The 57,671-nt window shown below is 49.4% G+C and carries 48 protein-coding genes and 1 pseudogene (1 of these 49 running past the window's edge); 27 read left to right on the top strand and 22 right to left on the bottom strand.

Annotated features, from left to right (window positions below):
• Positions 1–629 precede the first annotated feature (629 nt).
• Positions 630–848 (top strand): annotated as a pseudogene (locus BMY60_RS03775) (AbrB/MazE/SpoVT family DNA-binding domain-containing protein); the annotation flags it as partial.
• A 488-nt stretch (positions 849–1,336) separates the two neighbouring features.
• On the opposite strand, the gene BMY60_RS03785 reads toward BMY60_RS03775, so the two are convergent.
• The 3 genes from BMY60_RS03785 to BMY60_RS03795 all read right to left on the bottom strand — a co-directional run bounded on the left by BMY60_RS03785 (position 1,337) and on the right by BMY60_RS03795 (position 7,654).
• The gene (locus BMY60_RS03785) at positions 1,337–1,756 is read right to left on the bottom strand and encodes a hypothetical protein (protein ID WP_090331337.1); all 420 of its coding nucleotides are present in this window, start codon (positions 1,754–1,756) and stop codon (positions 1,337–1,339) included.
• 15 nt (positions 1,757–1,771) lie between these two features.
• Entirely contained in the window at positions 1,772–5,104 is a 3,333-nt protein-coding gene (locus BMY60_RS03790; RefSeq protein WP_256250669.1) for a FecR domain-containing protein, read from the bottom strand.
• Positions 5,105–5,389: 285 nt separating this feature from the next.
• A complete protein-coding gene (locus BMY60_RS03795) occupies positions 5,390–7,654 on the bottom strand; it encodes a CHASE2 domain-containing protein (protein ID WP_177166570.1) in 2,265 nt (754 codons plus the stop codon).
• Between the two features lie 103 nt (positions 7,655–7,757).
• Between BMY60_RS03795 and yaaA the strand changes: the two genes are divergently transcribed.
• Both yaaA and BMY60_RS03805 read left to right on the top strand, forming a co-directional pair.
• On the top strand, positions 7,758–8,561 hold the full coding sequence (yaaA, locus tag BMY60_RS03800) for a peroxide stress protein YaaA (RefSeq protein ID WP_090331340.1): 804 nt from the start codon (positions 7,758–7,760) through the stop codon (positions 8,559–8,561).
• A 50-nt stretch (positions 8,562–8,611) separates the two neighbouring features.
• Positions 8,612–8,977, top strand: coding sequence for a nuclear transport factor 2 family protein (locus BMY60_RS03805; protein ID WP_090331342.1), 366 nt, complete (start codon positions 8,612–8,614; stop codon positions 8,975–8,977).
• Positions 8,978–9,072: 95 nt separating this feature from the next.
• On the opposite strand, the gene BMY60_RS16585 is transcribed toward BMY60_RS03805, so the two are convergent.
• Genes BMY60_RS16585 through BMY60_RS03835 form a run of 6 tightly spaced genes read right to left on the bottom strand, consistent with a single transcriptional unit; the run spans position 9,073 to position 14,991 of the window.
• Positions 9,073–9,555, bottom strand: coding sequence for a Na+/H+ antiporter subunit G (locus BMY60_RS16585; RefSeq protein ID WP_090331343.1), 483 nt, complete (start codon positions 9,553–9,555; stop codon positions 9,073–9,075).
• A 3-nt stretch (positions 9,556–9,558) separates the two neighbouring features.
• Positions 9,559–9,828 (bottom strand): K+/H+ antiporter subunit F, encoded by a 270-nt coding sequence (locus BMY60_RS03815; RefSeq protein WP_090331344.1) that lies wholly within the window; start codon positions 9,826–9,828, stop codon positions 9,559–9,561.
• Entirely contained in the window at positions 9,822–10,313 is a 492-nt protein-coding gene (locus tag BMY60_RS03820) for a Na+/H+ antiporter subunit E (RefSeq protein WP_090331345.1), read from the bottom strand. Before BMY60_RS03820 ends, BMY60_RS03815 begins: the two co-directional genes overlap by 7 nt.
• Positions 10,313–11,854, bottom strand: a complete 1,542-nt coding sequence (locus tag BMY60_RS03825) for a monovalent cation/H+ antiporter subunit D (protein ID WP_090331347.1) — start codon at positions 11,852–11,854, stop codon at positions 10,313–10,315. Before BMY60_RS03825 ends, BMY60_RS03820 begins: the two co-directional genes overlap by 1 nt.
• On the bottom strand, positions 11,851–12,180 hold the full coding sequence (locus tag BMY60_RS03830) for a Na+/H+ antiporter subunit C (protein WP_090331348.1): 330 nt from the start codon (positions 12,178–12,180) through the stop codon (positions 11,851–11,853). The genes BMY60_RS03825 and BMY60_RS03830 overlap by 4 nt, the downstream gene beginning before the upstream one ends.
• A complete protein-coding gene (locus BMY60_RS03835) occupies positions 12,181–14,991 on the bottom strand; it encodes a monovalent cation/H+ antiporter subunit A (protein ID WP_090331350.1) in 2,811 nt (936 codons plus the stop codon).
• 445 nt (positions 14,992–15,436) lie between these two features.
• Between BMY60_RS03835 and BMY60_RS03840 the strand changes: the two genes are divergently transcribed.
• From BMY60_RS03840 to BMY60_RS03875, 8 genes are all read left to right on the top strand, one after another.
• Positions 15,437–15,877, top strand: a complete 441-nt coding sequence (locus BMY60_RS03840; RefSeq protein ID WP_090331352.1) for a CBS domain-containing protein — start codon at positions 15,437–15,439, stop codon at positions 15,875–15,877.
• Positions 15,878–15,923: 46 nt separating this feature from the next.
• Positions 15,924–17,309 carry a Na(+)-translocating NADH-quinone reductase subunit A gene (locus BMY60_RS03845; protein ID WP_218141614.1) on the top strand — a complete coding sequence of 462 codons (1,386 nt, stop codon included), beginning with the start codon at positions 15,924–15,926 and terminating at the stop codon, positions 17,307–17,309.
• 6 nt (positions 17,310–17,315) lie between these two features.
• Positions 17,316–18,515 carry an NADH:ubiquinone reductase (Na(+)-transporting) subunit B gene (locus BMY60_RS03850; protein ID WP_090331354.1) on the top strand — a complete coding sequence of 400 codons (1,200 nt, stop codon included), beginning with the start codon at positions 17,316–17,318 and terminating at the stop codon, positions 18,513–18,515.
• Positions 18,508–19,317, top strand: a complete 810-nt coding sequence (locus tag BMY60_RS03855; protein WP_090331355.1) for a Na(+)-translocating NADH-quinone reductase subunit C — start codon at positions 18,508–18,510, stop codon at positions 19,315–19,317. The genes BMY60_RS03850 and BMY60_RS03855 overlap by 8 nt, the downstream gene beginning before the upstream one ends.
• Before the next feature lie 4 nt (positions 19,318–19,321).
• A complete protein-coding gene (locus BMY60_RS03860) occupies positions 19,322–19,987 on the top strand; it encodes an NADH:ubiquinone reductase (Na(+)-transporting) subunit D (protein ID WP_090331357.1) in 666 nt (221 codons plus the stop codon).
• Positions 19,987–20,595, top strand: coding sequence for an NADH:ubiquinone reductase (Na(+)-transporting) subunit E (gene nqrE, locus BMY60_RS03865; protein WP_090331358.1), 609 nt, complete (start codon positions 19,987–19,989; stop codon positions 20,593–20,595). The genes BMY60_RS03860 and nqrE overlap by 1 nt, the downstream gene beginning before the upstream one ends.
• 164 nt (positions 20,596–20,759) lie before the next feature.
• Positions 20,760–21,980 carry an NADH:ubiquinone reductase (Na(+)-transporting) subunit F gene (nqrF, locus tag BMY60_RS03870; protein WP_090331360.1) on the top strand — a complete coding sequence of 407 codons (1,221 nt, stop codon included), beginning with the start codon at positions 20,760–20,762 and terminating at the stop codon, positions 21,978–21,980.
• A gap of 23 nt (positions 21,981–22,003) precedes the next feature.
• A complete protein-coding gene (locus BMY60_RS03875; protein ID WP_090331362.1) occupies positions 22,004–23,263 on the top strand; it encodes an FAD:protein FMN transferase in 1,260 nt (419 codons plus the stop codon).
• Between the two features lie 13 nt (positions 23,264–23,276).
• Here the strand turns inward: BMY60_RS03875 and BMY60_RS03880 are convergent, their stop codons facing one another.
• The 8 genes from BMY60_RS03880 to BMY60_RS03915 form a co-directional block, all read right to left on the bottom strand.
• A complete protein-coding gene (locus tag BMY60_RS03880; protein ID WP_090331364.1) occupies positions 23,277–25,025 on the bottom strand; it encodes a complex I subunit 5 family protein in 1,749 nt (582 codons plus the stop codon).
• Positions 25,022–26,521, bottom strand: coding sequence for a complex I subunit 5 family protein (locus tag BMY60_RS03885; RefSeq protein ID WP_090331366.1), 1,500 nt, complete (start codon positions 26,519–26,521; stop codon positions 25,022–25,024). Before BMY60_RS03885 ends, BMY60_RS03880 begins: the two co-directional genes overlap by 4 nt.
• Positions 26,518–27,984 (bottom strand): complex I subunit 5 family protein, encoded by a 1,467-nt coding sequence (locus tag BMY60_RS03890; protein WP_177166571.1) that lies wholly within the window; start codon positions 27,982–27,984, stop codon positions 26,518–26,520. The genes BMY60_RS03885 and BMY60_RS03890 overlap by 4 nt, the downstream gene beginning before the upstream one ends.
• A complete protein-coding gene (locus BMY60_RS03895; protein ID WP_090331368.1) occupies positions 27,984–28,292 on the bottom strand; it encodes a sodium:proton antiporter in 309 nt (102 codons plus the stop codon). Before BMY60_RS03895 ends, BMY60_RS03890 begins: the two co-directional genes overlap by 1 nt.
• Positions 28,289–29,248: a hydrogen gas-evolving membrane-bound hydrogenase subunit E gene (mbhE, locus tag BMY60_RS03900; RefSeq protein ID WP_218141615.1), complete on the bottom strand. Its 960-nt coding sequence runs from the start codon at positions 29,246–29,248 to the stop codon at positions 28,289–28,291. Before mbhE ends, BMY60_RS03895 begins: the two co-directional genes overlap by 4 nt.
• Positions 29,236–29,535: a monovalent cation/H(+) antiporter subunit G gene (gene mnhG / locus BMY60_RS03905; protein WP_090331372.1), complete on the bottom strand. Its 300-nt coding sequence runs from the start codon at positions 29,533–29,535 to the stop codon at positions 29,236–29,238. The genes mbhE and mnhG overlap by 13 nt, the downstream gene beginning before the upstream one ends.
• Positions 29,522–29,803: an MrpF/PhaF family protein gene (locus BMY60_RS03910; RefSeq protein ID WP_090331374.1), complete on the bottom strand. Its 282-nt coding sequence runs from the start codon at positions 29,801–29,803 to the stop codon at positions 29,522–29,524. The genes mnhG and BMY60_RS03910 overlap by 14 nt, the downstream gene beginning before the upstream one ends.
• A 249-nt stretch (positions 29,804–30,052) precedes the next feature.
• Positions 30,053–30,562, bottom strand: coding sequence for a Na+/H+ antiporter subunit E (locus tag BMY60_RS03915; protein WP_218141616.1), 510 nt, complete (start codon positions 30,560–30,562; stop codon positions 30,053–30,055).
• A 283-nt stretch (positions 30,563–30,845) separates the two neighbouring features.
• Here BMY60_RS03915 and BMY60_RS15640 point away from each other — a divergent pair, with 283 nt between their 5' ends.
• Positions 30,846–31,019, top strand: a complete 174-nt coding sequence (locus tag BMY60_RS15640) for a hypothetical protein (RefSeq protein WP_177166572.1) — start codon at positions 30,846–30,848, stop codon at positions 31,017–31,019.
• Between the two features lie 46 nt (positions 31,020–31,065).
• Here BMY60_RS15640 and BMY60_RS03920 read toward each other — a convergent pair whose 3' ends face one another.
• The gene (locus BMY60_RS03920; protein ID WP_371264185.1) at positions 31,066–31,599 is read right to left on the bottom strand and encodes a YbaN family protein; all 534 of its coding nucleotides are present in this window, start codon (positions 31,597–31,599) and stop codon (positions 31,066–31,068) included.
• A gap of 65 nt (positions 31,600–31,664) precedes the next feature.
• Here BMY60_RS03920 and BMY60_RS03925 point away from each other — a divergent pair, with 65 nt between their 5' ends.
• Together BMY60_RS03925 and BMY60_RS03930 are read left to right on the top strand one after the other, a co-directional pair.
• A complete protein-coding gene (locus tag BMY60_RS03925; protein WP_090331377.1) occupies positions 31,665–32,135 on the top strand; it encodes an FKBP-type peptidyl-prolyl cis-trans isomerase in 471 nt (156 codons plus the stop codon).
• A 152-nt stretch (positions 32,136–32,287) separates the two neighbouring features.
• On the top strand, positions 32,288–35,617 hold the full coding sequence (locus BMY60_RS03930; protein ID WP_090331379.1) for a DUF748 domain-containing protein: 3,330 nt from the start codon (positions 32,288–32,290) through the stop codon (positions 35,615–35,617).
• A gap of 87 nt (positions 35,618–35,704) precedes the next feature.
• Here BMY60_RS03930 and BMY60_RS03935 read toward each other — a convergent pair whose 3' ends face one another.
• The 4 genes from BMY60_RS03935 to BMY60_RS03950 all read right to left on the bottom strand — a co-directional run bounded on the left by BMY60_RS03935 (position 35,705) and on the right by BMY60_RS03950 (position 43,817).
• On the bottom strand, positions 35,705–36,382 hold the full coding sequence (locus BMY60_RS03935) for a DUF2780 domain-containing protein (protein ID WP_090331381.1): 678 nt from the start codon (positions 36,380–36,382) through the stop codon (positions 35,705–35,707).
• Between the two features lie 181 nt (positions 36,383–36,563).
• Positions 36,564–37,013: a CBS domain-containing protein gene (locus BMY60_RS03940; RefSeq protein ID WP_090331383.1), complete on the bottom strand. Its 450-nt coding sequence runs from the start codon at positions 37,011–37,013 to the stop codon at positions 36,564–36,566.
• 179 nt (positions 37,014–37,192) lie between these two features.
• Positions 37,193–37,396, bottom strand: a complete 204-nt coding sequence (locus tag BMY60_RS03945; protein ID WP_090331384.1) for a cold-shock protein — start codon at positions 37,394–37,396, stop codon at positions 37,193–37,195.
• Positions 37,397–38,063: 667 nt separating this feature from the next.
• Positions 38,064–43,817: an Ig-like domain-containing protein gene (locus tag BMY60_RS03950; protein ID WP_090331386.1), complete on the bottom strand. Its 5,754-nt coding sequence runs from the start codon at positions 43,815–43,817 to the stop codon at positions 38,064–38,066.
• A 1,452-nt stretch (positions 43,818–45,269) separates the two neighbouring features.
• Here BMY60_RS03950 and BMY60_RS03955 point away from each other — a divergent pair.
• The 13 genes from BMY60_RS03955 to bamA all read left to right on the top strand — a co-directional run.
• The gene (locus tag BMY60_RS03955) at positions 45,270–46,940 is read left to right on the top strand and encodes a BCCT family transporter (protein WP_090331389.1); all 1,671 of its coding nucleotides are present in this window, start codon (positions 45,270–45,272) and stop codon (positions 46,938–46,940) included.
• A 153-nt stretch (positions 46,941–47,093) separates the two neighbouring features.
• The gene (locus BMY60_RS03960; RefSeq protein WP_090331391.1) at positions 47,094–47,402 is read left to right on the top strand and encodes a c-type cytochrome; all 309 of its coding nucleotides are present in this window, start codon (positions 47,094–47,096) and stop codon (positions 47,400–47,402) included.
• A 13-nt stretch (positions 47,403–47,415) separates the two neighbouring features.
• Complete coding sequence (locus tag BMY60_RS03965; RefSeq protein ID WP_090331393.1) at positions 47,416–47,718, top strand: hypothetical protein; 303 nt, start codon at positions 47,416–47,418, stop codon at positions 47,716–47,718.
• Positions 47,719–47,907: 189 nt separating this feature from the next.
• A complete protein-coding gene (gene fnr, locus BMY60_RS03970; RefSeq protein WP_090331395.1) occupies positions 47,908–48,660 on the top strand; it encodes a fumarate/nitrate reduction transcriptional regulator Fnr in 753 nt (250 codons plus the stop codon).
• A gap of 290 nt (positions 48,661–48,950) precedes the next feature.
• Complete coding sequence (rpsB, locus tag BMY60_RS03975; RefSeq protein WP_090331397.1) at positions 48,951–49,676, top strand: 30S ribosomal protein S2; 726 nt, start codon at positions 48,951–48,953, stop codon at positions 49,674–49,676.
• A gap of 193 nt (positions 49,677–49,869) precedes the next feature.
• Positions 49,870–50,754, top strand: coding sequence for a translation elongation factor Ts (tsf, locus tag BMY60_RS03980; RefSeq protein WP_090331399.1), 885 nt, complete (start codon positions 49,870–49,872; stop codon positions 50,752–50,754).
• Between the two features lie 37 nt (positions 50,755–50,791).
• A complete protein-coding gene (gene pyrH, locus BMY60_RS03985) occupies positions 50,792–51,505 on the top strand; it encodes a UMP kinase (protein WP_090331401.1) in 714 nt (237 codons plus the stop codon).
• 69 nt (positions 51,506–51,574) lie between these two features.
• A complete protein-coding gene (gene frr / locus BMY60_RS03990) occupies positions 51,575–52,132 on the top strand; it encodes a ribosome recycling factor (protein WP_090331403.1) in 558 nt (185 codons plus the stop codon).
• A gap of 1 nt (position 52,133) precedes the next feature.
• Positions 52,134–52,883, top strand: a complete 750-nt coding sequence (locus BMY60_RS03995) for an isoprenyl transferase (RefSeq protein WP_090331405.1) — start codon at positions 52,134–52,136, stop codon at positions 52,881–52,883.
• A 99-nt stretch (positions 52,884–52,982) separates the two neighbouring features.
• On the top strand, positions 52,983–53,807 hold the full coding sequence (locus tag BMY60_RS04000; RefSeq protein ID WP_090331407.1) for a phosphatidate cytidylyltransferase: 825 nt from the start codon (positions 52,983–52,985) through the stop codon (positions 53,805–53,807).
• Positions 53,804–55,000, top strand: a complete 1,197-nt coding sequence (ispC, locus tag BMY60_RS04005) for a 1-deoxy-D-xylulose-5-phosphate reductoisomerase (protein ID WP_090331409.1) — start codon at positions 53,804–53,806, stop codon at positions 54,998–55,000. The genes BMY60_RS04000 and ispC overlap by 4 nt, the downstream gene beginning before the upstream one ends.
• 176 nt (positions 55,001–55,176) lie before the next feature.
• Positions 55,177–56,544 (top strand): RIP metalloprotease RseP, encoded by a 1,368-nt coding sequence (rseP, locus tag BMY60_RS04010; RefSeq protein WP_090331411.1) that lies wholly within the window; start codon positions 55,177–55,179, stop codon positions 56,542–56,544.
• A 2-nt stretch (positions 56,545–56,546) separates the two neighbouring features.
• A protein-coding gene (bamA, locus tag BMY60_RS04015) for an outer membrane protein assembly factor BamA (protein WP_090331413.1) crosses the window boundary here: on the top strand, positions 56,547–57,671 show its 5' portion. The gene runs 1,209 nt beyond the window's last position; only the first 1,125 of its 2,334 coding nucleotides appear in the window; the start codon lies at positions 56,547–56,549; its stop codon lies beyond the right edge, outside the window.

Here is a 57,671-nt window from a genome sequence, read left to right on the forward strand (position 1 = left end):
AGCAGGTCGCTGGCCAGCCTTGGTGCGTTATATCATCAGTAAAATTATTGCCAGCAAACCCCAGAAATCACAATTTCTTGATTCATTTCCCGCTACGTTGGCATTTGATTCCAGCTAACTGAGGAATTTAGGATTAAATATTTGATTTCAACTTTAAAGGAGTACTAGTCATGGATATTATCTCCGTGATTGTATTACTGGTTGTCGTAATTGCTTTTGCATATATGGCATATGATGCTACCCGGTCTTAACATCAAGTAAGCCTTGATCTTAAGACATCGATATGGAACGGACGATTCCGTTTGGTAGCGCGTACCGCTGCACGTAATTCGTCAATATGACGTACCAGCAAATCCAGCCGTCTTCTCGAGAAGATTCACGGTAAAAAAATACGTCCCGCCTGACACCCGATACCTTCGATAATTCGGCATATCACTCTATCAGTTTCAGTTTTCGTAAGGCGGATGCGCGAAGGATGATCCGCCGTGACAATGTTGTCATTCAGCCGTTGTCTGTAACTTTCACTCCATTTGGCGGAACGCCTCGGCAATTACCTTTTGAGTTCCCGTTGTACAATGCTGAATAAGTATATCATTGGGAGTGGTTATCAAATGTAAGTTTCAAAATGGGGCAACAGTCTGGCCGTCAGAATACCTGCTTCGGTTGTTGAAGTGCTTATTAATCTGAAGGAAGGTGACGAGATTGAAATTCATGTCGCAGGTTCCCGCGATATTGAAATCATGAAAACGCCGGAAGTTCGTGAAATTCTTGCGCGTTTAAGGAAGTACCGGGGGCGATTGCCGAAAGACTTTAAATTCGATCGCATTGAACTGCATGAACGGTCATAACGTTTTTCTGGATACAGATGTAGTGCTGTATCTCTTATCTGAAGATGAAACAAAATCGGCTCAGGCAGAAAATATAATTGCAAATGATGGAACTATAAGTGTTTAGGTGCTCAATGAATTCGCAAGCGTAGCCAGCAGAAAACTGGAAATGTCTTTTGCAGAAATCCGGGAATTTCTTTCACAAATATGTATGCTATGTCCTGTGGTGCCGGTGACTGTCGATGTACAATTTTCACGGGCTTCGGATAGCGCAGCTGCGTTGTCTGTTGACTGTACAGCGCTATATTCTGAAGATATGCAGGATGGCCAAATGATAGACAACCGACTTGTTATCCGGAATCCGTTTGTATGATTTATGTAATGATGGCGTTTACGATGTTGAAGAACTGCGTGTAGATTTAGGCGTTGTGGTTCCGGCCACAAACACAAAATTGCGCAATGCAAAAGGGGTGATCTTTGACCCCTTTGTGATCTTGTCAATCTGCTTCTTAGAAAGGTAAACATATTTCAACGCCTACTCCACCTATTGGATAATATATTGACCGTAGACCCATAGCCCAACAGTGGGATTTTTTAATTTCTACGAATGAAAATGCTTGCGGTGGCGAATATGCCCGGGCTGGGCGACGTTCATCCGGGGTAAAGATTTCGGCGGATTTTGCTTGACTTGATGCGATTGCCAATGGGTTGCCGTTTCTGTCTACAGCAACGATGAATCCAATATTTTCCATGTTTGTGAGTCTTAGCAATTCTTGTTCAAGTTCTGGCGATAGCTGTGGAACTTTATGATGCTGATAATCTTTTGAATGTTCTCCTGCTGTATTATGATCTGTTCTCTGTTCGTGCTGCATAGTGACGCAACCTGCCAAAAATATCGATCCTGTCAGTAAAAAAACAACTGCTTTCATTTTTTAATTCTCCTTCTAAAAATTTAAAGTCACTCGTGCAAAAAAAGTGCGTGTCGGAATAAACCGGGGATTAATCGCTTCGGATACATAAAAATTCACATTTCTGAAAAAGAAATGTTCATTTAAAAGATTCCTGCCTTCAAAACTGACAAGCCCCATTCGGTTCGGAAATCGATAGCCAATAGTCGTATCGAGTAAGAAAAAATTATCTAGTGCTGTAGTGGGAGCTGCGCCTGGAAAAGCGGCTGTACGGTCAATTTCCTGCCGCACAAAAGTGCCCGTAAGTTTTGCAAAAAGGCCGTGCGGGTTAAAATAGTTAATGCTGACCGGAACACTGAGTGTTTCAATTCGGGTCGGCTGGTTAAACTGCATGATTCGTCGAGAAAACTTCTCAAGCTGCGCTTCGCTTCTTATCGCCCAGAATTTGTGCGGCAGCAGATAAAAATAGCCGCGATATAATTGCTCTTTTTGCTTCTGGGTATCTAACTCCAGTGACTGTGGCATTCCTTGTATTACTGGAACCTTCAGGTCGCGTGAAGATACTTCGATGCCGCTTAAGATATTTTTTGTAAGTTGAGCATCCAGGCCAATCCCTTTGCGCTGCGCCCTGGTGCCATTAAAATCGTCAAAAAACTGGTTAAAACCGGCAACCTGCGTCGGCTCGAGAGTCTGGTTGGCAAACAATGCCGATTTGACGGTTTCAAAAAATGCCAAACGCATGCGGAAACGATCGAGAAAGCTCCACTGTAAGCCAAACTTGGGATTGAATTTATTTTCTTTGATAACAGCGCTGTCTTTCAATGCGTCGTAGCTTAAACCCAAAGTGATGCTGACATTGTCTATCTGGTTAAAATTAGAATAAAGATAACCGTTCTGGCGTTCTCTGATAAAGTTGTCAGGTAATGAGACAAGCGGAATATTTTGTTGATTTTTTGCATCGGACCGATAAGTACCGGTGCCCATGATGATATTTAAATGTTCTTGCCGGTAATGATATTGCCCTTCTACCAGATAAGCTTTTTCCTTAGTATTATTCAGCAGGGGGGTGATAACAATGTCATTTGTAGCGGGATCGAAACCGGGTATTGCAAAATTTAGGTTTTCTTTTCGGTCAAAATACGCAGCCGAGAAAATAATATCCTGGTCAGGTGATAACGCATACCGACCACCTACGCGCGCGGTATCCTGTTCCAACCGTCTGCGTTGATTCGGGTCGAATCTGCCCGGATCGAAGTCGAGCAGTAAGTCTCCGTGCGTCGTTTCGCGTCTGCGCACCTCTGCCTGAAGATTGAATTTAGACGTGACCGCGTATTGCAAGAAGGCATTGTAGATGTTATGTTTTTGATCATTATTCGGGCGAAATCCATCGCTGCCGTAATGAAATTGCCCGATACTCATCGAAGCACGGTCGTAGAGCGCCGATGCGACAACTTCGTCACCGATGGTGCCGTTGCTGCCGACGATGCCCGAAGCAACTAACTGAGCGCGATTACGTTCGACCAACGGCGTAAATTCATTAAAGCCGGTCACGGCAGGGCCGGTATTGGTGATGATATTCAGGTCGGCAACAGCGAGACGCGGCTGTACGGGGTTGACGTTAATCGGTTGCAATAACTGCGCTTGCAACAATTCGCTGACGCGCGCGATTTCGTGGCGCGGTGTATTTGCATATGTATCCGACAAAAACCGGTGCGCGGAATGATTCGATGGGTCGTAAGCCAGCGATTTGGCGGTTTCCATCAATGCGCGCTTTTCAAACCCGAGGTTGTCGTAGATACGCGCGAGGCTGGAACCGCGTCCGGCCTGATCCTGATCCAACAACAGTCGGGAGCGGTATACGGCGCGGTTGCCGTTGAGTTCAATCGATTTCTGAATGTCCCGCAGCGCTTCAACCGGGCGGTTCTGCGTTTGCTTCTGGATGGCGCCGTAGAACCACGGGGTGGGATCATTTGGGTCGCGTTCCCTGGCGAGTTCAAACTGCGTTTCTGCGATTGAGTAACGCTTTTCCTCGAAATACGCTTTGCCAAGGTAGCTGCGAATCAGTGAATTGCCGGGATCGAGGCTGGCGGCGATTTCGAGCTCGATGCGCCCGGCTTCAAGCCGGCCTTCGCGGATGAGCGAGAGCCCCAGCCCGAGCCTTGGCATGGGATCGGCCTGATCAAGCAGTATGGCGTCATGAAAAACCGATTTTGCATCGGCGGTGTCGATTTGCAGTAAATACGCAAATCCCAATACCGTTTGCGTTTTGGCAATAGCCGGATTCAGGCCGACCGCTTCCTGTGCGGATGCAAGCGCCTGTTCGAGTTCGCCGACAGACATTTGCAGCTCGGCAAGCCTTGCCCAGATCAGCGCATTCTGCGGATCGAGAACAACCGCCTGTTTGACGCTGGCCAACGCGGCCTCGATATCGAACGATGCCTGTTGGGCATACGAAAGCGCGAGCCTGGCCGCGGCTGACAATTCGTCGTATGCAACGGCCCGCTTTGCCAGTTCGAGCGCTGTTTGCTTGTCATTCTGGACCACTGCAATAATGGATTGCAGTGCAATGGCCGCGCTGTTGTCCGGGTCTTTGGTCAGTATGCTGCCGATGATGCTGCCGGCTTCTTGCGCCCGTCCGACGGACAGCAGCTGCTCCGCTTCCTGCAACCGGCTGGTGAAGTCTGTTTCAGCTGTATCGAGACGACCCCGGTGATAGCCGATAATCGCCGGGTAATGCAGCGTCCACTGCACGGCATCGAGTGGTTCGACCACCGTTTCCTTTTGCGGCGGCAGATTGCGGTAGGCGACTGCGGCTTCATGGTCTGTCAGAGAGAGGCTGCCCAGCGTGTTTTCTGCTGATACGCGGCCTTCAAAAATGATAATCTGTGCGAAATCGCTTTGCACACGCACAAAAAACTCCGTGCCTTCCACGCCTGCGTTCAAAAAAGGCGTTCTGATTTTAAACGGTCTGGGCGTGCGCGTGATAATGTGAATGGCGCCTTCGATCAGGTCGACGAACGAGGTGATTTTATTGGCATCGGTTTGCGGAATAGTGATGGCGGACCGTTGATCCAGCCGCATCAGGCTGTCGTTACTGAGCCGTATTGAAGCGCGGCCATGCCGGCGCACTCTGAGCGAGTCGCCCGCGCAAAGCGGCGTATCCAGCCTGGCGGACTCCCATAATGTGGACTGCGCCCGGCGCAGCTCGACATCGCCCTGCACCGAGACGACCAGTGCGGCGTTCACTGCGCAGACATCTGCTGCTATTGCGTTGCGTGCCAGCATAACAGGTACAGTGGCGAGTACGGCGAAAGCCAGTAAAACCAGCCAGCTGCTGGTTCGTTTTACTGCCGTTTCCGATATGCTCATAGCTCTCTTGTTTTTCTCGTAATATCCATTACGTAGCTGAACTGCAACGCAGTCAAAAGATTAACATAATATAATTGTTGCGGTCTAAAAATCTTGTAGCCGGGCTATAATTTGCGTATAAGTGCCCTGAATAGTTTTGAGTAAAGAAATACTCCTATAAGGCATCAAACGTTAACTGTTTTTGTAGCAGATTGCGCGTGGAAGCGATGCAGTCGATAACATGCTAACGTGCAAAACGTATGTTGAAAGCGGGAATTATCGCACCATGCAGCGAAAGGTTTATGGTTATGGATTTTTTGTAAGTTTGTGGATGGTCTGCCATTGTTCGGGCGGCGATTTAAGGCAAATATTCAGATAGAATGTTGCGGGTCCGTCTTCCGGAAAAATCTCGAGGATTTTTTGCCACTGATTAATTGCATTGGACTGCTGTTGCCGGTAGGTTGCTAACGCCGCGTTGAACATAGTACATAACAGCCGCTGCTGGTCGCTGGCGGTTTGCCGATAGTCTATCAGTTCAAACAAGCTGACCGGTGTTGATCTGCCCGCAAGCTGAAAACTGCCCAGCGGGCGGGTTAGAAAGCGGTCGATGCCGTCAATCACTTCGTCGGTGACCAGCAAATGGGTGCCCAGAGACTTATTGGCGTTTTCGATACGGCTGGTAGTGTTGACCAGATCGCCGATAACACGGTAGATATAGTTGTCCATCGCGCCCAGCCTGCTGACCAGCAGATCGCCAAAATGGATACCGATGCGTGTGGGCAGTGGCGGGTGACTGCCCTCGCGATTAAAGCGGTTGAGATTGTTGATGATGGTCAGGCCTGCTTCGCAGGCTTCTTCCCGAAGCGTTTTGCTGGCGGAGGTGGCTTCCCAGATCGCCAGCATGGCATCGCCGATTTTTTCAGAGACGACGCCATTGTTTTGTCTCACCGAACGGGACAAGACTTGAAAATAATCGTCTATCAGCCGTCTTAGTGCGCGGACATCCATTTTTTCCGCAAGCGTTGTGTAACCCTGGATATCGGTGAACATACACGCGCCAAAAACGAGTTGATCCTTGCTCAGACTGGCATCGATGCGTCTGGTTAAATCGCCCACCACACGATCAGGCGTAAACTGGCCGAACAATTCCAAAAGCTGATCGCGCTCTTGCCTGGCTGTGAAGTAATTGAGCAAAACAGAACCGAAAATTGCGCCAGGGAGGAGAACGAGCAGTGGAATAATCAGCGGCAGCCAGATGCCGGCCTGTTTAAACAGCAACCAGGTGAAAACAGTATAGGCGCCCGCTGTGATGATGCCGGCTGCGATCAGCGCCTTACTGGACAGTAATGGAAAAACAAAACCCAGCGTCAAACCCGTGACAAATAACAGTCCGAGGCTGCCTGCGTAGGGGAAAGGCCTGACCGGTCTGTTTTCAAGCAGATTGGCGAATGCTGTGGCGGCAATCTCGACGCCGCTGATTTTGACGCCTTTCGAATCGGTAAAAACAGTGTCATATGCATCGCGTGTAATTTCGTACTCAGCATGTGTTAACTGAGATAATCCGACAAAAACCACTTTACCGCGGACCTGATCGAGCAATGCGCCGGATTGTTTTTGTTCTTTTGCCGCCGGCTGCAAAAATTGATAATAAGGAATGGTTTTGATCGTGCCTGGCGGTCCATAAAAATTCAAGTAATATGCCTCCTGACCGGCGTAAAGATTGACCAGTGCCTGAATCAATTGTTTCTGCCGGATATTGAATGTTGTGTTGTGACGTAATTCGGACATTATTTTGGGCTTGATTTCAGGATGATTGATAAATAATTGCCGCAAGAAAAGCGCCGCTGATTCCAGATCCTTGGTCTGGTCTTGATAGTGTTGAAAATGTGCGGTGTCGAACGGATGTACCTTGTGCAGTAACGCGGTCAAATGGTCATAAACTTCATGTGCATAGGCATGTAACACCACGGCCGGGATTGTTGGAGAGTCGCCTATACTTGGTTTAAAAGCCCAGTAGGCGTTGATGGGAACAGGGAATTTATCCGGCAGTGGAAAGGGGGTATGCGCCAATACTGCCGCCGAGATCTCTTTCAGCAGCGGGATGCTTTTTTCCTCGATCAGTTTAAATTCAGAAGGATTACCTGGGTTAGCCGCCAGATCGTGTTCTTTGGTGAATAACCGCTCTACAACAATAACATTGCCAGCATTTTCAATCGCTTGTGCCAGTTGCAGATCGTGTTCAGGTATTGCGCCGGCTTTGCGGAAAATAAGATCCAGCACAATGACGCGCGCGCCTGACCGATGAAGCCGGTCAATCAGCCGGGCATGCAGGTTGCGCGGCCATGGCCAGAAGTCTGGCGGTGTAAGCGCTAAACCCAGCTTGTTGGCCGATTGGCTGTCAATGGTAATAATCATCACATCATCGGGTGCTGGCGCCGCTCCGCGTAACTGGAACAGCAAGTCCAGACCGTATTTTTCTTCCAGATACCACCCTTGGGGCGAAAGGTAGAAAGCCATGCCAGACAGGCCGATAATAATGCCTAAAAAAGTCTGCCTGACATATTTTGTCATGATTTGGATTGATTTACTGCGTACTTGCAAAATGCCCAGGCAAGATTTTAGTATACTTACCCGGAAAATGTTACCCGATCTAGAATTTTCAGGATAAAAATGCATGATTATTGTTATTTCGCCCGCAAAAACACTGGATTTTGAAGCGCCCGCCGGTACTGAGAAATTTACCATACCGGATTTTCTTGACGATTCGGCCAGGCTGATCGATCAGTTGAAAAAGCTGGAGCCCGATCAAATTGGCCGGTTGATGTCGATCAGTCCCAAGCTGGCCGTGCTCAATTCCAACCGATATTTTGAATGGAAGCGCCCGTTTAATCCGGATAATGCCAAACAGGCGGTGTATGCATTCAAGGGCGATGTGTATACCGGTCTCGATGCAGAATCGCTGGATGCGCAGGCGGTGGATTTTGCACAGCATCATTTGAGAATTCTCTCCGGTTTATACGGAGTGCTTCGCCCGCTCGACCTGATTCAGCCGTACCGTTTGGAAATGGGCACGCAGTTAACAAATCAGCGCGGCAACAACCTCTATGCATTCTGGGGAGACAGTTTGACAGACGCCATTAATCGGCAACTGCGCGAACAAGGCTCGAATACGCTGATCAATCTTGCGTCCCAGGAATATTTCAAATCGATCAATACCAGGAAATTGAATGCCAAAGTCATTTCACCGGTTTTTAAGGATGAAAAGAATGGTGTATACAAAATAATCAGTTTCTTTGCCAAAAAAGCGCGTGGTTTGATGAGCCGGTATATTATCCAGAATAATTTGATGAAACCTGAAGATATTAAACAATTTGATGCCGCCGGATATACGTTCAATGAAGCCGCAAGTAATGATGATGAATGGATTTTTATGCGCGAAGAATCTGCAGCATCTGCTGCACGAGATGATCAGCACTAGCCATTGTTACTATTAACAGGAAATCAGTTATTTTTTTGGGAGGGCGGTAAATGAGTGTACAAAAAAATATGGAACTGGCAAAAAATTACATCGAATTATCGAATAAGCATGACCTGAGGCGCATTGAAACGCTGTTTCTGGGAGAGGCCACGTATCATTCCGCGTATTTTGGCGAGTATAAGGGCAGTGTTGCCATACATGAAATGATGCTGAGTTTTTTTGCGCGTTATCCCGACGTGCATTGGGAAGTGTCGAATTACCGCCCGATCGGAACAAACGGTGTTGCGTTTGATTTTCTCATGACGGCAACAGATGCCGCCGCAGATGAGCCTGTCAGAAGACAGGGGCGTGAATGTATTTACTTTGAGCCTGACGGTCTGATCAGCCGTATCGAGGTGTATAAAGCAGGCGAATAGCCGCCTGGTGGAATTATTATAAAAACCCGGTATTTTTTCAGACAGCATCGCCGGACTGCCTGTAAAAGCCAAAGCAATAAATATGTGTATGCAGTCTATGGCCGTGTTTGATCGGGCGTTCCTGGTGTTTTTGTGATCGATTCCGATTTTTCCGGCCTTGCTTTTTCACCAGGACTGGCATTTTCACTGCCAATGCGTTCATTTTTTTCAAATGCTTCTGTTGCACCGGTTTGAGCCGTTCCGGTCATTTCTGTCTGACCGGCTTCTTCCGCTTCCGGTATTTCAGCCAGTGAAGGCAGGCCCAGGTGCAAGGCTGCTTTAGCCAGCAGATGCGCGCTCACTGGTGCTGTGATAAACAGGAAAATCGTAATTAAAAATTCGTGAAGACTGATCTGTTCGCTATAGGTGCTGAAATAAATCGCCGAGGCGATCAACAGACTGCCGACACCCAGTGTGGTTGCCTTGGTCGGTCCGTGCAGGCGGGTGTACAAGTCTTTTAGCCTGATCAGGCCCAAGGAGCCGATGAATGCGAAACTGGCGCCGGTCAGCACCAGCAGGGAAAGAAGAAATTCCAGCATGATTTATTCGATAATATCGCCGCGTAACAGATATTTGCACAGCGCAACGGTGCCGATAAATCCCATCAGCGCGATCAGCAGCGCCGCTTCAAAAAAAAGCGCGCTGCCCAGGTGAATACCCAGCAACACGAGTATTGCAATGGTGTTGATATACAATGTGTCCAGCGCCAGTATGCGGTTGGGCGCATCGGGGCCGCGTAACAGCCGCCAGAAGCTCATCGCGACTGCGGCGGCGACCAATGCAAATGCTATCTGAATTGAAATCGCTAGCATGATTCAAAAATCTCCTTTAACGGTTTTTCATAACGCTGTTTAATGGTTGCAATAAGCCTGTCCGGGTCTGTTTCATTCAATGCATGAATCAACAGATAGCTGTGATCGTCCGAAAGCCGTGCCCATAATGTGCCTGGCGTCAAGGTAATGCTGTTAGCCAAAAGCCCGATTGCCAGGTCGGTAGTCAAGTCCAGCGGCAGTTTAATGAAAACAGGATGCAGTTGATCGGTATTTCCCAGTATCAGCCGCGCCACCGTGAAATTCGCCTTTATAATGTCATAAAATAACACCATAAGGTAGCGTATGAGTACCGCCGGTCTGCGGATGGATACCTTATCCGGCCAGAAGTGTATCGTGAGTACCGGTATCGCCCAGCCGAATATCAGACCCAGTGTGATCTGTCCGGGAGCGATACTGTTGTTGAGCAGCAGCCAGATAAAAGCCAGTACCGGTGTCAGGACAGGATGCGGTAACAGGCGCGTCATTATTGTTTAACCTCCAGATTCAGCACCGATTGAATGTACAGCTCGGGTTGCAGTAATTGACTGGCAGTGACGGTTGTATATTCAGTGATGGCGCCGGCCCAGATCAATAAGCCGATACAAAATGCAAGCAGATAAACAACCGGCGCCAGTTCGGTTGTTACGGATATGCCGCTTCGCTGCAGATTGGCGTCGGGATGGATATGACAGATATGCGGAGCCTGCGCCCGGTAAAACATCATGCTGCCGCCGCGCGCCAGCGCGATCAAAGTGAACAGACCGGTGATGAGCACAACGCCCATGATCCACGGCAGAGCTGCATGCGGCAAGGCGGCTTGCAGAATTAAAAATTTCCCGATAAAGCCGGAAAGCGGCGGCAGGCCGGCTATCAGCGCCGCCAGTATAAAAAACAGCGTGCCCAGTATCCGCTGTTGTTGAATGATGGGCCCCGGTTCGAACTGATCTTCCATGACGTCGCGCCGGTTGGCGATGCAATCTGCAAGAAGAAACAAAGCGGCTCCCGCAAAGGTTGAGTGCGGCAGGTAAAATAAACCGGCGGCAATGCCGGCTTCGTTGTTCATGCCAAAGGCCGTCAGCAGCGTGCCAATGGAAGCGATGACAAGATAAGCAACTTGCTGGCGCAGCCGTGTACTGGCCAGCGTTCCAAAGACGCCGATTATTAAAGTCATTAATGCCAGGGGTAAAAGCCATGCCTCAATCAAATTCGATACCGGGCCCGCCTGCGTACCAAAAATCAGGGTATAAACACGTAAAATACAGTATGCGCCGACTTTGGTCATAATGGCAAATAACGCGGCGACGGCTGCCGTGGTATGGGCGTACGCGGCGGGCAGCCATAAATAAAGCGGCAGTAGCGCGGCCTTCAGCGCAAACACAGCAAACAGCAGCAGGCCGGCTATCTGAATGAGCGCGACATCTTCAGTCTGCGCGCCGGCGACTTTGACAGCCAGATCGGCCATGTTCAGCGTACCGAGCAAACCATACAGTGTGCCTACAGCGAACAGAAAAAGCGTTGAACCGACCAGATTAATGACAACAAAATGCAGACCGGCTTTGGTTTTCAGACGGCCGCCGCCATGAAGCAGCAGGCTGTAGGAGGCCAGCAGCAGAATCTCAAAAAAAACAAACAGATTAAACAGATCTCCCGTCAGGAATGCGCCGTTTAAGCCAAGCAACTGTAAGTGAAACAGTGCGTGGAAATGCGCGCCGTCTTTATCTGTACCGCGCACAGCGTATAACAGAGCGCAAGTGGCAACCAGTGCCGTTACAACAAGCATCCAGGCAGCCAGACGGTCCGCTACCAGTACGATGCCAAAAGGCGGCGACCAGTTTCCCAGCGCATAGACAAAAATAGCGCCGCTGTTGACAGCGTTCAGGAGAAGGCCGGCTGCGGCAAGTTGCAGCGCTATCGCCGCAAGACTGGCGGCGCGCCTGAACAGTAGATGCCGCTGGGGCATCAGCAGAAGCAGTATGCCCGCCAGCAGCGGCAGTATAACCGGGAAAATAACGATATGATTTATCATGGCCTGTGCTTCCCGTCGACCTGATCGTTACCCATTTCCAGAAAAGCTTTCAGCGACAGGATGATCACGAAGGCAGTCATGCCAAAACTGATGACAATGGCGGTTAATACCAGCGCCTGCGGCAGTGGATCGGCATAATTCGCGGCGTTATCGTTGATAATCGGCGGATTGCCTATTGTCAGCCGCCCCATGACCAACAGAAACAGATTGACTGCATACGATAAAAAAGTTAGTCCCAGCACGACGGGAAACGTGCGGCCGCGCAGTGAAAGATAAACGCCGCAGGCTGTCAGTACACCGATGATGATCGAAACGAGTAATTCCATTTAACGTATCCGCTTTCTGGGTTTCATTTGATGGCTTTGATGATGCACCAGGCCCAGATAGACCAAAATAAGCAATGTGGCGCCGACGACAACCAGATAAACGCCGAGATCAAACGCCATGGCCGAAGCCAGCTCAAATTCGCCGATAACCGGCCAGTGAATATGGCTGTGTGTCGAGGTTAGGAAAGGGTGGCCGAAAATCCAGCTCGCCAGTCCGGTGCAGGTGGCAATCATCAGGCCGTAACCGGTGACTTTGTGCATATTGATCGGTAACCGTTGCTGCGTCCAGATTACACCGTTGGCCAGATACTGCATTACCAGTGCTACTGCGGTAACCAGGCCGGCAATAAAACCGCCGCCGGGCAAGTTGTGCCCGCGCAGCAGTATAAACATGGAAACCAGCAACGCAAGCGGTAATAGCAGGCGCGCAAACGATGCCATAATGGTTGGATGCAAATCTTCATCCCAGGCGCGCCCTTCGCTGTCATGGCTGGCGCCGGCAATTTTCAGGTGCTCCAGCAAGGCGTAAATGCCCAGCCCGGCCAGCGCCAGCACAGTGATTTCCCCAAGCGTATCATAGCCCCGGAAATCAACCAGGATCACATTGACCACATTGGTACCGCCACCTTCTGGCAGGCTGTTTTCGAGAAAATAGCCGGCAATACTTTCGTAAGGCCGGGTTAATACCGCCCATGCCAGCAGCGCAGCGCCGCCGCCCGCCGTTGTTGCGATTAAAGCATCGCGGCTGCGCAGCCATTTTCCCGACTCGTCAGGCGATTGCTGCGGCAGAAAATACAGTGCAAGCAGCATGAGAACAATGGTGACGACTTCAACGGAAAGCTGTGTCAAGGCCAGATCCGGTGCGGAGAATTTAACAAAAATCAGCGATACGACCAAACCGACGGCTCCCAGCAGCACCAGTGAAATCAGTCGTTGCCGGTGCATGACAACGGTTGCAATTGCGGCAGCGACGAGTACTGCGGCAACCAACAGGCTGACACCGTCAACCGGCAGTATGCCGCGCTCACCGGTCAGATCATAATCATGATCCGTTGCTGTTGCGCCGAATATTCCCAACGCTATGACAAACAGCATAAAAATGAACAGCATGCGCTGCAGCGAATGCGTATTCAGAAAATGCGTGACGGCGCTGGCAAAAGCAAGCAGCTTTTCCAGCAGGAATTCGTACAATGCCTTGAAATCGAACAGGCGCTCCAGGCGTTCCTGTAGTGTAAACAATGGCTTGCGTATCAGATAAAGTATCACCCCGCCAGCCAGCGCGGTAATGCTCATAAACAGCGCTGTGTTAAAGCCATGCCAGATAGCCAGGTCATGTTCGGGGACCGGGCCTTGTAATACGCTGGAAGCAGCAACAGCCAGGATGGGCTCAACGGTGAACGCCGGAAAGATACCGACCAGCAGGCACAAACCGACCAGGATTTCGACCGGTACTTTCATAAAGCGGGGAGGTTCATGCGGTTGCTTGGGCAGCTCAGTGGGTTCACCGTCAAAAAATACGTTGTGAATAAAGCGTAACGAATAAGCGACGGCAAAAATACCTGCCAGTGTTGCGGCTGCCGGTAACAGCCAGCCCCACGGCAGGTTGATGACAAAAAGTGTTTCGGCAAAAAACATTTCTTTTGACAGAAAGCCGTTAAATAGAGGCACGCCGGCCATCGATGCAGCTGCGACCATCGCAAGCAGTGCGGTATGCGGCATGTACTTCCATAGGCCCTTGAGTATGCGCATGTCGCGGGTACCGGTTTCATGGTGGATAATTCCCGCGGCCATGAATAGCGAAGCTTTGAAAATCGCATGATTGATGATATGAAAGACACCCGCCAGCGCAGCCATGGGCGTGCCGATGCCAAATAATAATGTAATCAGGCCCAGATGACTGATCGTCGAATAGGCAAGCAGTCCCTTTAAATCATGTTTGAACATGGCAATATAGGCGGCCACAACCAGTGTTACAAGCCCTGTGAAGCAGACAAGCCAGAACCATGCAGATGTACCCGATAACGCCGGAAACAGGCGCGCCAGCAGGAAAACGCCTGCTTTGACCATGGTAGCCGAATGCAGATAGGCTGAAACGGGCGTGGGCGCAGCCATGGCATTGGGCAGCCAGAAATGAAAAGGAAATTGTGCGGACTTGGTAAATGCGCCAAGCAAGACCAGAATCAGCATCGGCAGATATAAGTCGTGGGAGCGGATCAGGTCGCCGGAGGCCAGAATATCCGTTAAATTGTAGCTGCCGACAATTTGGCCCAGCAATAAAAAGCCGCCCAGCAGTGCCAATCCGCCGCCGCCGGTAACGGCTAAAGCCATACGCGCGCCGCTGCGCGATTCATGACGTGTCTGCCAGTAACTGATCAACAAAAAAGAAGACAGGCTGGTCAGTTCCCAGAAAATCAGCAGTTGAATAATGTTTTCTGAAGTGGCGATACCCAGCATGGAACCCATAAACATGAGCAGATAGGCGTAAAAACGCCCCATGTCATCGCGATCGGACAGGTAATATCTGGCATAAAGAATAATCAGCAGACCGATACACAGTATCAGGAGGGTGAATAACAGCCCCAGGCCATCCAGACGGAAAGCAAAATCCATACCCAGCATGGGCATCCAGGGAATACTGTGCACCAGCACCTTGCCTGAAAAAGCATCGGCTGTGTGAGGCAGTAGAAAAAGCAGCGCTATTAAAGCGACCAGACCGGCACCCCAGGCGGCATGCAAACGCCCCAGTTGTGCAATGACTGCAACAAAACCGGCGCCTAGAAACGGCGTTAACGCAATAAGCGATAGACTCATACAATGTAGAAACACTGAACACAAAAATGCATCATTGTAGTCGATGTCTTCAATATAAAAAAATTTTCCGGCAGAAAAAAACAGAAACCCGGCTGGGCTGGCGGTAATTCAGGCGATGATAATGTTCAGTGATAATAGTAACCGCCGAAGATTATCTACTCTTGTTTGATTTTGGGATAAACTTTAACCTGCTGGAGGTATCCATTCAGATACATTAGAAGGACGACAATCAGGAAATTATTTTTGTTGTCTTCGAAATAGCGTCAGGCAAGGCATGAGAAGCGCGGCTTGCTTATTGTTCCGAATGCGCAACGAATAACGCGGTATGGCGCCATTTTAATGACAACCCATTTTGACCCCCCGCGGCGTTATCATTCTAATACAATTATAAAAAATCCGAGAAAATCGGAGATGCACAGAATACAATTTATAAAGGAGCTTTACCATGAAAACTGTCGAGCAATTATTGCAGGCCAAGGGACACAAAGTCATCAGCATCGCCCCTGAAAAATCGGTTTTTGACGCCATGCAGTCAATGGCCGAATACAATACCGGTGCACTGCTGGTCATGCGGGACGACGAGCTGGTCGGGATTCTGACCGAACGGGATTTTTCCCGCAAATCTTATTTGCTGAATAAACCGGTCAAGGATATTCAGGTCAAAGAAATCATGACGCGCCATGTCGCTTATGTTGGTCTGAACGATACCAATGAAAATTGCATGGCGCTGATCACCGAATTGCGTATACGTCATCTGCCTGTTATCGATAAAGATAAAGTCATCGGTATTCTGTCGATTGGCGATCTGGTGAAGGACGTGATATCCGAGCATCAATTCGTTATCGAGCAACTCGAACGCTACATATACGATACTCCCGAAATATAAATCCGCCCAACTTTCGCGCCGGACGTTACTTTCAGGAATACGGGTTATGCTGATAAGGATTAAGAAAGGGCTCGATCTGCCCATTAGCGGTCAGGTCAACCAGGCGATAGTGGAACAGGCGGCTCCTGTTCATCATGTGGCTGTACTGGGCCCGGATTATATCGACCTCAATCCTGCCATGCAGGTCAATGAAGGCGATGACGTCAAGTGCGGTCAGGTGCTGTTTACGCACAAAAAGCTGCCAGACGTTCGATTCACGGCACCGGGGGCGGGCAGGATTATTGCGATTTGTCGCGGCGCGCGGCGAAAGCTTTTATCCGTCGTTATTCAACTTGGCGCGACAGACAATCACGCAACTGAAGGCCATGAAACTTTTTCTGCTTACGCGCCTGACCGGTTGCCCGGTCTGACAACCGGTCAGGCCAGGGAAAATCTTCTCGCCTCAGGTCTGTGGACGGCACTGCGCACGCGGCCTTACAACAAAATACCCGATCCGGGAACGCAACCCGCTGCGATTTTTGTCACTGCTATCGATACCAATCCGCTCGCTGCCAGTCCCGCGCCGATTATTCGTGAGCAGGCCGGATCCTTTCATCATGGTCTTAGCGTGCTGGCGCATTTAACGTCCGGATCGTTGTGGGTGTGTAAAGCGTCTGATGCGGATTTTCCGTTACCCGGTAATCTGCCGCAATTACATGTGGCCGATTTTGCCGGACCGCATCCGGCCGGTCTGGCTGGTACGCATATCCATTTTCTGGAGCCTGTCGATGCGCGCAAAACCGTCTGGTATCTTAATTATCAGGAAGTTATTGCGATTGGTAAACTGTTTACCACTGGGCGGCTGTGGACTGAGCGCATCATTGCGCTTGGTGGGCCGCAAGTCAGGCGGCCGCGTCTGTTGCGCACACGGCTGGGCGCGAGTCTTGAGGACCTTCTTGAGAATGAGCTCAGCGCATCCGCGGAGACAGATAACCGCATTATCTCCGGTTCGGTCTGGTCCGGACGGCAGGCTTCCGGGTGGTCGACCTACCTGGGCAGGCATCATTTGCAGATCAGCGTCATCCGGGAAAAACCGGAACGGGAATTTTTTGGCTGGCTGATACCCGGACGAAGAAAGTTTTCGCAAATGAACGTAATGCTGCCGGATTTTTTTCGTAAACGTCATGAGGCCTTCGATTTTACCGCCGGCCAGAATGGCAGCCTACGCGCCATGATACCCACCGGCAGCTTTGAAGAAGTCATGCCGCTCGACATTTTGCCCACGCAGTTGCTGCGCTCGCTGCTGGTTGGCGATACCGAGATGGCACAGAAACTCGGATGTCTCGAACTGGATGAAGAGGATCTCGCGCTGTGCTCCTTTGTTTGTGTCGGTAAGCATGACTACGGTACGCTATTGCGCGAGAATTTAAGACAGATCGAGAAGGAGGGCTGAAGAACGATGCGGCGCTGGCTGGAATCCATGAAGCCGGTGTTCTCCAAAGGGGGACGGTTTGAGAAATATTATGCGCTGTATGAAATGGTGGATACCTTCCTGTATACGCCTGCCGATACCGCGCGCGCCGCGCCGCATGTCCGGGACGGCGTCGACCTGAAGCGTCTGATGAGTTATGTCGTGGTTGCGCTGATTCCGTGCATACTCTGGAGCTGGTTCAATACCGGTTACCAGACCAATCTCGCCCTGCAGGAGCTTGCCATTGTCAAGAATGACTGGCGCGGCCTGCTGCTGCAAGCCCTCGGTATTGGCTTCGATCCGGGCAGTATTCTGGCCAATATGGCGCATGGTTTTTTATATTTTTTACCGATTTATCTGACCACGTTAATCGTCGGCGGCTTCTGGGAAGTACTTTTTGCGGTTGTACGCAAGCATGAGGTTAACGAAGGCTTTCTGGTGACTTCCATGCTGTTTGCATTGACGCTGCCGCCGGATATGCCGCTGTGGATGGTCGCACTGGGCATCAGCTTCGGCGTGGTGATCGGCAAGGAGGTTTTCGGCGGCACAGGCAAAAATTTCCTCAATCCCGCGCTGGTCGGCCGCGCTTTTCTCTATTTTGCCTATCCTGCGGAAATTACCGGCGACCAGGTGTGGGTGGCGGTCGATGGTTATTCGAGCGCGACTCCCCTGGGAATGGGCGCGCTGGGCGGAATCGACGCCATCACCGTTGCCGGGTATACCTGGTGGCAGGCGTTTATCGGCCTGATACCGGGCTCACTCGGCGAAACCTCGACGCTGGCCTGTCTGATCGGCGCGGTTTTCCTGATTTATACCAAAGTCGCATCCTGGCGGATTATCGCCGGTGTTTTTCTGGGCATGGTAGGGACAGTGCTGCTGTTCAATGTGCTGGGCAGCGGTGACAATCCGATGATGGCGATGCCGTGGCACTGGCATCTGGTACTGGGCGGTTTCGCTTTCGGTATGGTATTCATGGCGACAGATCCGGTTTCTGCTGCGATGACTACCGCAGGGCGTTGGGTTTTCGGTCTGCTGATCGGGTTTATGACGGTATTGATACGCGTAGTGAACCCGGCCTTTCCGGAAGGCATCATGCTGGCCATTCTGTTTGCCAATATTTTCGCACCGCTGATTGATTACGTGGTAATCCAGATCAATATCCGCCGGAGGCTGCGCCGCCATGGCTGAGTCCGGTTCGTCCCGCAAGCCGCGTTCTTCGCACAGCAACGCAAAAACGTTGCTGGTGGCGTTTGCGGTCTGTCTCGTCTGCTCACTGCTGGTCGCCAGTGCCGCCGTACTGCTTAGGCCGATTCAGCAGGCTAACCAGCATATCGAACGTCAGCGCATCATCGTCGGGATTGCCGGTTTGATGAAGCCGGATCTGAATGTCGCGCGGACCTATCGGCAGATCGATGTTGCCATGATAGAACTCAGTAGCGGCCGTGTGGTCGATACACTGGATCCGGAAAATTTCGATATCGCAAAAGCGGCCAAAGACGAGCATCTATCGGAACCACTACCGCGCAGCGCAGATCCGGCGCAGATCCGGCGTAAACCCCGATATCTGCCAGCCTATCGGGTCAACGATGACAGTGGGCGACTGAAAACGCTGATTCTGCCGGTTTACGGCTACGGATTATGGTCTACACTGTACGGCTATATTGCATTACGGGAAGATTTGCGGACGATACAGGGTGTCCGGTTTTACCAGCACGCTGAAACGCCGGGACTTGGCGGAGAAGTCGACGATCCCCGGTGGCTCGATTTGTGGGAAGGCAAAATTGCCTTTGACGATAACGGAGATCCGCGTATTGAGCTGGTCAAGGGTACAGTGACCAGCGCCACGCCGGATAATCAGCATAAAGTGGATGGGTTGTCAGGTGCAACGTTGACTTCCCGCGGTGTGACGCAGTTATTGAATTTCTGGCTGGGAAGGGAGGGTTTTGGCCCTTACCTGACCCGCCTGCGCGAAGAAAGAGAAAGGGGTTGATAGTATGACTGATTCTGTTCGCAAGATTTTGTTTTCTCCGGTCGTTGACAATAATCCGATCATTCTGCAGGTTCTGGGCATCTGTTCGGCGCTCGCGGTGACCACGCAGCTGTCGACGGCGATTACCATGAGTATTGCGCTAACGCTGGTCGTTGCCTGTTCGAGTTCGGTGATCAGCCTGATTCGTCATCATATACCGGCCAATATTCGAATTATAGTGCAGATGACTGTTATTGCCTCGCTGGTGATCGTGGTTGATCAGTTTCTGCGTGCCTTTGCCTATGAAATCAGCAAGGAGCTGTCGGTTTTTGTCGGATTGATTATCACCAACTGCATTGTAATGGGCCGTGCGGAGGCGTTCGCCATGAAAAATCCGCCCTGGCCGAGTTTTCTCGACGGCCTGGGCAATGGACTCGGTTTCAGCGCAATTTTACTGACCGTCGGAACAATCCGTGAACTGTTCGGATCAGGCACTTTGCTGGACTATACAATTTTTCCGCTGGCCAGGGACGGCGGCTGGTATGTTCCCAACGGCCTGTTGTTGTTGCCGCCGAGTGCGTTTTTTCTGATCGGATTGATCATCTGGGTGGTGCGTTCATGGAAAAAAGCACAGGTGGAACAGGCTGAATTCCGCATCAAGGAAATGCGTCGACCGACTGAGACCACCTGATGGATACGCTTGTCAACCTGTTTATAACCGCGGTTTTTGTCGAAAATCTGGCGTTGTCTTTTTTTCTGGGCATGTGCACTTTTCTGGCGATTTCAAAAAAAATTGAAACGGCGCTGGGTCTCGGTATTGCGGTGATCGTCGTTCAGGCACTGACCGTGCCCATCAACAATCTGATCTATCGCTATCTGCTGCGCGACGGCGCGCTTGACTGGGCCGGACTGTCCAGTGTCGATCTCAGCTTTCTGGGTTTTGTCAGCTACATCGGCGTCATCGCTGCGATGGTGCAGATTCTTGAAATGTTTCTGGATCGCTTCGTGCCCGCGCTGTATAACGCGCTGGGTATTTATCTGCCGCTGATTACCGTCAATTGCGCGATTCTCGGCGGCACGCTGTTCATGGTGGAGCGCGACTATACTTTTGCGGAAAGCGTTACTTACGGATTCGGCTCCGGTTTCGGCTGGGCGCTGGCGATTACCGCCATGGCCGGCGTGCGCGAGAAGCTCAAATATTCGGATGTTCCCGACGGTCTGCAGGGGCTGGGCATCACGTTCATCAGCGCCGGATTAATGGCGCTGGGTTTCATGGCATTTTCCGGCATCCGGCTGTAATGGAGAAATAAAGCACGCTTATGAGCATCCCAAAAAATCCGGATTTTGTCGCAACATTCTGTTTTTCGAAAAAAATGCTTCCTTGCATAGCAGGCATATACTGCATCGACTTTGTTTATTCGCGCTTTGTTTTTCTTAAGGCGTTGAATTTTTAGGACACCCGTATGCTGGAAATTGCCCTGGGTGTATTTTTTTTCACGTCAATCGTCATTGCGCTGGTCTTTCTGATCCTGGGCGCGCGCGCTGTGCTGCTGACAGAGGGCAGTGCTCAGATAGTCGTCAACGACAAGCGCACCGTTGAAGCGCCGACTGGCGGAAAACTCCTTGGCGCGCTGGCCGGCGCGGGAATATTCGTGAGCTCACCCTGTGGCGGCGGTGGTTCCTGTGGTCAGTGCCGGGTAAAGGTTTTCGAAGGCGGCGGCGCTATTCTGCCGACCGAAACCGCGCATATCAATAAGCGCGATGCGCGCGCCGGTTATCGCCTGTCCTGTCAGCTGTCGGTCAAGCAGAACATGAAGATTGCCGTGCCTGACGAGGTTTTTGGTGTCAAAAAATGGGAATGCACGGTGCGTTCCAACGATAACGTCGCCACCTTCATCAAAGAGTTGATTCTCGAGCTTCCCGCCGGAGAAAATGTCGAATTCCGCGCGGGCGGCTATATTCAGATTGAGTGTCCGCCGCATCGCTGCGCGTTCAAGGATTTCGACATCGAGGAACGGTTTCGCAAAGACTGGGACCGCTTCAATCTCTGGCAATATGTTTCGCAAACCCGGGAAGCCGTGACACGGGCGTATTCGATGGCAAATTATCCGGAGGAACGCGGTATTATCGTGCTGAATGTGCGTATCGCCACACCGCCGCCGAAAACTGGCGGTATACCGCCCGGCCAGGGTTCATCATATATCTTCGCGCTCAAACCCGGCGACAGGGTTGATATCATGGGACCGTTCGGCGATTTCTTCGCGCGCGAAACCGATAACGAAATGATTTTCATCGGCGGCGGCGCGGGCATGGCGCCGATGCGTTCGCATATCTTTGATCAGCTGTGCCGTCTCGACAGCAAGCGCAAGATTACGTTCTGGTATGGCGCGCGTTCCAAAAATGAAATGTTCTATGTTGACGATTTCGACAGACTGGCGCACGAGCATAAAAACTTCGAATGGCATGTGGCACTGTCGGAGCCTTTGCCGGAAGACAATTGGGAAGGTTACACCGGCTTTATTCATCAGGTGCTGTACGATGTGTATTTGAAGCACCATCCCGCGCCGGAAGATTGCGAGTATTATTTATGCGGCCCGCCGATGATGAGTAAGGCGGTTACTGAAATGCTGCTGGATCAAGGTGTTGAACAGGAAAATATCCTGTATGATGATTTTGGCGACTGATTGTTATTTTTTATGACCAGGCTATGCGAATCCGATTATTGACACCTCTGCACACCGCCAGCATTTCCATCGCCGCTGTTCTGCTTATTATTGCCGTTGCGGCCGGTTTTGTCCGCTTTTCTGCGCCGCTGCTGGAATCGCATTTGACCGGCGGCACGATGGGCACCGGTTACACTGTCAAATACCGTCACGCGTCCGATGCTCTATCTGTGCAAGCGATCCGGATGGAAATCGAACAGCAGCTTGCAAAAATCAATCAAAGCATGTCCACTTACGGTGCCGGTTCTGAGCTGTCGCGATTCAACCGCTCCGGCTCGACCGAATGGATACCTGTATCTACTTCGCTTTACACCGTTCTCGCGGCTGCGCTTGAAATTGGCCGGCAAAGCGAAGGCGCGTTCGATATCACTATCGGTCCGCTGGTCAATCTCTGGGGGTTTGGGCCGGAAAAGCGGGTGCCGGGTATTCCCAATGCGGGCGAAATCGCCGCAACACTGGAACGCGCCGGGCATGACAAGCTTATGCTGGATGAAAGCGCGCGTGCTGTGCGTAAAACGCGTGTGGATGTCTATGTCGATCTTTCCGCAATCGCCAAGGGATATGCGGTCGATCAAATCGCTGCAACGCTTGAGCGCCATGGCATCGAACACTACATGGTCGAAATCGGCGGAGAAATCCGCGCGCGCGGAACCAATGCGCAGCAATTGCCCTGGCAGATCGGTATCGACAAGCCGCAGGTCTCAGGCCGTACGGTGCAGAAGGTGCTGCCTCTCGATAATGCCGCGCTCGCCACTTCAGGAAACTACCGCAACTACTTCATGATCGGTGACCGGCGTTACATGCATGTCATCGATCCTGCCACGGGCTGGCCGGCGGAAAGCCGCCTGGCTTCGGTTACCGTGCTGGCGGAGACCTGCATGCTTGCCGATGCCTGGGCAACCGCGTTGCTGGTGCTGGGTCTTGAGCGGGGGCTGGCGATGGCTGAGCAGCTTGGATTGCAGGTACTGTTCATCGCTGACCGCGGCGGCGTTTTTACCGAGCACGCTACCAGCCATTTCGAATCCAGCAATGCACAAAATTTCGCCGCCACTTTTCTGGCGGCTTTTCTGGTCATGGCAATCGCCATAGCTGCCATGGCGATTGGCGTGATGATGGGCCGTAAGCCGATTGCCGGCAGCTGCGGCGGACTCGGGCGGCTGGGGCTGGGGTGTGACGGCGGCTGCGGCAAACCCTGTTCCGCGGACACGGATTGCAAACCTTCCACGGATAAACCGGAGCCGTGAACGCATTGCCGTGCTAATTGTTAACACCCGCAATGAACCCTATCCCCACTGCCATGATGATTGCAAACAGCATGGCCATTTCCCAGCGCGCCAGATAATTTTCGATGCCTTGAAGTTTCTCTTTTGCAATCAATTTCAGTTCTGCCAGATATGCTAACACTACTGTTTGCGCTTTATTCCAGTTGGTTGTGAGACGGATCAGGCCATTTTCTAAATAATGTAACAAAGGTAAAATGCGTGTCATTAGCACCAGTATATCCCCGGCAGGCGGGGCTTGAATTGCCCGGAACATACCCAGGCGCAATACAAGCCAGGTCATAGCTGCAGTCACCAGAACCGGCCAGAGGCTATCCGTTACAGGCAGCATTTTTATTTCCGGCACGCTCATGGCAGCTGCAAGCCACCAAGGCATCAGCAGAACCGCCAGCAGTAATATCGACCAGGGCCAAACCAGGCCTGCAGCGGGCAGCGAAACCGAAAGCGCAGCGGCAGGCCGGCACAGATAAAGCAAACGCGCCATGAGTAATGCGGTGGCCAGTGCGCTGACTGACAGCAGAAGTGGCAGCAGCGAATCCCATGGCGCTGCAGCATATACGGCATTTACTTTGACGAATTGCTTGGCAAGCATGCCGCTGGTCCAGGGCGCGCCTGCCAGCGCCAGCGCGGGAAGCCACATGACAAGCCAGATACGGCGCGGCAGCCTGCGGCCATCGCCAGTCGCAAGACCCGTACCCAAAAACAGGGCGCCTTTGCTCAAACCATGGTGCAGCGCATAAAAAGCAATCGTCGGTAAAATGAGCGGCCAGGCGGACGGAATCAACATGCCCAGCCCCACCACCATGGTCATGACGCCCATCTGGCTTATGCTGGAATACGCAAGCAGCGTCTTCGGCTCGTGCTGCATCAGCCCGATTACCACACCATAAAGGGCGGCCGCCAGTCCCAGCATGATCATGATTGCTCCCCAGCCGGGCAAGGCCATCTCGCCCAAGGGCAGCAGTTGCAGCCAGCCCAGCAGGCCGGCTTTAATCATTGCGCCTGATAAAACCGCGCTGGCCGGCGCGGGAGCGACGGGATGCGCCAGCGGCAGCCATATATGCAATCCAAGCATGCCCGCCTTGATGCCGAATCCGGTGACACCGAGCAGAATCACCCAGTACCGGTCCGCCGGATCCATCAGCGCAACGCCGGCGCGCATGGCGTCGAAGGCGGTGGCGCCGGTCATACCCGCCGCCATCAGCAGCGCAACGAATACCATCAGTTCACCCGCCACGGTCAAGATAATGTAAATTCGCCCGGCCCGTAAAGCTGCGGCGCTGCGATCAAAGACAATAAGGCCGTAAGCCGCAAAGCTCATCAAAGAAAAACCGAAATAAAATCCGAATACATCCTGCGCCGCAATCAGACCGAAATTGCCGGCCATCGACAGCAGAAAGTAAATATAAAATTCCGCGTGCCGGGTTGATCGCGACAGATAGGTACGGGCATAGACACCGGATACACTCCATAACACTGCTGTTAACAGCATAAATACCTGCTCCGTTGTATCCAGCCCCATTTCGCTGCCAAGCAGCATGCCGGGAAGCTGCCAGTACACCTCGCCAGATGCTGGCAGCAGGCTTGCCGCCAGCATCGGCAGTGCGGCCCATGGCGCCAGCAGCAGCGCCGGAATGCGCGTCGTCTTGAATCCCAGCAGGCAAACCAGCAGGAACGGCCAGGACACACCCAACAGTAGCCCGTAAAAACTCAGTGCGGTGTTCATGGGCGATAAAATTCCCGCTGTGCGATGAGTTTCACCCACTCCAGAGGACTGAACCACGCGGATGCCATCACACCCGCAAGAAGCGCTAGTGTTGCGGTGATAACCGGTGGCAGCAATAATGCCCAGGCGGTTTCTTTATTGCCGAAATTACGCACTTTAGGCCAGTTGTCCGGCGGATCCCGGAACCAGGCGCGGTGCAGAACCGGCAGGAAGTAAACCGCATTGAGAAGGCCGCTTCCGACCAGCACAGGAATCATCCAGTACTCGCCGGTTTCCAGTGCACCGAGTCCCAGATACCACTTGCTGACAAATCCGGCGATCGGCGGCGCGCCGATCATGCCAAAAGCGCCAATGGTGAATGCCGTCATGGTCCATGGCATACGCCGCCCGACGCCATTCATTTCGCGCACCTTGTGAATCCCCAGCGTTTCCGCGAGATTGCCCGCACAGAAGAACAACGTGATTTTCATCAGGCCCTGATGCACCAGATGCACGACACCGCCGATACTGGCCAGTGGTCCGGCGATCGCAACACCCAGCGTAATGTAAGACACTTGACTGACCGTGGAAAAGGCCAGTCTGCGCTTCAGATTATCCTGAGTCAGCGCGCGCAATGAACCGTAAAGAATCGTTATCGCCGCCAGACACGCCAGCGGTTCGGTAACGCCAAGTCCTGCGGCAAAATCGATGCCGAACACATCGTATACAACACGTACAATACCAAAAGCGCCGGCTTTCACGACTGCTACCGCATGCAGCAGAGCACTGACAGGCGCAGGCGCAATCATTGCCTGGGGCAGCCAGCCATGTAACGGAACGAGCGCCGCTTTTACACCCAGGCCGGCAATCAGTAATGCAAATATAATAATCAGAGCCGGATGATTTTCTTCATCAAGTGTGTGCAAAATGCCCAGCGGTTTGAATTCCAGCGTTCCCGTTAAAGTATAAAGCCACGCTGTGCCCAGCAACAACAGGGCGCCGCCGGACATTGTGTAAATAAGATAGGCTTGTCCTGCCTGCCGTGCCGCTTCAGTGCCCCGATGGACAACCAATGGATAGGTTACCAGTGTCAGCAGTTCATAAAACAACAGAAAAGTAATCAGATTGCCGGAAAGGGCCACGCCGCTCGTGCTGGTTACGCACAGACTGAAGAAACCAAAAAAGCGGCTGCGGTGCGGGGAACCTTCCAGATAGCCAATCGCATAAATTGTGGTCAATAGCCAGAGCAGGCTGGATAGCGCGATGAACAATAGCGAGAGGGAATCGGCGCGCAATACCAGATCAAGATTCGGCAGAAACACGATGCGCGCTTCATATTGATAGCCATGATAAACGCCCCATAACATCCATCCCGTCAGCAGCAGTTTGGAAAAGGCGCCGGCCAGATTGAGAACCGTGCGCCAATATACTTTTTCCTCAGGCAAACAGAAGATAATCAGACCCGGCAGCAGCGCGCTTGCCACTACCATCAACGGAAGCCAGACACTCCAGTTCATACCGCTTTCCCATCAATATTAACGGCAATGTCCAGGCGAATCAGCGTTAGAATTTCAGGCGCCATGAATCCCAGCAGAATGGCGCCGGCGGCCAGCAAAAAGGCCGTCCATTCCATGCTTGCGGATACGGTTTTGGCGTCATGCGGTTTTTCAGCTTGCGTAAACGCATATCCCAATACTTTAAAAACATAACCGGCGGCTAGCACCCCGCCGGCAATTATGACGAGGGCGAGATCCCACCGCTCCTGCGTCACGGCTGTCTCGAGCAGCAACCATTTTCCGGTAAAACCGCTGCTGGGCGGTAAACCCATGATGCTGACACCTGCCAGTGCAAAGGCGGCAACTGTTAGCGGCAATCGCTGCACGGCGCGATCCAGGTCTGTAATACGGTCATGACCGCCAAACTGTATCAGATTTCCGGTAGCCAGAAACATGGCGGATTTCGCCAGCGCATGCGAGAAAGCAAGATATACTGCAACACTCCAGATCATGTCATTGCTGCCTGAAGCCAGGGGATAAGCCAGGAATAGATAGCCGATCTGAGCAACGGTGGAATAGGCGACCAGCAATTTTATCCTGGTCTGGCACAAAGCCTGCAAGGAACCCCAGAGAATCGCTGTTGCGCCCAACAGGCCCAGTAACAACGCAGCGTTGTCGGCAAACGATCCGAAGATTTCCAGCCACAGGCGCAGCAGAATATAAAACGAAGCTTTTACGACCAACGCAGATAACAGCGCGCTAACCGGTGCCGGTGCGCTCGCGTGCGCCGGCGGCAGCCAGAAATTTAACGGAAAAAGTGCGGTCTTGAGCGCCAGACCGGCACTCATCAGTCCCAGAGCCGTCCAGACGGTGGCATTGGGCTCGATGCGTTGCGCCAGTGTCGCAATATCCACGCTGCCGGCATCATGATAAAGCAGCGCGACACCGAGCAGGTAAGTCAGCGATCCCAGCAGCATTGCCAACAGGTAACGCATGGCGCCGTTCAGGGCATCGATTCGGCCTGTCAAGGCTGTCAATGCAACGGCGGCCAGGCCGGTCAGTTCCAGCGTTACATAGAGATTAAAAATATCTGCAGAGAGAAACAAAGCATTCAGCGCAGCCAGTAAAAACAGCCAGATCGGCCAGAACCAGACGGCACGGCGTGACTCGAAATAACTGCTTGCATAAAAACTGATGCCCAAGCCTACCGTGGTAATCATGATCAACATACACAGACTCAGGCCATCGGCAAACAGATCGATACCCAATGGCGCCCCCCAGCCGCCCACGGCATGACGATACGCACCGTGCTCCATGATTCGCCAGCCCAGTCCCGCGACCGACAACGCAATACCCGTTACGGTGATGAGTCCCAGCTGTTTAGACATTACCGGCCAGAGAAAGCAGGCTATGCCGCCTGCCAGCGGCAGCATGATGACCACTACAGCCCAGTCGACAGCCGTGAGCATGGTTTCGATCTGCATTATTTTTTATGCCTGTCGGACAATGCAGCCTGACCGGTTTTTGCGAATATTTTTAACAGCAGAACAAGCATCAGCGCAGTCGCAGAGACGGCGATCACGATTCCGGTAATCACCATGGCGTGCGGAACAGGATCAGGATACGCGTCATGCGTTCGCTTTGCCAGTGCCACGAGCACAAGAAAAACGCCGCTGCCCATGATATTGAGCGCCAGGATTTTACGCAGCAGATGCGCATGTATGATCAGCGCGTAAAAGCCCAGCAAAAACAATCCCACGCCAACCAGGGCGTACAAGAGCGCATGATTCATTGATTTTCCGTATGATCAGGAGCTTCCGCCAGAAACAGCGCGGCCAAAGTCGCGGCGATTGATACTGTCGCCAGGCTTTCGAGCAACAGAATCAGCGTGCCGGCTTGCGCAGGAGGGTACGCCAACAATTGTCCTTGGTGCAGCATTGTCAGCAAGCCCAGGATGATAAAAGCACTTGCGCCGGCTGTCAGTGCAAACCGTAAGTACCGCAACGTAAAGCGGTCATGTGGCCGCCAGCCGCTCAACAGCATCAATACGCCAGCCGCACCCAGTACCGACCCGGCTTGAAAGGCGCCGCCGGGCGCATCGGCGCCGACCCACAGCAAATATGCCGCCACCAGTATAAATACCGGCGCCAGAAACCGTGAAAAAATATCCAGTACAGCAGCGGCAGGCCTTCTGGGCCGTGGCGGCAATCCGCCCAGCGACCAGATTCCCAGCAACGCCATCAGCAGTACAGTCATCTCCAGCATGGTATCGTAACCGCGAAAATTGAGCAGTACGGCAGTAACCGGATTACTCACGCCGCTGGCGTCAAGGTTTGCGGCGACATCCAGACGCAATCCATTCGAATTAGACGGCAAAACCCAGACTGCATAGCCTATTCCCGCTGCTGATCCTGACAGCAGAACGATTAATAATCCACGCAGAAACAGCGACTTGAAAGCCGGCTGTGCTGATAATACGAAAGTGTTTTTGCCGGTCATGGTTTGTAGCTTTGCTAGTGTGGCAAGCAAGATCGCACCGGTTAATCCGGCGCCGATGGCTGCCTCGGCCAATGCGATGTCCGGCGCGTCCAGCCGCACCCAGGCCAATGCCATCAGCAATCCGAAAGAAACGAACAATACAATGGCTTTAAACAGGTCCGGGCTAGCCAGAGCGTGCCACGCCAGCCATAGCAATGCCGCTCCCAGCACCGCATCGAATATCGCTACCGGCATCATTACGGTCTCCACACACGGATCCCCTTATGCCGCGCACGGCGGGCAATCAAATGAGAAACGCTGGCGCCAGCAAACAGCACCAGCAGCCAGATCAACAATAATTTGCATGCAACGAGCCATGATTCAGCCTGCAGGATCAATCCTGACACAATGAGACCCAATCCTACATTATCGGCCTTGGTGAGAGCATGAAGACGTGTGTAGACATCCGGCAAGCGTAACAGGCCGGCCGTGCCTGCGAAAAAGAAAATGCCGCCCAGAACGAGCAGGCATGCAGCTATATAATCAGTCGCGGTCATGTTCTGACTCCTTTATTCCCGGCCAGATGCGCCGCACGAATGTTACTGCTGTAACCGCTGCCAACAAAGCGAAAACCAGGGCAACGTCACGCAAAGCCGGATTGCCAGATGCTTGCGCCAGTAACAACAGTATCGCCACTACGGCCGTGCCAAATAGCTGGGCAGCCAGCATACGGTCGGCTGTAGTCGGACCGTGTAATACGCGCCACATTCCCACGCATAAATTGAGCAGCAGAAAAAGAGCCAGTACCTGATAAAGCGCTTGCATTCGTATTACACCTCCAACGTAACAGGTGTTGTAAATTCAGGCGGTTTGATCGCGCGCGCTTCTTGCGCGCAGCGCCTTTCAATAAATGTATCCGCGGCTTGAGATAATCCATCGCATCCTGCTCAAGAAAACCTGGTATTTTATGTATCAATGCATCCAGGTGTTTCCGGTGCCACGGCACGTTCCAGCGCGGGTTTGTAATTCCTGCCGGTCGCGGTTATGCACAAAATGTTCTTAATTCTTTCCACTTTACTGTTTCCTGCCTTCATGCTGTAAAGATACGCCAAACATTCGCGCCACGCGCCGTTCTACCGATTCGAGCTCGGTCATAAAATTCTTTTCTTTATCCAGTATATGTACTTTCAAAATATTTTGATTCAGATCGGCGCTTAATGTGCCCGGCATCAGACTGACTGTATTCGCCATAAAAACCTGCGGGAGCCCGGGCGGTATGCGCAGTGGATACGTTACCAGATCGGGCGCTATGGGCATAAGCGGGTGCAGTACGCGATAAGCGACATCCGCGCCGGCCGCAAGCGAACGTATCAGAAAGAAGGCAATGAAACCGGGCACTTCGGACCATATTAGAGGAACTGGTGAAACAAGCCTGGTACTTGCAATGACTGCGAACAGAATTGCTGGCGCACCGATCAGCCAGGATGACGGATCGCCGTTAGTGAGAATCAACCAAAGAATCGAAAATAATAATATCCGCAACACGATATCCAGCAAACGGTACTTTATTTTTTCAATTTTCACTATCATTTTTGGTGTGTTACTAAATTTTTTTCAGTTTAATTTGTGCGTGATTTAAACAGGCATCGAGTTCGATGATGGCAAATTGCCAGAATGACATAAGGTTTCGACGTCAACATATTAACATGGATAGAGTTCATTCCACCGGGCTAGGAATGAATGAAACCGGGACAAGTTATTACAAGAAATTTTTGCTTTTTTATAACCTGTTAAAGAACTTAGGAGCCGCGAATAAATAAGTGTGACAATTGGGCGCGTCTGGCGGGATGCAATGCAAGGCGGGAGGATGAGTCATAGCACAAGCTATGGCGACGACGAACAACGCCGAAGTGTGCCCGCCAGATGCGATCCAATGTTACAGTTATTTACGAACGAACTCCTTACTGTAGATCGCGGCGCGACGCTAAAATCAAAACGCAAATGCTCACAGATACTTCATGCATATCGGAACTCTGAGTGACCTTTGACGCCTGTATAACAGTAGCTTCATCACGTGACTGTTTGTGTCAGAGGTGGACTGAAGTATCGCCGCTGTCACATTCTCTAACGGGTATGCGTGAAAGACAAAACGCTAAGATGCAAGCAATGGTTGCGAGCATAATTTTTTGCCATATTTCGGGGACTATAAGAATAGAAACACTGAATGACAGTGCTGTCATGATATAAGCTAACCGTTTGGCTTTGCGGGGGATGCTGCGGTGTAAACGCCATTGAAGAATAATCGGTCCGGTATAACGATTGGTCATCAATCGAGTGTGGAAACGCTCAGAGCCCCGGGCAAAACAGGCGGCTGCCAGCAAAACAAATGGTGTCGTCGGCAATACCGGCAGTATGACACCAAGCCCACCCAGCATGAGCGCTACACAACCCGCGCCCAGGTACAGACTACGGATTATCGGTGAATGATGCAGACGCAACAGCCCGGCCGTTTCCGCGCCGAGCAACGCCTGTCTGTCTGTGTTAAGTTGATTTTTTTCGAAAAGCTGCATAGCGTCAATCAAAAGCATCCAAAAAGGATTCGTCAAAACGAATGAATTCATGCTAGGGTTATGATACATGAGAGTATACAATTTAATCAATGTTTTACAAATTTTTGAGGGACTTCATGGTTAAAAGAAAAAAATTATTGTATTCAGTGGCTTCTGTTATGTCTGTGTTGGTGTTTCTGTTATCGCAGACCCTGCTTGCATATCAGGAACAGGCTGAAGAGTCGGGGCCGAAGTTTGAAAAAATTGACCGGAACGTGGGAGAAGGTGAGGAGGCCGAAGTTGGAAGCGCTGTAAGTGTGCATTATACGGGGTGGCTTTACGACGAAAATGCAGCGGATAACAAGGGTAAAAAATTCGACAGTTCGCATGACCGAAAGACCCCTTTCTCTTTTATGTTAGGCGCCGGTAGAGTAATTAAAGGGTGGGATCAGGGTGTAAGAGGCATGAAAGTTGGCGGACAACGCACGCTTATCATTCCGCCGTCCATGGCTTATGGCGCACACGGTGCTGGTCGAGTGATTCCGCCCAATGCGACGTTGATTTTTGACGTTGAGCTGGTTGGAATACAGGCAGAATCGCATTATTGATTTGCTGCCGGGCGCTTGCTCAAACACAATCCGGGTATGCGTAATCGATCCCTGGTCTTTTTAATTTACAATTTTTACACTGCATATATGCGATCTATACAGTCCTGTAATACCCAAAACATTGCATAATCCATCAGCAAAAGGATATTTTCATGACGCAGACGCAAGACAAGGCGCAAATACAGATTCGTCCACCAGGTACCCGCTTTATTGTTTGGAAGCGCCTTGGCATTGTCCTGGCCGTCTTTGTGGCAATGATTGCGCTGTTTGGCGTGCTGGGTTATTACTGGTTGCCCGGATATGCAAAATCCCAGCTTGAATTGCGCTTATCGGTGCTTCTGGATCGTCCGGTCAGTGTTCAAGCGATTGAAGTCAAACCGTATACGCTGGAATTGTTTGTGCATGGTTTTCATATTGGTGAACGACAGGATAGCGTCGATGCAACGGAAACTTTTGTTTCATTCAATAGGCTGCATATTGACATCAGCTCGGAGTCGGTCACCAAGCGCGCGCCTGTAATCAGTACAATTACACTGGATGACTTGCACATCCGATTGGCAAGAGAGGGTGAAAATCGGTTTAATTTTTCAGATTTAATCGAAAAATTCTCACAACTTCCGGAAGATGAAGAAGATACAAGCGCATTGTTCTCGGTCAGCAATCTGGTATTGAGGAACGGGCATATTGAATGGGTGGACCGTTTCGAACAGAATTACCAGGAAATAACCGAAATCAATTTTGCCGTTCCATTTATCGCCAACCTGGACAAAGTCAAAGATAATTGGATTGAGCCGCATTTCAGCGCCAGCGTTAATGGCGCGCCAGTGAGATTGGATGGCAAGCTGCGTCCTTTTACGGACAAACGCGAAGCAACGCTGGCATTCAAAGTCGATGATATCGATATAACGCGTATCGATGAGTATGTACCGTTCCCTGACGGATTCAGCTTAGGGTCCGGTTATTTCGATAGTGATCTGACTGTCACGTTTGCGCAATCCGGCGACGGCGCGCCTGAGGTTACATTATCGGGACAGGCGGAATTAAGAAAGGTCACCGTCAAAAATGCAGCAGCACAGGCGCCTTACCGGCTGACCCTGGATGTGTTTCATCTCGCGCTGGACCGGTTCGACATCACCGGCAGAAAGCCTTCTCCTGTGGTTATGGCTTTGAGTGATATTGCTGTGTTGCCCGTGTCGCCAAAGACAGATAATCCGGAAGCTGCGGTTTCATTAGCAAAAGTGGCTGTGAGCAGCATGGTTGAATTGGCTGGTCAAACAATAGCGCTGAAAAACGTGACAGTTGATGGCCTGAACACGCGTATCCATCGTGAAGCCGGTGGTGCTATTGATCTGGTGCGTTTTTTTAAACCTTCAGATTCAGGCGCAGCCAAAAATGCGGTAGTGGAAGAACCGGCGTCTGAGCACGAAACCGCCATTGTAAAGCCCCGCAGAAAGCCATCCGATGAAGACTATCAGGCATGGCTGTTGGCCGGCCAGGAAGCAATGCAACCTGCCGAAACGAAGCAGACTGTGGCATCTATGCCGTTACCGGATAGAAAGCCGGCATATGAGGTGCAGCCTGAACAGATTAAACAGACAGAGACAGCAAAAGAAAGCGATAGCGCGCAGAAGGAGGAAGGAAAAGCAGGACCATGGGTTGTGCGAATTGATCAGTTTCGATTGCGCAATGCAGCCATACACTATATTGATTTAACATTGAATAATGCTATACCAATGGTGGTGAAGCCTTTGAATCTGATCGTTACGAATATCGATATCAGTGGTGTAAAACCGTCTGAACTGAAATTGAAAGCCCAGGTAAATGAAGATGGTGTGATCGAAACCGAAGGCCGGCTGGCTTGGTCGCCGCCCGCCGTGGATCTGAATCTGAATTTGCAGGCAGTTGATCTGGTTTCTTTACAGGGATGGGCGGGCGATGCGTTAAATGTTTTGTTGACCAGTGGCAATTTTTCCTTCCAGGGTACGGTCAAGGCTGAGGGTGAACCACTTGAGGTGGTTGTCAATGGTCAAAGCCGGTTGGATAATTTCAATGTTATTGATCAAGACAGCGCTAGAGACCTGTTTCGCTGGAAGTATCTTGATATCGAGAAACTGGATTTTGTCAGTGATCCGTTGAATATCAATGTCGATTCCGTAACACTGGGTGACTTTTTTGCACGTGTGACGTTATTGCCCGACGGGGAATTGAATCTCAAGCATATCGTGCGGCAGGAAGAGGAACAAACAGCAGAAGATGTACAGATTCAAGCGGAGACTGAAAAAAAGAGTGAAAGCGCACCACTGCCACTGCGTATCGGAAAAATTCTGCTGCAACACGGTGATGTTGATTTTCATGATCGTTTTGTAGAACCCAACTACCGTGCCAATCTAACAGGTTTGACCGGCCAGATTGGCCCGATTCATGCTGAGTGGCCTGGAGCCATTGATATAAAAGGCAAAATTGATGGCACCGCTCCATTGCAGATTCGTGGCGATATTAAGCCGCTCGGTTCGGAGTTATTGCTCGATATTGTTGCCAAGGCAAAAGAAATCGATTTGCCGCAGTTTAGTCCCTATTCAGGTAAATATGTAGGGTATGCCATCGAAAAGGGAAAACTGTCTGTGGATGTGCATTATCATGTTGAGAAGGGAACGCTAACCGCTGAAAATAATGTTTTTTTAGATCAGTTTACGCTTGGAAAGCGCGTTGACAGCGAAGAAGCGGTGTCGGTACCGCTTGAGTTGGCTATTGCGTTGCTCAAAAATCGGCGCGGCGAAATTGATATTCATTTACCTGTTAAAGGCTCCATTGACGATCCGCAGTTCAGCCTCGGCGGCATCATTCTGGATGCGTTTGTGAACCTCATCACCCGGGCGGTAACAGCGCCGTTTGCGTTGTTAGGCTCATTGCTCGAAGACGGTGAAGAACTGTCTGAAATCAGTTTCTCTCCAGGTTTTGCTGAGATTGATACTGAAGCGGAAAGCCGGTTGCAGGCCTTGTCTGATGCGCTCAAAGACCGGCCAGCCTTGCGTCTTGAAATTGCCGGCCATGTTGATCCGGAAGAAGACCGCGAAGGTTTGAAGCACGCTATTCTGAAACGGCAGATCAAGGCAAAGAAGCTTGCGGCAGAAGCCAAGCAGGGAAAGGCTGGCGGTTCACTTGCAGGCGTGACACTGACGCCGGAAGAATACAGCCAATTTCTGGAGGTAGTTTACACGGAAGCGGATTTTGAGAAACCGACTAATTTTCTGGGTTTTACGAAAAGCCTGCCTGATGCGGAAATGGAACAATTGTTGCTGACGCATATTGAGGTGGGAGAGGATGATATGCAAGAACTGGCGCGAGACAGGGCGCTGGCTGCGCAAAACTGGCTGCTTGAAAAAGGCGGGATTTCCGGTGACCGTTTGTTTGTGATGAGTGAGCAGGAAACTGAAGCAGTGGAAGACGGAAAGGGGCACCGCGTGGAATTCATGCTGAAATAAAACGTTGTTATGCTGCTTAATGAGAAAACAGAAACATTCTGTTTTCTCATTTGATTATGGGTTTTGTAAAATGTCAGAGGGTAAATTTTATGGTGCGCTTAATGCGGAACGCAACAGGTTCGCTGTAACTTGGCCGCTGGTATTCTGTACATAGTTTGTCACGATGGGGATAAACTGACCCACCATGTCCGGCGACAGATTTAGTTGCTGAAACGAAGCAGCAAGTGACGCAGCACTGTTTAAGGTCTTGCCGGTGCTGCCGAGCATGGAAGATACTCCGCTGCCCATTCCGCCGAGTGGCCCTGAAACAGCAGGTGCGGCATTGAGCATTTCATTGATACCGGGGACCGATTGAGATAATGAGGAAAAAGCCTGGGGATCCATACCTGCCTGTGCTGTCTGGAAAATAGCACCGGCGCCGCCCAGTGCCTGTTGCTGCGAGATGCCGAGCTGTTGCGTAAGGATATTGACCAGACCAGCCTGTCCGGCAGCAGTTCCTGCCATGCCAGTCATTCCGGAAGCCGCTGCAGCACCGGATGCAATCGCTGCGTTGGCTTGATTTGTCATATCCGCTGCGGCTGTGGTACCGGTCTCGATTGCCCGGCGTCCTGCCTGTGCAGACTGCTCCACCGATGCTAAACCGCTATCGACCGTACTAAGAGTATCGGCATTGTTTCCGCCGCCACTTGAGGCGCAGCCTGTTACCGTTAACATTGCGCCCGCAATACTTGCTATTGTCAGTGATGTGTAAATCCGGTTTCTCATAAAATTTCCCCTGAGTGCTATGATTTGTTTGAAAAAGATATTAAATCAGTGGCTTCTGCTGTTTATAGCGTATTAGCTGTTGACTATGACATAAAATGACTGATCAATCAACTTACAGGGTCGGCAGCAGGTGTATTGGCCAATCAGTTTTGGATGCGCAGTTCCGGTTGGATGGAGCTGGTCAAGGGCGTTGTTGTATTTCCTTGCTAATTTCTCGCTCAACCAGTTTTACCAGACTGGATAATTCTTGAGACAACAATTGCAACAGATCATCGAGGGTGACGATGCCAACTAATTGTTCATCGTCGTTGATTACAGGTACACGCCTGACCGCTTTGCGGCGCATATACCGGATAACTTCGAATACATCGGTGTTTTCTTTAATTGTGGCGAGTTCGGGTTTCATAATGTCACCTGCGGTGATAACGGCAGGGTCCAGCTCTGTTGCCATGATTTCAACCACAAGATCCCTGTCGGTTACAATGCCAATGGGTTTGCGGATACCTTTTTCCTCTGCAATGATAATTACATCGCCAACATGGTGCTTGCGCATCAGTCTGGCGGCTTCCAGAGCACTTTCATCTTTCTGCATGGTAATGACTTCGCGATGACATAGTTCGCTGACTGGCATAATTTCTCCTTTTCTTTTTTTGATCCTATGGTTATTGCATGGTGTATAACATAAGGTCAAATTCAGCGTTGGCAAGTAGAATGGCGAATCAAATCCGGCATCAGGCCCGTTTCTGAATACAAAAAACCCCGGTGAACCGGGGTTTTCGATTTGTTACGTACGTGTTTTACGTACTGGCACTATTCAGGCCGAATATTAGATGCTTGCTTTCCCTTCGGACCGGTCGTTACCTCGAAGACGACGCGTTGCGCTTCTCTAAGTGATTTAAAACCTTCACTTTGGATTGCTGAGAAATGTGCAAATAAGTCTTCTCCACCGTCATCCGGGGTAATAAAACCAAACCCTTTCGAATCATTAAACCATTTTACAATACCTGTTGCCATGCTATTTTTTTCCTTAATAAAGAATTAAATAATAAATGAAGTTACACTTGCATAAGATAAGTTGAATATGCAAGCAGTCATCGAATATCAAGGAAAAAGTCCGCACAAAGGTACTGTTCCACAACTTGAATCCATACGACTTTTAAGAGTATACGCGTTATTTTCATTAAAAAAAAGCATAAAAACATCAGCACAATCACTCCCGAAAGTAAGTGTCCGGTGCTGCGCGGGCGATTCCATACAAGAATTTTAGTAATGAAGGAAACTTCCAGCTAAAAGCTGCAAATCCAGACATGAGACAATCATTCAGTGAAAAAACTTTGCCGTTTCCGTGACCTTCCACGCTTTCAAAACAAGTATGGACCGCTTTGAGTAGGCCGGAGGCGCTTAATGCTGGCGAAAGGTATTCTTCGGCACATAGGGTTCACCCTATTACGTTAATTGATGCTCCCATGATACTGTAATTCTTTAAAAATTTATTTTTAAAGACCGCTTGGTGATTTTATTTTCCTTGTGTTGGGGTTGTTGGCGGGAATTGCTGAACAGACGAACGACATGTTTTAAAATTATCCAAAACCTGCTTTTCTCTGCTCAGCTTTATTTTCAAACATTCTTTCAAATGTTTGCTTTTGTCTCTACTTGTTATATCCGAGCGACAAGCAAAGCGTTATTCTTGTAATAGATATTCAATCTCAAGCGCGGGCCGCAAAGTAGCATCTTCAGCATAGTCGCTGCTGACAAAAGTCTTTGTATTACCATTACCACTCACAGGCACCAATTTCCATCCAAAATTTGATCTGCCATTTTGAATCGCCTGCACACCCTGGGTTACATCTATAATAAGCCAGCTAGGTTCCCATGAAGCTGAAGCTTCACCATCATATTGGCTATCAATGTCTGTTCCAAAACCTGTGGCTCCAGGCTGGTCCCAGAAAACTGCCAGCTGGCTTTCTTGCCAGGTAACCTGGTCTTCCAGCCATGGTAAAAGCAATGGGTGTGCACGGTAAACATGATCATAATAAGATGATTTATATAGCTTTAATTTCGCTGAAGTAATTATTGCCTGGTCAGGAACCAAACCACCTTCTGATTCAAAAATTGCAAACTGAATCAGTGACGTAAAATGCGAATTTCGTGACTTGTCCAGCAGTTTATTTTGGCTGCCAAAATTTACAAAATCATGGTATTCATATAAATAACTATCCCACACATTGACAAACCCATTGAGTCCCTTTTGCAGCGTAACGCGAAGACCATTATTTGCCGATTGCGTCACATCAATACCTACTGAAGCGGAATTCACCGTTAAGGCGCCGTCATCAGTTGCCACCACATGCAGTGTATGCATGCCTTCAGTTGCATCCAGCCAGGAATATTCATAGGGTGACTGAGTTACTTCGCCGAGCAAAGCACCATTGGCGTAAAATGCCACTTTTGTAATGTTGCCGTCACTGTCGTTGGCATCAGCTGTTATCAGTATGGGGTCTCCGGTTTCGAATATCGCGCCGGCGCCAGGAGCAGTCAATGTCACGGTTGGTGGTTGATTGATCAAATTTGAGACAGAAATCGACGCGCTTAAGGAAGTTGCCTGTTTTCCATCATCATCTGTGGCTACTGCAAGTAGCGTATGCGCACCAGCTGTTGCACTATTCCAGGAAAACTCGTAGGGGCTGCCGGTATCTTCACCCAGTAAAACACCATCCGCATAAAATTCGACTTTAGTAATGATACCGTCAGGGTCGCTCGCATTGGCGGTTAATAAAATGGGATCTCCCTGAATAAATTCAGTACCTGATGATGGAGCAGTCAAATCCACATCAGGCGGTAAATTTACCGTACCGGTATCAGGTATATATTCAATCTCGAGTATGGGGCGAAGCGCGGGATCGGTTTCATATTCGCTGCTGGCGAATTTTTTAGTATTAGAATTGCCGCTTACTGGCAACAATCTCCAGCCATGGTTTTGTCCGGTTACGCTCATGGCCTGAACACCGCTGGTCACATCCAGATCTAGCCAGCCAGGACTCCAGCCTACAGCACTTTCGCCATCAGGAATATCTGCGATATCCTGACCAAAACCAAGTCCGCCGGAGACATTCCATACGGCTCCGGATTCTCTCTGTTCCCAGGTTACGTCATTTTCGGACCAGTTAAGCAAAATCCGGTGTGCGCGGTAAACATGGTCGTAGAATGACGTTTTAAATAAAGATAGCTTGGCGGACGTAATAGTAGCGCCGTCAGGTACTGGACCGCCTTCATTGTCAAAGATTGCAAAACGGATAACTGAAGCAAAGCGGCTGCCGTTTATTTTATCCTGTAATAAAATATTTTCTCCGTAATTGACAGAATCAAAATATTCATACATGTAGGAATCTACAGTGCCCATATAGTCATCCAGCCCTTGCTGCAGGGATATGATTATATTATTGCCTGAACCGGATTGGGTAACGGTTACCTGGCTGATTTGAGAAGCTGCCGTAGCGCCGTTATCATCTGTCGCAATCGCGTTCAGATTATGCGTGCCAGTCGTTGGATTCGTCCAGGCAAACTCAAATGGCGCGCTGGAAACCTCGCCCAGTAAATTTCCATTAGCATAGAACGCCACTTTGGTTACAATGCCGTCGGAATCATCCGCCGTTGCACTTAAAGAAATGGAGGCTCCGGTTTGAAAACTGGTTCCGGTAACCGGTGAAACCAGATTGATTGTTGGAGGCAGATTTACGACAGTTGTAGAATTAACCGTAATCGATATGTTTGAAGAAGTTGTTTTTTTATTCTTATCGTCTATGGCAACAGCTTTCAGGGTATGCGTGCCGACTGTTGCGCTGCTCCAGGAAAATTCAAAGGGGCTGCCGGTATCTTCGCCCAGCAAAACGTCATCCGCATAAAATTCGACCTTGGCAATGTTGCCATCGGCATCGTTCGCATTGGCGGTTAATAAAATGGGATCTCCCTGAATAAATTCAGTACCTGATGATGGAGCAGTCAAATCCACATCAGGCGGTAAATTTACCGTACCGGTATCAGGTATATATTCAATCTCGAGTATGGGGCGAAGCGCGGGATCGGTTTCATATTCGCTGCTGGCGAATTTTTTAGTATTAGAATTGCCGCTTACTGGCAACAATCTCCAGCCATGGTTTTGTCCGGTTACGCTCATGGCCTGAACACCGCTGGTCACATCCAGATCTAGCCAGCCAGGACTCCAGCCTACAGCACTTTCGCCATCAGGAATATCTGCGATATCCTGACCAAAACCAAGTCCGCCGGAGACATTCCATACGGCTCCGGATTCTCTCTGTTCCCAGGTTACGTCATTTTCGGACCAGTTAAGCAAAATCCGGTGTGCGCGGTAAACATGGTCGTAGAATGACGTTTTAAATAAAGATATCTTGGCGGACGTAATAGTAGCGCCGTCAGGTACTGGACCGCCTTCATTGTCAAAGATTGCAAAACGGATAACTGAAGCAAAGCGGCTGCCGTTTATTTTATCCTGTAATAAAATATTTTCTCCGTAATTGACAGAATCAAAATATTCATACATGTAGGAATCTACAGTGCCCATATAGTCATCCAGCCCTTGCTGCAGGGATATGATTATATTATTGCCTGAACCGGATTGGGTAACGGTTACCTGGCTGATTTGAGAAGCTGCCGTAGCGCCGTTATCATCTGTCGCAATCGCGTTCAGATTATGCGTGCCAGTCGTTGGATTCGTCCAGGCAAACTCAAATGGCGCGCTGGAAACCTCGCCCAGTAAATTTCCATTAGCATAGAACGCCACTTTGGTTACAATGCCGTCGGAATCATCCGCCGTTGCACTTAAAGAAATGGAGGCTCCGGTTTGAAAACTGGTTCCGGTAACCGGTGAAACCAGATTGATTGTTGGAGGCAGATTTACGACAGTTGTAGAATTAACCGTAATCGATATGTTTGAAGAAGTTGTTTTTTTATTCTTATCGTCTATGGCAACAGCTTTCAGGGTATGCGTGCCGACTGTTGCGCTGCTCCAGGAAAATTCAAAGGGGCTGCCGGTATCTTCGCCCAGCAAAACGTCATCCGCATAAAATTCGACCTTGGCAATGTTGCCATCGGTATCGTTGGCATTGGCGGTCAGTGAAATGAGGTCGCCTTCGGTAAATACAGCGCCTTCTGAAGGTGTAGTTAAACTGATGGATGGTGGAAAGTTAGCCGGACCGGAACTTGAAACATATTCTATTTCTAAGGAAGGCCGTAATAATGGGTCGTTAGAAAACTCGCTACTGTGAAATTTTATAATATTATTATTCCCGCCTTTGGAGACCATTTTCCAGCCGAAATTTTGACCGTTTGCGCTCATATCTTGAACACCTGATGACACATCGATTATAAGCCATTCCGGATCCCATTCTACGCTGCCCTCGCCATCCGAATTAGCGGCAAAATCTACATCGGGTGTATTAGCCCCTGGCGTGTTCCAGCTTGATCCAGACGCTTTCTCAAACCAAGTTACAGTATTTCCATCCCAATCGGATAATATACGGTTTGCGCCATAGACATGATCATAGGCAGAATATTTGTATACAGATAGATCCGCCTTGCGGATTATTGCGCCATCGGGAATCGGTCCACCTTCACTTTCAAAAATTGCAAAACGAACTAAAGGCATGATGGAGCCATTACCCCGGCTGAGTAAACTGGCATTTTCCGACATGTTACTCGTACTCAGAAATAGATCAAGATATGTATCCGTTGTGCCAGTATATTCATTTAAACCATGCTGTAGTTTTATGGTTTCAATTGTGTCGGATGATACAACAATGTTTACAGGATTCGATACAGCCGACGAACCGTCGGTAAATAAAGCGCTGGCTGTCAAAGCGTAAGTGCCAGGCGTTCTGTCAATCCACTCAAAAGTATAAGGAGCGGCATTTGAAGTGCCAATTACATTACCGTCAAGAAGATATTGCACACTTGAAATTGTTTTTCCTAACGTATAGATCGACAGATCGACAGACTGATTTGCATAAATGATTTCATTTTCTTTCAAATGTGCAATCGATACGCCTTCACTAGCCACTTCAGGTTGCCAGTTTGTCGGCTTATACACCCAGATGTCACCGGTTAATTCATCGAATAACCCTACAAAAGCATCAAGCGCCTTCGAATATTTCCATTTTCCAAGAATTGGATTCGCGGTGCCGCTCTGCTGCGGCGTAGTGACACCTTGCGGTGTAACTCGGCTCAGCACCCAGTTTCCAGAAGCCAAATCCTGGGGAGGTATCAAGTGCCAAACGTCCTGGTTGCCGTCCCACAGAACAAAAAACTGACGAATGTGATCAAAATCAAGTCCATAATCATCTAACCTGGAGAAATTGAAAGCTCCTCCAATTACGTCGGGTGAAAATATTACATTCTGTGCAATTGTTCCTGCCGGCTGATTCAGGTCCCAAAAAATAAATGTGCTGCCAGCGGTCCGTACAAAAATTTTACGCTGCGGATCAAATGCCCCGGCGCCCTGACCTGCAAAGGTAGACCCGGATTGAACATTACCGACTATTTCATATGTGTCCTGGGATGGGTCTGTAGGTGAAAAAGCAGAATAGCGAAACAGTCGATTGTTTGTTTGCAAATATAATACATCAACTCCGTTTTCTTCAGAATAAGCGGTCGCGGTATTAATGAAATTTGTGGGCAGAATTGTTCCCGGAGTGCCGGGAGTCAGGTTGTCCCGGTTGCTCCACATATTCTTGCCAATTACATTTGGAAATAACTGGGGGTTTACCTGCGACCCTGTTGTTCCGCCAACAGCATTCTGATCTGCCAGAGCAGGATTGAAAAAATACGGCCCCGTAGGAGAGCCGTCTGTATGAATATAACGCGAGCCAGTGTTAAAAGCTGCGCCACCAAACGTGACAAATCTATCCAGAAGTGGAAAAAATTCAGAATTGTCATAGGTATGCGCAGCCACCGGCGCGTTTAATACGCCATCAATACTTTCGAACTGCCCGTCAATGATATGCTTGACTTCTGACGGCAATGATGCGCGCGTCCACTTCAGGGTTGACGATTCCCAGACATAGACTTCGTTTCCTGGATAATTTGCATGACCGCCGCCATAGATCATGATATTGCCGCGATTAGGATCCCAGACCATCGAACTCCATGCCCCTATAATGCTATGCGGTGCACCAACCGCGGGTGCCTCAGGAGGGGCTGGCCGCTGTTCCAGTGGCGTCCAAACATCATCATAGCGGTTTGTATTAAGTTTTATCCAGCTATTTTCAGGTGCGAGAGCTAGCGTGCTCGCGATTTCAGTGTCCAGACTTAACTTCCAATTGGCTTCGCTTTTGTTGGACAAAGCCATTAAAACTATACAGATGATAATAAAACCAATATGGCCTGCCATTCTGGCGGGCAACGTATTTCGCGCTTCTTTCATGCTTTATGCTACCTGTAATATCCTGGAAAACGTTGATTAGGGGTGTTAGTAATTTTCCTAATATGCCCCGACAAACATCCGCAGACTGGTTTTTTTGCTTCTCAATATAATTTGGACTCCAAAACAAGTATGATCTCAGATTTGTCTTGTTGTATGGAGGCCAAATTGATACTGTTACGGTTTCTGCGCATCCTTTGTCTGCTTTTCGTATGCCACACTGTATAGAAAACTGCTGACAGTTAGTTTGTGGCGCGAATTGCTGTCAGCGAACTATCTCTTTACCCGAATCGAAAAAGTATTTGAGAGCATTGCAAGCCGTGCGCTTAAGTTAAGGTAAACGATGGCGCCTAAAACAGATCGCCTTCTTGTTGGTTTGATAATGTACATCAATGCGTCAATGTGAATAATAAGCGCATCTAACTTGAACCCGGAAATAGACAACAGTAGAATTGCCGCCTCGCTGTTGCGTGTTGTCATAGTTGATGTTCGGGCTAATTCAATGCTTGAAAAGAAAACAAGTAAAGATATTTCTTTCCATATGTAGACAAGCAAAATTTGTGCCATTTTTATATAAATAAATATATTCAATTGATTATTATGAATTCTACTCTTTAGTTTTTCAGGTTTGTGCGCTTGTGTAAGATTTTTCGACAGCTTTGGGATGCGTAAAAAAACCCGGGAAGATCTTAGTCAGTCGAATGCGCCATCAATTGACCCGTTCCGGGTTGCAAGAATTTTTAACAGATTGCTGACGAAGCCTTTAAGCCGTACTTGAGACGGCGGCTGTTCGCATAAAAGTCGAAAACGATTTGCGCCTTGGCGCTGTGGTCGGTGTCTGAACAGCTGTTAGCCGGTACTCCCTGGAAAGGGTGATTGACCGGAAGCCATCGCTCAGTGCTTGAAGTGTTTAGGAGCCGGAATAAATAAGTGTGACAATTGGGTGTGTCTGGCGGGATGCAATGCAAGGCGGGAGGATGAGTCATAGCACAAGCTATGGCGACGACGAACAACGCCGCAGTGTGCCCGCCAGAAGCGATCCAAATGTTACAGTTATTTATGAACGACTCCTATTAATGCATATTTAATATTACACGAGGATATCGAAGAACGCATTATCCAATCATCCAATTCGGCTAGCGTTTGTTTCCCGGCTTGGAAAGCGAATACAATTTGCAGGTTGCTGTAAACCACTTTGCGTGGCATTGATTCCATGGTACAGCGATGCCTGTGGGTAGAAATGGGCAACTGCCTGAATGCCTTTGATAGTTACAGGCCGTCCGCATAATAACGATCGGCAAACAAGCAAAATTCCAGTCGCTTTTCGTGCGATGTGGATGCCGGTGTTCTGTTGCAGCGCTTAAACACGAAATATTATGTATCGTTAGATTCTGCTCAAACGGTGCGAGTCTTGTCCATTCAATTCGATACAGTGTAAGTTAAAAGCCAGCAACTATGAGCAGCGAAGCCAATAAAAAGAGGGGAGATGTTATCAAGCCGCCATTTAAAATTATTCAGATTGAATTAGCCGAATCCGGGTTCTATAAAGGGTTTAACAAATTCATGACAATTGCCAGCAAGCTGTTGATTACCGCATTGGCTCTGTGGGCCGCGGTTTTTCCAGATAAGGCATTATCTGTTTTAGATGCAGCGAGCAGTACGCTGCTGAATCATTTCAATGTTTACTATGTTTATGTGGTTACGTTGTTTCTGTTTTTCTGCATTGTCATGACAATGATACCCGCAATAGCGAAACGAAAACTCGGCGATGCCGATTCGCAGCCCGAGTTTTCAAATTTTTCCTGGTTTTCCATGATGTTCGGTGCCGGCATGGGCATCGGGTTGATGGTTTTTTCAACGGCGGAACCGCTGTGGCATTTTGGAGAAAATCCTGAAATTATTGGCGGCGATGTCGAACCACATACGGATGAAGCGGTTCGACTCGCATTTCGTTATGCATTTTTGCACTACGGCCTGCATCCATGGGGTATCTATGTTGTGACAGGGCTCGCGCTCGCCTACTTTGCGCATCGTTATCATTTGCCGCTGACGATACGTTCGGCGCTGGTCCCCCTGCTGGGAAAACACCTCAATGGCTACGTGGGACATTTGCTTGATATCACGGCCATCATTGCAACGTTACTGGGTATTGCAGTGACGATTGGATATGGCATCAAACAGTTGATCGCCGGCATTAGTGAAATTACCGGGGGCGAGTGGATGATGACATCAGGAATCGATTCCGTCCCTGAAGCAACACAATCTGCGTTGCTTTTGGCGTTATTGACGGTGATGGTGCTGTCAATTGTGTCTGCTGCCACGGGTATTGGGCGTGGAATCAAGTTGCTCAGCAATCTGAACCTGAGTTTGTCGTGCCTGCTGCTACTGGTTTTTTCAATATTCGGTCCGCTGCTTTTTTTATTGGAGCTTTATGGGCGTGCAAGTATCGATTATTTGCGTGTCCTGCCTGCTATATCAGTCGAGGTTTTTGAACCGGACACCGCCAGCGGTCAATGGCAGGAGCAGGGCACAATATTGTACTGGGCATGGTGGATTGCCTTTGCGCCATTTGTCGGTTTGTTTCTTGCGCGTATATCTAAAGGGCGCACAATTCGGGAATTTATATTCGGCGCAATGCTGGCACCCGCAGCAGTGTGTTTTATCTGGATAACCTTGCTTGGTGGCACGGCGATTCATCTGGAGTTATCGGGTGTGGCGGACAAACGTATTATTGAAGCGCCGATGTCTGCCCAGCTGTTTGAAACCTTAGGCGTTCTGCTTTCCGGCAGCTGGTTCATTGGGCTTGCACAGCTTGTTTCCACGCTTACAGTCGTGCTAATTCTGACATTTCTGATTACCTCTGCAGATTCAGGGATTCTGGTCTTAAATACGATCATGACGGGTGGCGGCAATCATGCGGATTTGAAACATAAGATCATCTGGGGGATGATTCTTTCCGCAGTGATTGCGGGTTTGTTAATATCCGGAGACGGCAGTCTGGAAGCGTTGCAAAAAGCCATGATTATGGGTGCATTACCCTTTTCCATCGTCATGCTGCTAATGTGCTGTGCGCTTGCTAAGGATTTCATTTGCGGTGGTCTTTCCCGGCGCGCATTAACCAAGTGATTTCCGTTTGACAAAATATCGTTGTTGTCGGTAAGGTTATTATTTGTTGTTTTGAATGAAGTAAAAAGCGGTGCGTTTTCATTATCAAAACAATGATAGACTGACAAATGAATGCTGTAGTGATTTAAATAAACAAGGTCAAGGGAGTCAATAATGAAAAAATTAAGAGTAGTGTTAACGTTTTTTGCAGCAGCTGCGTTGGTTGGCTGCGGCAGTAGTAATGACTATACGCCGCCTGCAGACGCGTCAGGTGAGCGGATTTTTAGCACCGCCTGTTCGGAATGCCATAAACCGTTAAAGGGTGATGTGGCCATGATTCTGAGCGAAAACATGGCTAACAAGGATGCGCTGAAAAACAAAGTTAAGAATGGCAGTATGAGAATGCCGGCATTTCCAAATATTCAAGGTGATGCGGCAGATCGTTTGACGGACTACCTGTTGGAAAATAGTGAAGTGAAATAACAATATTCGGTTAATGTATCATTTGTCAGAGGATTTCTGGTCCTCTGGCGGCTTAAGCAGCTGTTTAATAAACAGCTGCATAGTGATTGCAGGGCTTGAAACGGATTCGGCATGTGCGCTTTATTATAATTGTACTTTCTCCCGACGCACCGATTTTCATTCTCTCTCAGGAAAGCTTTTTCAGCGGCATGTTAACGGCCAGCCAGAACAAAAACACTTGATTCTTCTTCGGGCAGGGGTCAAAAATCCTGTAAACGCTGCCAATCTCATTGGCAAAATACTGTTTGAAATTGATTGGAAAGCAGGTTTCGGCTGATTCAGGCGCTATGGCAGATGGCGTATCTGCACTGGAGCCTGACTTAAGAATATCAACACATCATCACTATATGACAGTAGAATGATGCTTAAAGATTGAATAACGGTTTTTGATTCAGATCAATAAAATGATTTAAAAGCCTAATGCGAGCAGTTCCAGCCTGTTAAACCATGCTACGGATATAAGCGTTTGTTACCGGAAGGTTTTTTTTCGACAAATTTTGATGTTTCCCGGCTTCGTTCAAGCTGCGCGACATGTAGTCTGCGTGAATTGTGTTTGCCGGTAGGTCTTGATGACCGGGAAATCAGTGTGCTTGGAGAAGTGGTCAGTCATAAAAAGAAAATTCCGCGGGGGGGATATCTTTATCGTGCAAGCATAAAATTCCAGACGCTGTATGCTATCAAGAGTGGTTTTTTTAAAACATGTATTCTTGAGGAAGGCGGACGTCAGCAGGTAACGGGATTCCACATGACCGGCGAGCTGCTTGGTTTAGATGCTATTAGCAGTGATTTGCATACTTGTGACGCAATTGCCTTGGAAAACAGCGAAGTGTGTGAAATTCCTTTTGCCAAATTGGAAGAAATCGGCCGGACAATTCCTTCGTTAATGCGTCATTTTCATAAAATCATGAGCCGTGAGATTGTGCGCGATCATGGTGTCATGGTGTTGCTCGGCAGTATGAAAGCCGAAGAGCGCCTGGCATCGTTTCTGTTGAACATGTCCCGACGTTTTGCGATTCGTGGCTATTCGGAGACCAGCTTTAATCTGCGAATGACGCGCGAAGAAATCGGAAGTTATCTGGGATTAAAACTGGAGACAGTAAGCCGCGCTTTTTCAAAATTACAGCAAGAATCTGTTATTTCCGTAAATAACAAGCATATACAGATTCATGATCTCGAACGTTTGAAGTTAAAAATGGGTAATTCTTCCTGTGCCACATAAATTCTCCCATGAGTTTAATACTCTATCTTTATAATCTTCATTCTTTATGGTCCGCTGCTTTTGTCAGCTTGAGTGCCGGTCTGAAAATGCTATAATGCCCGGGTGGCGGATGAATAAACAATTGTATTCGATTCGATGGTAGTTTGAATGCTGTGTCTGTCCTAAAATTGTTTTTATTTCACACATTCACCTGATAGATAAAAAAGGGTGCTTCGCAGTTTTCCCTAAAAAGAAGAGGGGAGCGGCGAGGTCACTTGGTGAATGGCGGTTCAACCCTTAAAGGAGAATTCATGTCAGTAACAATGCGGCAAATGCTGGAAGCAGGCGTTCATTTTGGTCACCAAACACGCTTCTGGAACCCTGGAATGGCACCCTACATCTTTGGCCATCGGAATAAAATCCATATTATCAATCTGGAACGCACCTTGGAAAAATACGAGGAGGCGATGAATTATGTGCGCCAGCTATCAGCAAACAAAGGCGTTATCCTGCTTGTAGGGACCAAGCGCCAGGCGCGCGATATCATACGTGAAGAGGCGACGCGGTGCGGTTCTCCGTATGTTGATCAGCGCTGGCTGGGTGGCATGCTGACCAATTTCAAAACCATCAAGCAATCGATTAAGCGCTTGCATGATATGGAAACGATGGTGCAAGAAGGCATGCTGGAAAAAATGATCAAAAAAGAAGCGCTGGATATGCAGCGCGAACTCGATAAACTGAACGCCAGCTTAGGTGGTATCAAAGAAATGAAAGGCCTGCCGGATGCGTTGTTTATCGTTGATGTAGGTTACCAAAAAGGCGCGGTTACTGAAGCAAAAAAACTGGGCATACCAGTCGTGGGTGTGGTTGATACGAATCATAATCCTGAGGGGCTGCACTATATCATTCCAGGTAATGATGATTCCAGCCGGGCGATCCGTTTGTATGCGCGCGGTGTGGCGGATGCGATTCTGGAAGGACGTAACCAGGCGCTTCAGGAGATCGTCGAAATGAGTGCCGAGGATTCATACGAATAAATATGGAAAAGAACGGCTGTGCCGTTCTTTTTTATTTTTCTGGTTGTGTTTTTATAATGGATATTGCCGGTTACATTCTGCCGGTGCATTTTTTGTCAGGTTCAGCTTCTTGCATAGGCATGATGCAAAATTGAATATCCATTCAAAATGAATAATTAGACTTTGTTTAAACTGTATCTGGAGTAAAAAAAATATGTCGGCGATTTCCGCAAGCATGGTAAAGGAATTACGCGAGTCAACAGGGCTTGGCATGATGGAATGTAAAAAGGCCCTGACGGAGACCAATGGTGATATGAAAGCGGCAGAAGATCTGCTCAGGATTAAAAGCGGCGCCAAAGCAAGTAAAGCCGCCGGGCGCGTTGCGGCGGAAGGTGTTGTGGGCGCTTTTATTGCTGCCGATAATCAATCGGGCGCCCTGGTTGAGGTCAACTGCGAAACGGATTTTGTTGCCAAAAACGAGGATTTTATCAAATTCGCCAACGATCTGGCTGAACTGATTGCAGAAAAAAAAGAGAGCGACCTGCAGGCCCTCAGTGAAACCGCCTTGTCTGACGGCGAGACAATCGAGGCGGCACGCAAGGCGCTGGTAATGAAGCTTGGTGAAAATATCAGTATCCGCCGTTGTACTTATCACGCAACAAATGGCCGACTGGCTTCCTATTTGCACGGAACCAGAATTGGCGTTATGGTCGATTATCAGGGTGGCGATGAGACTCTGGGTAAGGACTTGGCGATGCACATTGCCGCCAGCAAACCGATGTGTGTTTCCAAAAATCAAGTATCCCCGGACGTGCTGGCGCATGAACGCGAAATCTTCGTGGCGCAGGCTGCCGAGAGCGGCAAGCCGGACAATATTATTGAGAAAATGGTCGATGGACGTATTGCAAAGTATCTGGCCGAGATTACTTTGCTGGGTCAGCCGTTTGTCAAGGATCCTGAGCAGACGGTAGAGAAACTGTTGGCAAAAAAATCTGCAGCAGTGAATGGATTTACTTTGTTTGTTGTCGGCGAAGGTCTCGAAAAGAAAACAGAGAATTTTGCGGAAGAAGTTAAAGCGCAGATGGGCCAGGCTAGATAGGCATGATAACCGCTTCATTCTTTTAAACAGTACGAACATGCCTACGCAATACCAGCGCATTTTGCTCAAGCTGTCAGGAGAAGCGCTTATGGGTGATGATAGCTATGGTATTAATCAGGCCGTAATTGGCCGTATTGTTTCAGAGATTGCGGAAATCAACGACCTGGGTGTCGAAGTCGCCATAGTAGTCGGTGGCGGCAACATTTTTCGTGGCATGAAGACGGCCAACGATGGCATAGAACGCGTGACAGCGGATTACATGGGAATGCTGGCTACCGTTATGAATGCGCTTGCATTACAGGACGCAATGAAGCAGGCGGGGCTTGTTCCCAGGATACAATCGGCTTTGCGTATTGACCAGGTTGTCGAACCATATATACGTGGTAAGGCGATACGGTATTTGAAAGAAGGCTGGGTAGTTATTTTTGCCGCCGGAACGGGAAATCCTTTTTTTACAACCGACACGGCTGCAGCGTTGCGCGGCATGGAGATGAATGTCGACATTATGCTCAAAGCAACCAAAGTCGATGGTATATATTCCAGTGATCCTAAACTAGACCCGCAGGCAACACGTTTTCAGAAAATATCCTTTGATGAGGCGCTTGACAAAAATCTGCAGGTTATGGATGCAACTGCGCTGACATTGTGCAGAGATCAAAAATTACCGCTCAATGTATTCAGTATCTTCAAGCCAGGTGCGCTCGGACGTATTATCCTCGGGGAGGAAGAGGGAACTTTTGTTATGGTTTAACTTTGATGCCGGCTGTTATGTTCATTCGTTATCAATTACTGCTGGTGCGCAGCTTATGGAAAGATGATTATGATTGCAGATGTAAAGAAAACTGCTGAACAGAAAATGCAGAAGAGCCTGGAGGCGTTAAAAGTCGATTTAAGTAAGGTCAGAAGCGGGCGCGCGCATACTGGCCTGCTTGATCACGTGATGGTCGATTACTATGGCGCGCCAACGCCCGTCAATCAAGTGGCCAATGTCAATTTGATCGATGCGCGCACAATTGGCGTGATTCCATGGGAAAAAAAGATGGCCGGTGCTGTTGAAAAAGCGATCCGCGAATCTGATCTTGGGTTGAATCCCATGTCGGTTGGCGAAACCATTCGTGTTCCTATGCCGCCATTGACCGAAGAACGCCGTAAGGAATTGACGAAAGTTGTCAAACATGAGGCGGAAAACGTCCGTGTTGCCATGCGCAATATACGCCGGGACGCTAACACCCAGTTAAAAGAGTTATTGAAGTCCAAGGAAATTTCAGAGGATGAAGAGCGTCGTAGTGAAGATGAAATACAAAAAATAACAGATCGTTACATTGCTGAGATTGAAAAGATTTTGCAAGCAAAAGAAGCAGAATTGATGGCTGTTTAATATGTCTCAAGGTACAAGCTCCACGCGAGAAATACCTGAAACCGGACCAATACCGAAGCATATAGCCATTATAATGGATGGTAATGGACGTTGGGCAAGGAAACGTTACTTGCCCCGGATGGCAGGACATAAACAAGGGATTGAAACTGTCCGTAATGTCATTAAGTCCTGTTCTGATCACGGTGTCGAATATCTGACACTTTTTGCTTTCAGCAGTGAAAACTGGCGGCGTCCTGATGATGAAGTTTCATTTCTGATGCAGCTTTTTGCCGGCGCTCTGGAGCAAGAGATTTCCAAACTGCATGAAAACGGCATACGCTTTAAGGTGATTGGTGATATTTCCAGATTTGAATCCAAAATTATTCAATTTATCCAAAAAGGCGAGCAATTAACCGCAAACAATTCCAAGCTGACGCTAACGGTAGCGGCGAACTATGGCGGACGCTGGGATATTTTGCAGGCCATGCGACGGTTGATAGAAAAATCGGCTGATTTACCGGTGCATTTGAATGAAGAAAATCTTGCGCAATATCTTTCTATGTACTACGCACCCGAACCTGATCTGTTCATACGTACGGGCGGAGAATGCCGCATCAGCAATTTTTTATTATGGCAGCTTGCCTATACGGAATTATATTTTACCGATACGCTTTGGCCGGATTTCGATGAAAAAGAATTCGATCTTGCTATTCAATCATATCAGCAACGGGAGCGGCGTTTTGGCCAAACCAGCGAGCAAGTTCAGCAATAAATGGCTTGATGCAATCAGCTTGCGTGGTGCTAGCCAGCTGGCTGCTGTTAATTTTTTCTATTGTCGTTCTGACAGGTTTCAACGGTACAGCAGGGAGTTATGCTAAAAACCCGCATCCTGACTGCGTTCGTGGTGTTACCGCTGTTTTTATCCGCTTTGTTTTATCTGCAGGATATATTCTGGGCTGCCTTAATACTGGTTCTGACAGTTATCGCTGCGCGGGAATGGTGTTATCTGGCTCGATTCTCAGTCAGAAATACCGTTATTTTCATGGTGCTGACTACATTACTGGGCGGTGAACTGCTGTTTTTGTTAAGCGAAGCGGTAGAGACCGATCCCTATGCGCTGACTGCAATCTGGATTTATGTGCTGTCAGTGTTTTTCTGGGTTGGTTACGTGCCTTTGATGTTGAAAAAATCGATTGCCGTCAACCATACAATCATGTTGACGGTAATGGGCTGGCTGGTATTATTACCAACTGCGCTAGCGCTCTATCAGTTACGCGCCGTCAGTCCGCTTCTGCTGCTGGGTTTTATGGGAACCATATGGATTTCAGATACAGCAGCTTATTTTACGGGCCGGACTTTCGGCAAACATAAGCTTGCCTTTCATATCAGTCCGGGAAAAACCTGGGAGGGCGTGGCCGGTGCCATGTTAGCGGTGGCGGTTTACGGATTTGTCTGGGTGTATGTATTTGCTGAAGGCGCGTATTTGCTGTCGTTGGTGCCTTTGTTGATGGCTCTTGCCATGCTGGGCATTATTGGCGATTTGTTTGAATCATTGGTCAAGCGTCAGGCGGGCGTCAAGGATAGCGGTAAAATTCTGCCAGGACATGGCGGTATTTTGGACCGGATCGACGCGCTGACACCGTCTTTGCCTTTGGCCATTCTGGCATTACTACTTTTTAATTCTTTTCAATCATGAATAAAATTCGCCATTTGACGATTCTGGGCTCCACGGGCAGTATCGGCGAGAGTACGCTTGATGTTGTTAACCGTCATCCCGATCTGTTCAATGTCATTGCACTCACTGCAAATAACAACACCGATAAAATGCTGGCGCAATGCATACAATTCCGGCCGCGTTTTGCCGTGATGCTGGATGCCGATCAGGCCGGCCGCCTGGCACGGGCTATCGATCAAACTGAACTCGATACGATAGTTTTGTCCGGCATAGAATCACTGGAAAAAGTTGCCTCAATGTCTGACGTGGATGTGGTCATGGCGGCTATTGTCGGTGCAGCCGGCATACGCCCGGCATTTGCAGCGGCACGGGCCGGCAAACTGATATTATTAGCGAATAAAGAGACGCTGGTTATGGCAGGGCGTATATTTATGGACAAGGTCAAGCAACATGGTGCAACGTTGCTGCCTATTGACAGCGAACACAATGCAATCCATCAGTCGCTTCCACATGATTTTGATGGAAATCTGCCAGGTAAGGGTATCCGGCGTATATTGCTGACTGCTTCGGGAGGACCTTTTCGAAGTGCGTCTCTGGATTCACTGGCACATGTAACGCCGGAACAGGCATGCGCCCACCCTAACTGGGATATGGGACGTAAGATTTCTGTCGACTCGGCGACCATGATGAACAAAGGGCTTGAAGTCATCGAAGCGCATTGGCTGTTTAATGCTGCGCCCGAGAACATCCAGGTCGTCATTCATCCGCAAAGCGTTATTCATTCAATGGTCGAATATATTGATGGCTCTGTGCTGGCGCAACTCGGAAATCCGGATATGCGCACACCGGTCGCGCATGCCATGGGGTATCCGAAAAGAATTGAAAGCGGTGTATCGTCGTTAAATATGTTCGATGTTGCTCATTTGAATTTTGAAAAACCGGATTTTGAACGATTTCCCTGTCTGAGGCTGGCTTATCGGGCGCTGGAAATGGGCGATAACATGCCTGCCGTACTTAATGCGGCTAATGAGGTCGCGGTCGAGACATTCCTTGAAGAAAAAATGCCCTTTACTGCGATCCCGGCCATGATTGAGCATGTCATGAATATATCGGAACGGGAAACAATGCACTCGCTTAATGATGTTCTCAAGGTCGACAGCGCGGCCCGGGATGCGGCGCGTGACTGGCTCGGCACATTCAGGCAGACTGCTTGATTTTCACGTTGTGTTGATTTCTCTGATGATAATATAGTGCTTCTTCTGAATGGTAGTACATAAAAAAATCGTGAATAGCACACAGACAATTTGCAGGATAGCGAAAACAAAGCGCTATGGCTTTTGTCTGGTCAATCCAGCGGAATCTCAATAACGATTTTACACACTGAGCTGACATGTCAATATTTTTCACACTTACAGCATTCATTGTAGCACTTGGTATTCTGATAACCTTCCATGAATTTGGTCATTACCTTGTGGCGCGCTGGAATGGCGTCAAAGTACTGCGGTTTTCCGTCGGCTTTGGCCAGCCTGTTTTCCGGAGACGTTTAGGCAAAGATCAAACCGAATGGGTTGTGGCGGCCATTCCTTTGGGCGGTTATGTCAAAATGCTCGATGAGAATGAAGGCAAGGTTGAAAAGAAAGACTTGCCGCGCGCATTTAACCGCCAGTCGGTCGGGCGCCGCTTTGCCATTGTAGCCGCCGGGCCGTTGGCTAATTTTTTACTGGCAATCGTCATATACTGGTTCATGTTTGTGCTAGGTGTCGAGGGTATCAAGCCCATGCTTGGCCCTGCCGTGCCCGATACGCCGGTAGCCAGGGCAAATTTTGAGCAGGGTGAAACCATTGTCCGCATTCAGAATGAACCCGTCGAAAGCTGGCAGGATGCACGCTGGACGCTATTGCGCTATACAGTTGAGCGATCTGATACCGTGACCGTCGAGACGGTTGACCAAAGCGGTGCAATCAATTGGCGTCAGCTTGATTTAAGTGGTATTCACCCGGATGAACTGGATGGGAACGTGCTCGGCGTTATCGGATTCAGTATTTATCAGCCTGAAATCAAGCCGGTGATTGCAGAAGTCATGTCCGGCGGTGCAGGTGAACGCGCGGGAATGCGGGCGGGCGATGAAATTTTGGCCGTTGATAACCGGGACGTCTACAGCTGGATTGAGTTTGTGCCTGAAGTGCAAAAAAACCCGGGCCGCGCTTTGGTTCTCGATGTGTTGCGCGGCGACCGCATCATCACGTTGACTGTCACGCCGGATTCGGTTGTAGAGAATGGGCAAACGGTAGGGCGTATCGGCATAATGCCGGAAATTGATCAGTCACTGTTCGAAGCGATGCGCGTTACCGTGACCTATCCCGTTGGCGAGGCGGTCATGATCGCAATGAATAAAACCTGGGAGACCACCGTGCTGACGTTGAGCATGCTCTCTAAAATGATTACCGGCGACGTTTCCTGGAAAAACGTAAGCGGACCGATTTCCATTGCCGACTATGCCGGGCAATCGGCACAAATGGGGCTGGCTTCCTATCTCGCATTTCTGGCTTTGATCAGTGTCAGCCTCGGTGTTTTGAATCTGCTGCCGATCCCGATTCTGGATGGCGGGCACCTGATGTATTATGTCATTGAAATGATTAAAGGTTCTCCTGTCTCTGAAAAGGCCATGCTTATCGGTCAGAAAATTGGCTTGTTAATGCTTTTTACACTCATGACATTCGCGATCTATAACGATATTCACCGGCTGGCTACTGGTTAGTAATGAACTACTACAGGTATCTTGCCGCGCTTTTTGGCTTGTTATGCGCAGTGGCAGTATGGGCCGGAGAGCCGTTTGTCGTTCAGGATATTCGTGTTGAAGGCATACAGCGCACCGAGGCCGGAACGGTTTTCAGTTATCTGCCTGTCAAGGTTGGCGATATCATCGATGAAGCGAAAGCAACTGACGCGGTCAAAACACTATACGCGACAGGATTCTTTAAAGATGTGCAGTTAAAGATGGAAGGCGGCGTACTGATTGTACAGGTTGAAGAGCGGCCGGCGATTGCACAGATTAATATCAATGGTGCCAAGGCATTCGAAAAAGACAAGCTCAAGGAAGGGCTCAAACAGGCCGGGTTGTCCGAATCGCGAGTATTCAGCCGTTCTTTGCTGGATCGGGCCGAGCAGGAATTGAAGCGGCAGTACCTCAGCACCGGGAAATACGCCGTTAAAATCACCACAACCACAACGCCGCTGGATAGAAACCGCATCAGCATTAATTTCGATATAGTCGAAGGACGCACAGCCCGCATCAAGAAAATCAATTTTGTCGGTAACGCAGCGTTTGATGACAAAACGCTGCGCGGTATGTTTGTGTTGACGACGCCCAATCTGCTCACCTGGTTTACCAAGAATGATCAATATTCCAAGCAGAAACTGTCTGCGGATCTGGAGACGCTGCGTTCGTATTATCTTGATCGCGGCTATTTGGAGTTCAGTATTGATTCCACGCAGGTATCGATTACGCCGGATATGAAGGATATTTATATCACCGTCAATGTTACCGAGGGCGAACAGTATACCGTTTCTGACATCAAACTGGCGGGTGACTTGATTGTGCCCGAGGAAGAACTGCGGGAACTGATATTGCTGCAACCCGGGGATGTGTTTGCACGCGAGAAATTGACCGAATCGGTGCAGCTGATTTCCGACCGGCTTGGAGATGATGGCTATGCGTTTGCAAATGTGAATGCGGCGCCCGAGCTGGATCATGAAAACAGACAAGCGGCTTTCACGTTTTTTGTCGATCCGGGGCGGCGGGTTTATATACGCCGGATCAATATCACCGGAAATGACCGTACCAAGGATGAAGTTATCCGTCGTGAATTCCGCCAGATGGAAGGT

It is taken from the genome of Nitrosomonas sp. Nm51, from assembly GCF_900111165.1.
Taxonomy (GTDB): Bacteria; Pseudomonadota; Gammaproteobacteria; order Burkholderiales; family Nitrosomonadaceae; genus Nitrosomonas.

Bases quoted from the DNA above. Each gene is read 5' to 3' on its own strand.
- BMY60_RS03950 (WP_090331386.1), bottom strand. From the start codon at position 43,817: ATGAAAGAAGCGCGAAATACGTTGCCCGCCAGAATGGCAGGCCATATT.
- BMY60_RS03845 (WP_218141614.1), top strand. From the start codon at position 15,924: ATGCTGATAAGGATTAAGAAAGGGCTCGATCTGCCCATTAGCGGTCAG.
- tsf (WP_090331399.1), top strand. From the start codon at position 49,870: ATGTCGGCGATTTCCGCAAGCATGGTAAAGGAATTACGCGAGTCAACA.
- BMY60_RS03935 (WP_090331381.1), bottom strand. From the start codon at position 36,382: ATGAGAAACCGGATTTACACATCACTGACAATAGCAAGTATTGCGGGC.
- BMY60_RS16585 (WP_090331343.1), bottom strand. From the start codon at position 9,555: ATGCTGGAATTTCTTCTTTCCCTGCTGGTGCTGACCGGCGCCAGTTTC.
- mnhG (WP_090331372.1), bottom strand. From the start codon at position 29,535: ATGACCGCGACTGATTATATAGCTGCATGCCTGCTCGTTCTGGGCGGC.
- BMY60_RS03930 (WP_090331379.1), top strand. From the start codon at position 32,288: ATGACGCAGACGCAAGACAAGGCGCAAATACAGATTCGTCCACCAGGT.
- BMY60_RS03925 (WP_090331377.1), top strand. From the start codon at position 31,665: ATGGTTAAAAGAAAAAAATTATTGTATTCAGTGGCTTCTGTTATGTCT.
- BMY60_RS03820 (WP_090331345.1), bottom strand. From the start codon at position 10,313: ATGACGCGCCTGTTACCGCATCCTGTCCTGACACCGGTACTGGCTTTT.
- rseP (WP_090331411.1), top strand. From the start codon at position 55,177: ATGTCAATATTTTTCACACTTACAGCATTCATTGTAGCACTTGGTATT.
- BMY60_RS03815 (WP_090331344.1), bottom strand. From the start codon at position 9,828: ATGCTAGCGATTTCAATTCAGATAGCATTTGCATTGGTCGCCGCCGCA.
- rpsB (WP_090331397.1), top strand. From the start codon at position 48,951: ATGTCAGTAACAATGCGGCAAATGCTGGAAGCAGGCGTTCATTTTGGT.
- BMY60_RS03955 (WP_090331389.1), top strand. From the start codon at position 45,270: ATGAGCAGCGAAGCCAATAAAAAGAGGGGAGATGTTATCAAGCCGCCA.
- nqrE (WP_090331358.1), top strand. From the start codon at position 19,987: ATGGATACGCTTGTCAACCTGTTTATAACCGCGGTTTTTGTCGAAAAT.
- BMY60_RS03850 (WP_090331354.1), top strand. From the start codon at position 17,316: ATGCGGCGCTGGCTGGAATCCATGAAGCCGGTGTTCTCCAAAGGGGGA.
- BMY60_RS15640 (WP_177166572.1), top strand. From the start codon at position 30,846: ATGAGTCATAGCACAAGCTATGGCGACGACGAACAACGCCGAAGTGTG.
- yaaA (WP_090331340.1), top strand. From the start codon at position 7,758: ATGATTATTGTTATTTCGCCCGCAAAAACACTGGATTTTGAAGCGCCC.
- BMY60_RS03785 (WP_090331337.1), bottom strand. From the start codon at position 1,756: ATGAAAGCAGTTGTTTTTTTACTGACAGGATCGATATTTTTGGCAGGT.
- BMY60_RS03945 (WP_090331384.1), bottom strand. From the start codon at position 37,396: ATGGCAACAGGTATTGTAAAATGGTTTAATGATTCGAAAGGGTTTGGT.
- BMY60_RS03965 (WP_090331393.1), top strand. From the start codon at position 47,416: ATGTATCATTTGTCAGAGGATTTCTGGTCCTCTGGCGGCTTAAGCAGC.
- BMY60_RS03805 (WP_090331342.1), top strand. From the start codon at position 8,612: ATGAGTGTACAAAAAAATATGGAACTGGCAAAAAATTACATCGAATTA.
- ispC (WP_090331409.1), top strand. From the start codon at position 53,804: ATGAATAAAATTCGCCATTTGACGATTCTGGGCTCCACGGGCAGTATC.
- BMY60_RS03860 (WP_090331357.1), top strand. From the start codon at position 19,322: ATGACTGATTCTGTTCGCAAGATTTTGTTTTCTCCGGTCGTTGACAAT.
- BMY60_RS03940 (WP_090331383.1), bottom strand. From the start codon at position 37,013: ATGCCAGTCAGCGAACTATGTCATCGCGAAGTCATTACCATGCAGAAA.
- BMY60_RS03895 (WP_090331368.1), bottom strand. From the start codon at position 28,292: ATGAATCATGCGCTCTTGTACGCCCTGGTTGGCGTGGGATTGTTTTTG.
- BMY60_RS03995 (WP_090331405.1), top strand. From the start codon at position 52,134: ATGTCTCAAGGTACAAGCTCCACGCGAGAAATACCTGAAACCGGACCA.
- nqrF (WP_090331360.1), top strand. From the start codon at position 20,760: ATGCTGGAAATTGCCCTGGGTGTATTTTTTTTCACGTCAATCGTCATT.
- BMY60_RS03960 (WP_090331391.1), top strand. From the start codon at position 47,094: ATGAAAAAATTAAGAGTAGTGTTAACGTTTTTTGCAGCAGCTGCGTTG.
- BMY60_RS03910 (WP_090331374.1), bottom strand. From the start codon at position 29,803: ATGCAAGCGCTTTATCAGGTACTGGCTCTTTTTCTGCTGCTCAATTTA.
- BMY60_RS03885 (WP_090331366.1), bottom strand. From the start codon at position 26,521: ATGAACTGGAGTGTCTGGCTTCCGTTGATGGTAGTGGCAAGCGCGCTG.
- BMY60_RS03855 (WP_090331355.1), top strand. From the start codon at position 18,508: ATGGCTGAGTCCGGTTCGTCCCGCAAGCCGCGTTCTTCGCACAGCAAC.
- pyrH (WP_090331401.1), top strand. From the start codon at position 50,792: ATGCCTACGCAATACCAGCGCATTTTGCTCAAGCTGTCAGGAGAAGCG.
- BMY60_RS03830 (WP_090331348.1), bottom strand. From the start codon at position 12,180: ATGGAATTACTCGTTTCGATCATCATCGGTGTACTGACAGCCTGCGGC.
- BMY60_RS03795 (WP_177166570.1), bottom strand. From the start codon at position 7,654: ATGACAAAATATGTCAGGCAGACTTTTTTAGGCATTATTATCGGCCTG.
- BMY60_RS03890 (WP_177166571.1), bottom strand. From the start codon at position 27,984: ATGCAGATCGAAACCATGCTCACGGCTGTCGACTGGGCTGTAGTGGTC.
- BMY60_RS03790 (WP_256250669.1), bottom strand. From the start codon at position 5,104: ATGAGCATATCGGAAACGGCAGTAAAACGAACCAGCAGCTGGCTGGTT.
- BMY60_RS03825 (WP_090331347.1), bottom strand. From the start codon at position 11,854: ATGATAAATCATATCGTTATTTTCCCGGTTATACTGCCGCTGCTGGCG.
- BMY60_RS03840 (WP_090331352.1), top strand. From the start codon at position 15,437: ATGAAAACTGTCGAGCAATTATTGCAGGCCAAGGGACACAAAGTCATC.
- BMY60_RS03920 (WP_371264185.1), bottom strand. From the start codon at position 31,599: ATGAATTCATTCGTTTTGACGAATCCTTTTTGGATGCTTTTGATTGAC.
- BMY60_RS03875 (WP_090331362.1), top strand. From the start codon at position 22,004: ATGCGAATCCGATTATTGACACCTCTGCACACCGCCAGCATTTCCATC.
- BMY60_RS03880 (WP_090331364.1), bottom strand. From the start codon at position 25,025: ATGAACACCGCACTGAGTTTTTACGGGCTACTGTTGGGTGTGTCCTGG.
- frr (WP_090331403.1), top strand. From the start codon at position 51,575: ATGATTGCAGATGTAAAGAAAACTGCTGAACAGAAAATGCAGAAGAGC.
- BMY60_RS04000 (WP_090331407.1), top strand. From the start codon at position 52,983: ATGCTAAAAACCCGCATCCTGACTGCGTTCGTGGTGTTACCGCTGTTT.
- BMY60_RS03835 (WP_090331350.1), bottom strand. From the start codon at position 14,991: ATGAGTCTATCGCTTATTGCGTTAACGCCGTTTCTAGGCGCCGGTTTT.